Source organism: Allobranchiibius sp. GilTou38, from assembly GCF_017565325.1.
Lineage (GTDB): Bacteria > Actinomycetota > Actinomycetes > Actinomycetales > Dermatophilaceae > Allobranchiibius > Allobranchiibius huperziae.
On record NZ_JAGEKN010000006.1, the window covers coordinates 288,358 to 345,295 of the forward strand.

Consider the following 56,938-nt stretch of genomic DNA (forward strand, 5'->3'; position numbering starts at 1 on the left):
TCCGATACCGGCCACCCCCAACCACTGACCGGATGAATCCCCTGAAGCGGTCGTTGCTTGCCTGGGTGCGGCTGCGACCGTTGCAGCCGGATCCGCCGCGCCGGTCGCCGACGCCGCGGAGCCGGCGGGCGGCGCGCTCTTGATGTAGAGCATCGGTGCGGGATGCTCGGGCTCGGCGCCCGAGGACGGCGTCGACTCGTCCCAGTTCACGACCGATCCGTCGGTGTAGGCCTGCTCGGCGGAGAGTTTGAGGCTGCCCACATCGGGCACCGGCCCCACCGAGATCGCGAACGTCTGGAACTGCCCCGGCGCGATCCGGGCTGCGGATGTCGAGGCCGTCCAGGTGATGCGGGTCGGCGCCTCGGTGATCGTCGCGTCGTCGGTCTTGATCGGCGTTGCGAGCTTGCTGGTGGTGACCTGCACCGACCACCCCGGCACCGGCTGGTACGACACCGACCCGAACGGGTGGTCCGTCGGAAGCGTGAGCACCAGCCGATCGGTGGAGGCGGTCGCCGATTCGGTGGGCACCTTGAAGGTCAAGGTGGCGTACGACCCGGGCGCTGCGGTGGTGGGCGTGACGCGTACGTGCGCCTGCGCCGCGGCGGCCGGGGCCAGCACCGCCAGAAGCGTCGCAGCGCCGGCGGCGGCAGTGCGCGCGGTCGTTCGACGGACGGTGGAGGGGATGTGCTGCTGATGCATGGTGTTCCTTCGTATGAGGGGTGGCGGCAGGCGGCAGGTCGCCGCACGGCAGCGAGAGGTCCGTGCAGACACGCGGGATCACACCCCGTGCCACGTTGGGCAGCACGGACGGCACGTCGCATGAGCGAGATGGCACTCGGGTTCGACGCCAGATGGCGCCACCTACCTACCCGCGACGTCGCCGTCGCCGGGTCGGTAAGGATCCGCAGCTCACGGCGTGACGCCGCAGCGGACTAGAGGACCGCCAGCGGAGGGCCTCGGCGGCCGATGCCGCCGAGCACGTGACCGGCATGGGTGGCAGCGAGGACCCTGCTCGCTCGCACGTGACTCGTGCGTGTGGCGGGTGCCATCCTGACGGCCGCAACGGGAAGCAACGCTCGCACCAGGCGGGCAACGAACCACACGGCCTGTTCACCGCGAGCGAGAACGACTGCCGTCAGGGCGGTTGCGACCACGTGCGCCAGCAACATCCATCCGCCGATGTGGAGCAGATCGGGGCTCGGACCCGCTGCGGCGTGGCCGTTCATCGACATCGGCGCCGACGCGGGTCCTGCCATGGGCGGCCCCAAAACCATCAGCCCCACGTGCAGCGCCAGTTGCAGCCCGCCGAGCAGACCGGCGATCGCGGCCCGGCCGAGTCGGCGGGACGTGCACGCCCAGCAGAGCGCGAACGTGATCAGGGCAAGCCACCCACATCGGGCAGCGCCGGGAAGGGTGCCCCCTCCGACTCTGTGGGCCCCGACGGCCAGACCCAGAGCCGTCACGGCCACCACGGCGGCGCGAGCCGACCGTAGCCAACCGTGCGTCGGAGAGCTCACCTTCCGCAGTGTAGGCAGCGAGGGTGCACCCGACGGCTGCGGTGCCGGTCGATCTGCGGCGTATCGGTGTCTGTGACCGCGAACGGGCCCGGGTGTCCGAACACCTCGGTGACCACTCGTAGTTCGCTGCCCGGGATCAGGCGCAACTCGGCGGCTCAGTCACGGACGGGAAAGAAGATGTCCTCGTCGATAGGCACCTGCGGAAACCTCAACATTGCGATCGACGCGTTCGGGCCAGTCGGCATTGGGCGGAGACGTCGACAGACCACTCCCGACGACCTGCCGGCGGGAGGTCAGGCAGAACGTCGTTGTGACCCGTCCTCCCTATGGAGTGGTGGACTGCAGCCTTTCACGCCGAAGGTTTGGACCTACTTGGGCAGACGAGGAAAGTGGGTCGGAAAGCCCGAGGGACCAGACGGCGACCCCTTGTACGCCGAGGCGCCGGCTGAGCGCGCGCCGCACCTGCAGCGACCTGGCGTCCGACCACCAGATCGAGCCACCCCCGCGCAACGGCGAATTCCATTCGGCCTGGGTCGCGTTCCAGACCGGTGACGTGGCAGACCGGCGCGACGCGGCATCGCTGAGCTGTGTTCCCGCACGATGAGCCGGCCAGGTGTAGCCGTACCCAGCGACACCCAGCACTACCTTGTTACGCGGCACCGACTTCAGCATCGTGGCCATCGCCAGTTCCACCCAGGGCAGCCCGCCGACAGGGCCCGCCGTCGTCCACGTCGGGCCGTGCTGGTCATAGGCCATCAGCACCACACGCGTCAGCTGACGGGCCAGCACCGGCAGGTCGTAGGCGTTGTCGCGGTACCCGGCTGCAGAGGTGCTGGCCATGACGGCCATGCTCAGCGTCGTACGCGTCGGCAACGCTGCGCGCAGCTCGGACGTGAAACGGCTCAGACCCGCTCTGTCCGACCCATTCAGCGATTCGAAGTCGAGCTGAATCCCGTTCCACCCGTGGCGTGCCTGGGTGACGAGCCCGGCGATCACGTCCCTGCGGTGTTGTGCCGAGATGAACAGCAGATGCGCCGCGACGGGGTCGAAATCACCCTTCGCGTTGTTGAAATTCCCGACCAGCAGCTCGGCGGACTTTCCGACGCTGTGCGTGGCCGCCAGCATGGTCTCGGCGTTCTGATCAGGCGACGACACACCGGCGCCCGTCGCGCTGATGTTCACACCGTCCACCCCGACGTTCGTCAAGGCGGCAAGACTTCGGCGCAACGCGCTCAACCCGTCGCCACTCTCGACATATCCCAGCACTGTCGCGTGGGCCGCCGGTCTGATCGGAGTGGCTTTCCCCGGGACCGGCACGGCGCCGGTGGTGAAGATCGTCGTGACGACCGCCACGGCGCCGGCCAGGGATGCGCCGATAGCCGGCCGGAGTCCGATCACGGGCGCCATGGTAGGACGGCCACAGCATGTCCGTAGTTGTTCGTGCTGAGATGTGGTTCATGACCTCTCAGCTGTCGTTGTGGTCGAGCAACTCCTTCCTGTCCGTCGGCTCGGTCGATTCGACGCTCAGCATCGGGTCGGCCGGATCGGTCTGTTCCATCGCCTCGGTCGGGTCGTTCGCCTCCATCGGCTCGCTGGGGTCGGCGATGTCGGGTCTGTCGGCACTTTCCTTCCAGTCCAGGACTTCGGTGCTGTCCGCGCAATGCGACACCTCGGTGCTGTCATGGAGATCCTCGGGTGGAGTAAGGGAATCCGGAGTCGACGGTCGGCTGAGGGGCTCTCGGTGGCCGGGTATCGCCGTCGGCGCCGGCGTCGTCCTGGCCGCCGCGGTTTGGTTCGGGTCGGCACGGACGCGCACCGCAGCGTCGAAGCTCTCCATCGGCCGCCTCATCCCGTGACGGGGACGGTCGATCGACGACCCCTCGTGGAGATCCCGCGACCTACCCGGAACGGTGATACACGTTCTCGTCCTGAGCTCCCGCGCTACCGGTAGTTTCAGCATCATTCCGAAACCGTCGATCTGCAGGAGACGTCATGCGCCTTTCTCGCACCACCCGTCGCATCACCGCCCCGCTCGCTTCGGCGGTCGCGCTGGCCGCGATCGGGGTCGCCATGCCCGCATCTGCCCAGGCGGCGACCGGCATCGGCCGGTGCACCGGCCAGGACGGAGTCGTCGAGCGATCGGTGAGCCTGACCAAGAACTCGTTCGCCGTCACCCACCTCAAGACCGTCAATCTCGGTCCGGGCGTGAAGTACAGCAAGTCGGTCACCGTGGGCCACGAGACCACGCTCAGCGCCGCGGCCAGCGGCGACCTGGAGGCAAGTGGCGGAATCCACTGGAAGCTGGTGGATCTGGGCGCCAAGACGCACATCAACGTCGCATTGACCGTGTCACACACCGCGACGGGCAGCGAGACCGAGTCCTTCGAGGTACCGGCACGCTCGCACACCACCAAGTGGGTCTTCTACCTCGGACGTCGCGACGTACGCGGCAACTGGTACCAGCTGACCTGCTCACGTGCGCCGGGCCACGGTACTGAATACCGCGGTGCCGCAACGACGTACGGCTCCGAGGCCGAAGGTGCGATCATCTGCGACCACTCGATGTACAAGAGCGGGTCTGAGTCCTACATCGCCTCGCGCGCCGCCGGTTGCTGACCGGCAGTTCCCCGGGTTCGCATTTGCCGATTCAGAAGGAATCGGGGACAGCCTGCTCCGTCAGGGCCACCGTCCACAGGTGACTGCACGGTGGCGTGCGGCGGGCCGCGCCGAGGAGAGGTGGGGCGACGACGTGGTCCGGTGATGTACTCAGGGCATGGGTCACGATGGTCCGCGCGAGGAGGACTTCGGGGCTCTCGCCCGCAGCTCGCCCTGGCGGTTCCGGACTCTCCACTTCTCCCACCGGTCCCGTGGGGGCGCCGGTACCGTCGAGGCCTGGCTCGACCGCCCGTCCCAGCGGGTGACGGTCCGATCCGAGGGCGTGGTCGAGGTCGCCGAGGGCGTGCCGTACGGCGGGTCGGCAGACCCGGACGGACCGGCCGGCGTGCCCGAGTTCCGGGCCGATGGACTGGTCGCACACCGCCCGCCGGCGTGGCACCTGGTCCGTGGCGACCCGATGTGGCGGGACTACCGGTGGACCGCGATGCTCGACCCGGACGAGCTCGACCACGGCGTGCAGATCCGCGAGGTGGCCGCGTCGGCTCGTTCCGGACGCGAGACGTGGTCGGCGATCTGTGTGCCCATGATCGGGGCGGGCGAGGACTGGGTCGGCGGGTACGAACCCCGCTGCGGATGCTGCCCGTTGCTGGACAGCCCGGCGAGCCGATTGGTCGAATACGGACCGGAGCACTCGAGCACCAGCGCGGACCACCTCTCCACGACGTACCGGGTGCAGCTGGACGTGCAGACCGGAGTCGTCGTGCGGATCGAGGCCCTGGACGGCGCCGCGAGCTTGGTGCTGAGCAACGAGATCCACGGTGTCGACAGGTATCTCGCACCACCAGGACCGTCATCTTCATAAGCCGATGAGCGCCGAGGTGTGACACTGCTCGAATGCAGTCCCTCGAGAGCAGCCGGCTCCTGTTGCGGCCCTGGTCAGCCGACGATGTCGACTTCGTCTTCGACATGTACTCCCGGTGGGAGGTGCAGCGATTCATCGGCCGCGCCCCGAAGGTCATGACCGATCGCTGCGAGGCTGAGGCCGCGATCGAGCGATGGACCGGCGGGGACCACCCGACGTACGGGATCTGGGCCGTGCAGCACCGCGAGGAGGGCCACCTGCTCGGCACCTTGATGCTCAAGCCCATCCCCGCGTCCGGTGACGAGGAGCCACTGCCCGACTCCGGTGATGTCGAGATCGGCTGGCATCTGCACCCGGACGCATGGGGTCACGGGTACGCCGCCGAAGGGGGCGCTCGCGTCCTGCAGCACGCGTTCGACTCCGGACTCGCCCGGGTCGTCGCGGTGACGTCCGAGGCCAACACCGCGTCCCAGGCCGTCGCCCGGGTCGTCGCGGTGACGTCCGAGGCCAACACCGCGTCCCAGGCCGTCGCCCGGCGCATCGGCATGACTCACGAAGGCGCGACCGACCGCTACTACAACATGACCTGCGAGCTGTTCACCGCCACGCATCCCGGATCGGGCTCGGATCGGATGGCCTCGTCGATCTGAGTCCCCTCACCCTGGTGTTTTCAGATGCGTGCGGCGCGAAACGGTGACACATACAGCCCGACCGCCACAGCGCCGAAGATCACGGCCGCGACGAGAAGCGACACTCGTGTCCCCGCACCGGTCACGAGCACGCCTGCCACTGGGGCGACCACGACGATGACCGCCCGGTTCATCGCGCGCATCGTGGTGTTGGTGCGGGCCTGCAGATGATCGGCCGTCAGAGCCTGTCGGTAGCTCATCTCGTGGGAGTTGCTCAACCCCATCGCGAGGCCGTGGCACGCCTGGCCGGCTCCGAGCACGAACGTCGCGGCCCACGCCTCGTCCCCGACACCCGCAAGCGCCATCACGACGACGCCGAACGTCGTCAGCGTGTGCGCGGCGATGACTGCGCCCCCGGTGCCGAGCCGATGACCCACGGCGGTGCTGATCGTCGCACCGAGCACCGCGCCCGCACCCGCGAGAGCGGCGGCGATCCCGAACTGCAGGACCGACAGGTGCAGGGTCCGCAGCGCGAACGTCGGCACGGCGACCCCGAGGATCGCGTTCGCCGCGAACCAGCCGTGGGTCCCGATCGCCAGCCAGCGCAACGGTGCACCCCGGTAGATCCATCGCACACCCTCACGGATCTCGGTGTGCAGCCTCGCCCGGGACACGACCTCGGGCGTCGGCTCCGCACCGCGCAGGGAGGCCATCATCGCGGCCGAGTACAGGTAGCTGGCCGCGTCGACGAGGATGGCGAGCGGGGCACCGAGCACATTGATCAGGACACCCGCGATCGCCGGGCCTGCGGTCTGCGCCACGGCATCGGAGCCGTCGAGACGCGCGTGCGCGCGCTGTAGGTCCTGACGCGCGATCAGTCGCGGCAGGAACGCCATCGAGGCGGCGTCGTTGAAGAGGGCCGCCGAGCTGTAGAGGGCGACGATCACCAGCAGCACGGGCAGCGACAGCATCCCGAGCGCCCAGGTCAAGGGAATGAGGCCGATCAGCACCCCGCATGCGAGGTCGGTGCCCACCATGAGCGGCTGCCGGCGTCGACGATCGACCAGCGCACCGGCGTACAACCCGAGGATGAGGTACGGCGCCCAGCGGATCGAGTTGAGCCAGCCGACGTCCTGAGCGCCGCCGTGCAGCGTCCGCAGGACCAGCACCTGCAGACCCAGCAACGTGACGTAGGTGCCGAACGACGAGACGGACTCCCCCAGCCACAAGCGCCAGAACATTCGCGGGAGCGTGCCTTGACGCGGTACGGGCGCCGCCGACATACCGGCACCCTATGTGCCCTCGGGCACAGCGACGCTCAGTCGCCGATGTGCAGCGACAGCTACACGTCCGCCGCGTTCGGATCACCCGATGCACCAGCATCGATCCGCGTCACCGTGAAACCCTCGCGCTCGTAGAACCGATCGCGACGCTGCTCGCAACGTCGTCGGTGGTCGCCGCGCGCAGGAGCTCCATGCCTCCGGGAATGTGCGGAGAGAAGGCGGCCCGCTGACGGCCACCGTCCGACGTGGGGCCAGGCTGGCTCCAGGTCACGCCGAACGGACGAGGTCGGGCACGTCGGGCAGGCGCCGATAACCGGCCGACTCGTACGTCGCCACCCCGCCGCCGTTGGCGGCCCGGGTGCAGACCGTCGCGCTCGACGAGCCCATGTCCCGAAGGGCGGCTGCCGCGGCGACGCAGATCGCCCTCCCGTAACCGTGGCCGCGATGGTCCGGGTGGACCCCCATCGGCTCCAGCAGACCCGGCCTGCCGCGACCTGCGGACCACACCGTCACCGCGGCCACCGCATCGCCATGCGCGTCGTACGCCAGGAGCGACCGGGCGTCGGCGTACGGCAGACCATCCGCCATCGCGTGCCAACGCTCGTCGGTGAATCGGGCGCTGTCGAACGCCGACCGGTGCACGGCCGTGTGCGCAGCGACGCGATCCGGTCCGACGAGCTCGATCCGCACCCCCGGGTCCCCCACCGGCTCGGCGAGATCACGGGCGAGCGGGGTCCACTGTTCGCCGGGCGCCCACCCCTCATCGCTGAGGAGCCCGCCCAGCACCGCTGCGTCTCGCGCTTCGACGGCCACCTCGCCTTCAGGCAGAACACCGCGATCCACTTGTGTGATGTCTGCGGTCATCTGCTGGGCCAACTCATCGTCGTCCTGAGCCGCGGGCGCGATCGCGAGTCGTAGGACACCAGGCCCGTCCAGCAGGCCGACGGCGAGGATGCGGCCGTCACGGCTCCAGGTCCGCACGGCTGCGGCCGTCGCTTCGGCGCCGGTGGTCCAGCGCCAGCCGAGGTCGCCCGGATGCAGCGGCACGGTCTTCGCGTCGTACTGCCATTCCCTCAGGGAGCGAACGGCGTCGCCGAGATCGTCGACATCCGGGGTGTGCATCGTGACCTTCATGCTCTGATCACACACGAGGCCACCCCGCGAACGCACCTTCTTTTCGAGGGCGGCCCACGTGGGGGGCGGCCGGCCGCGACCTCCAGTCAGCCGACCGCCGGGACTACACGGCGGGTCAGTGCTCGCGCCAGCAGGCCAGCACAAACGAGGCCACCGTGTAGGCGAAGTCCTTGCGGGTCGTCTTCTCGACCCCGACCACCGACTTCATGGCGGTCGCGTCGACCTCGAGCGTGAGGTTGTCCCGCACGAACGATGCAGTCCCGCCGGCCGTCTCGTACGCGGGGAGACCCAGCGACGCGAGACCGCTCAGAGTGGACGCCTTCGCCGCGGCGGCCTTGCGGGAGTCGAAATAGGCGCGAGCCGTCGCGTCGTTCGTGGACTGCTTGACCCGCAGGACCAGGTTGCCGTCGGCCAGGGGGTACGTGCAGGTGAAGAGGTTGTCCGCCCACTTGCCGGTGCCCTTGGGGGTCGCACTCAGCTTGAGTGAATCCCTGATGTTGGTCGGCACATCGCCACCGCACACCATCAGTGCCTTCTTCGGCGGCGTCGCCCCCATGGTCTGCCCCGGCGCCATCGACATCCCTGCCATCGAATCTGCCGAACTGGACGACGACGAACTCGTCGATGGCGTGGACGGGGTCGTCGATTTCGAGGTCGACGAAGCGGAGGTCGTGGTGGGCGACGTACCGCTCGTGGAGGAGCTTCCGCACCCGGTGAGCACGAGGGGTGCGGCGGCCAGGACGACGATCGCCGTGCTGCGGAGCTTCATGATCATCCTTCGACGGGCGAGACGCGATGACGTGCACGTGGGCGGACCGCCGCGCTGCCGCCGTGGGCCGGGCAGCAGTCGCGGTGGTCGCCCGTGGTTCGTAGAGGCCAGCCTGCCGGATTGGCGCCCGCGAACGTACGCACGGCATCCTGCGGCTCTCCCACGGACGCCATCCGCCGCGAGCAGCCGGTGTCGAGGACACCTCGGCGTGTCGCGCCGACGGCTCGGAGCGCCTCAGCGCAGGGTGCGGTCCAGCACGGCGCGCAGTTCGCTGAACGACCGCTCCGTGGCCTCGTGGTCGTAGGCCGCCGTGTCGGACATCGAGTAGCCGTGCGGCGCGCCGGTGTAGACCTCGTTGCTCGCGGTGAGGTGTGCCTCGTCCAGCGCCTCGCCGAGAGTGCGCACGTTGTCCGGCGTCATCGAACGGTCGTTGTCCGCGTGCCCGAAGACGAACTCCGCGCGCGCCGTCGACAGGCTGGCGTGCGGGCTGTCCGCGTCCTCGGTCACCAGTCCCCCGCCGTGGAATCCCGCGCACGCGGCGACCAGGTCGGGGTGGTCGCCGGCGGCGCGGACGGCGAGACGTGCGCCCATGCAGTAACCGACGACGCCCACCGGGGTGCTCACGTCGTCCCGGGATGTCAGTGCATCGAGCCACGCGTCGGTGTCCGGGCGCGACTGGTCGGGAATGAGCCCGTGCACGCGAGGCATCGCCTTCTCGAAGAACGCGGTGCGGGCCTCATCGGAGTCGAGCTCCCCGGCGGGTGACGTCTGCGCGGCCGTACCGTCGCGGTAGAAGACGTTCGGCACCAGGGCGACGTATCCCCATGAGGCGATCCGGTCGGCCATCTCGTGCAACCGCGGTCTCAGGCCGATGGCGTCCATGTAGAAGAGCACGCCGGGGTGGGTGCCGCCCCCGTCCGGCGTGGACACCCATGCCTCGGCCGGACCGGACGCTGCCTGCACTTCGATCATCATGTGGTCGGACGTTACATAGGCAGCCTGACCATCTCGATGGCGGGTGTCACCGTGACTCGATTGACCAGATCCGCTGGGCCGCAAGGTGCACGTTCTCGGGTGTGGAAAACTGCTCGGCCACGAGGAGGATGTGGATAAGTCTGACGCGAATACTACTGGCAAATATGACTATTCGGTCGATTTGCCCTTGTGTCGCACTTCGAACGCGCGTACGATAAGACGTACATCGCAGGCCCGCCAGGCAACCGGGGAGGGGGTGGGCGCGGATGAGTGTCGAGGGGATCTCACGGGTGCCTGATGCACCGCTTCCGCCCGCTTCAGGGCTGGTGCCAGCCGGGCCGGGTGCTGCGGCTGCACTGCTGGCTCGGTTGGCCGAGTTGGTGACGGATCTGCAGGGGTGGCCCGGTGCGTTGTACCAACTCGGTGAGGCGGAGCTGGGTGGGTTCGTCGCGACGATGGTCGGGTTGGGCTCACGTGCGGAGTCCTTGGCGGCGGTCGCCACGACCGAGGCGGTCACCCGCGGAGTGGTCGCGAACTCCACTGCGACCGATGCGGGCGGATGGGTCGGTGCGTGTGTCGCCGAATCCAACGCCGCCGGTATGGCGGGTGCGCCCGTGACAGCCGAGCCGGCTGTCTTCCGCCGGATCGGCTCGGTCGCCACGGGGTGCGCCGACCCGCGCAACCGGGTGGTGGCGGACGCGTTGGCCGCGGGGGTGGTCACGGTGCACTGTGCGCGGGTGGCGTTGCGGGAGGTCCCGAAGGTGTTGCCGGTGATCCCCGGTGCGGATCGGGATGAGGTGCTGTGCTGGTACCTGGCGTTGTCGCACACCGGGACCCGCACGTTGCGGGACCTGTCGGCGCGGATCATCGGCCGGTTTGCCCCCGAGGTGTTGGTCGCGCAGGAGGAGCACCAGCAGGCGTGTGAGACGTTGACCTGGGCCGACCTGCCCAACGGACTGACCCGGTTGACCGCAGACCTCTCCACCGGGCACGCGGCGGTCATCAAACACGCCATCCAGGCCCTGGCCGCCCCCGCACCAGCTTCCTGCGCCGACGAGTCGGCGTCACCGGTGGCCGAGCGCGACGCTCGCACCGCAGGCAAGCGGCGTGCGGACGCACTGACCGAGCTCGCCGAGGTGGCGGCCCGACTACTGGACGGGGACCGCTCCCACCACACCGGCACCGTCGGCGGGTCGGCCAAGATCGTGATCACCCTGGACCACCAGACCCTCATCGACCAGTTGCACGCGGCGGGGAAGCTCGAATCTGGCAGCGGTGATGATCCACCCAGTCACCTACCTGGGATCGGGCGGACGATCAACGGTGACCTGCTCGACGCCGGGACCCTACGGCGATTGGCCTGTGACGCCGACCTCATCCCCGCCGTCCTGGGTGGTGAGTCCGAACCATTGGACCTCGGCCGGGCGAAACGCCTCTTCACCGGCGGGTTGCGCACCGCGATCATCCACCGCGATGAAGGCTGCACCTTCCCCGGTTGCGACCGACCGCCGGACTGGTGCGATGCCCACCATGTGAGGCCCTGGTGGGCCGGCGGACAGACCACCCTGAGCAACGCCGCACTGCTGTGCGCCAGGCACCACACCATCGTGCACCGCGACCTGCTCACAGCTCAGGTCACCGCCACCGGCGTCACCTGGGACCTCACCCCCGGACTCATGCCCCAGCGACCCGGCCACCAGGGACAAGGCGCGGCATGACGCTGACGGCGTTCACGTTCGTCGACGGCGTTCAAAGACCGTCAACGAACGCGAACGCCGTCAGGGTGAAAGCAAGCGGGGAGCGCAGAGCACGTAGGCCCGGGCGGGATACGAGCAGGTCAGAGGGCGATGCCGAGCAGCGCGTCGATGGCCCGCGCCACCGCCGGCGAAGCGCCGTCTGCAGTGGCCGCCGTGCACCATTCGTCGATCAGCTGCAGTGCACGCGGCGCGTCCAGGTCGTCGCAGAGCGCGCGACGAATGCCGTCGACGAGCACCTCGGCGCCTTCATCCGCACCGCGGGTCACCGCGGCCCGCCAACGCTCGAGCCGCTGCTCGGCCGCAGCGAGCAGCTCGGGGGTGTACTCCCATTCGGTGCGGTAGTGCTGGTCGAGCAGCACGAGGCGCACCGCCATCGGGTCGTGCCCGGCGCGGGTCAGCTCCGACACCCGCACCAGGTTGCCCTTGGACTTGCTCATCTTCTCGCCGTCGTAGCCGACCATGGCCTGACGGGCGTAGTGCTCGGCGAACGGCTTGTCACCGGTGAGTGCCACGGCCTGCACCGCACTCATCTCGTGGTGCGGGAAGCGCAGGTCGGTCCCGCCGCCCTGCAGCTCGAAACCCATGCCGAGGTGGTCGAGCGCGATGGTGGTGCACTCCACGTGCCAGCCCGGGCGACCCGGGCCGACCGCGCCGCCGTCCCACGACGGCTCGCCCTCACGGGCACCACGCCACAGGAGGGGATCGAGCTGGTCACGCTTGCCGGCACGGTCGGGGTCTCCCCCACGGTCGGCGAAGACGGACATCATCTGGGCGCGGTCCCATCCGCTGACGTCGCCGAACGACGACTGCTGGGACACGTCGAGGTAGACGTCGGCCGCGCCATCCAACGCGCCGTCGCCGTCGGGGATCGCGACGGTGTACGCCGCGCCGGAGGCGAGCAGTCGGCTGACAACGTCGACGTGCCGCGGCATCGTCTCGACCACGCTGACGAAGTGGTCCGGCGCGAGCACCCGCAACGCCGTCATGTCGTCCTGGAAGAGCGACACCTCACGGTGAGCGAGGTCGCGCCAGTCGATGCCGTCGCGGGCGGCGCGCTCCAGGAGCGGGTCGTCGATATCGGTGACGTTCTGCACGTAGAGCACCTGGCGCCCGGCGTCGACCCAGACGCGAGCCGCCAGGTCGAAGGTCACGTACGTCGCGGCGTGACCGAGGTGCGTGGCGTCGTACGGCGTGATCCCGCAGACGTACATCCGCGCGGTGTCGTCGCGCAGCTCGACGGTGTCGAGCGCACCGGTCACCGGGTTGTGCAACCTCAGGTCCTGGCCGCTGCCCTCGATGGTGGGAATCTTCGGAGAGGGCCACGACTTCACGCCGGTCAGCCTATCCGGGTCACCAGAGCGGCCACGGCAGAGGTGTGCGCCCCTCAGGCACCTTCGGGTAGGTCTCCTCCCGCAGCAGCCGGGCACACCGTGACCGCAGGGCCTCGAGCTCGACCTCCGTCAGCAGTCCTTCGAGGGGGTTGTCCTCCCGCAGGAACGTCGCGAGCCGCTCCAGGCGCAGCAGGTTCTCCTGGTCGATCGGGTCGCCGGCGAAACCCCAGAGGCAGGTCCGCAGCTTCGGCGCGGAGTTGAAGCACAGTCCCTGGTCGATCGCCCACACCCGGCCCTCGTCCACGATGATCGCGCTGGCCTTGCGGTCCGCGTTGTTCATGACCGCGTCGAGCACGGCGAGGTCGCGTAGCGCCTGAGTGGTGGAGTGCGACACGATCTGGGACCGGTCGTAGTCGTCGAGCACCGACCAGATGGGCACGTAGCCCTCGGGCACGTCCGAACCACGGTCGACCCGCAACAGCTCGTGATCGGGCCGTTCGTCCAACGGACCGATCCACTGCTGCACCGAGCCCGCACCGAGGGGGCCTTCGCGCAGGACCGTCGGAGGCACGAGGTCCCAGCCGCCGACGTCGGACACCGTGAACGCCGCCACCTCGCGGGCGGCCAGGGAGTCGTCCGGGAAGTCCCACAAGGGACGCTCCCCGCGAATCGGCTTGTAGACAGCGGCGATCGGGTCGTCGGTGCCGGCCCAGACGCGCAGTGCGACGTTGGAGGCGTCGACCAACCGGCCTTCGATCTCCAACTCGCCCTCGCGCAGAGTCGCGAGGATGTCGGCGGAGCTAGCGTCGGTAGCCGTTGGCACGGGGGCAGACATGGCCGGTGGGTTCGAGGGGCTCTCCACAGAACGGGCACGGCGGACGGCCGCTCGCGACGGCGGCCAGGCTGCGGCGGGCGAACTCGCGCGCCAACTCGGGTCGCAGCACCACCCGCATCAGGCTCGCGTCCGGCTCGGTCACCTCGACGAGGTCGGCGCCGGTCTCGTCGGGTTCGAGCGACACCTCGCGGTCGTGGCACTCGATGACGACCACCTTGCGGTCGGCCTCCCACGCCAGGCTCATGGTGCTGACCCGGAACTCGTCGTCGATGGGCGTGCTCAGCGGGTCGTTGTCCTGCGGAGCCTGCGGGACGTCGGCGGTCGCGTCGACCTCGTCGAGCAGGTCGTTGACGCGCTCGGCGAGCACCGCCACCTGCTCCTTCTCCAGGGACACGGACACCACGGCCCGGCCCTGGACGGCCTGCAGGAAGAAGGTGCGTCCTCCGGGCGGGCCCACGGTGCCGGCGACGAACCGGTCCGGGTGCTCGAACTCCAACAAACGCATGCTCAGACTCTAATCGGCGACATCGACGGCAGATGACCCGGTGGACCCGGTCGCGACCGTGTCGTGACCTGCGGCCTCGCCCACGCTGTCGGAGCCGGTCGTCGCCGTGTCCTGATCGGACTCTTCCGCGACTCCGGTGGAGCCACCGGGGGTGGCGTCACCGCTGGACTCCTGCTTGGTCGGCATGAGATCCGCGACGTCGCGCGCCTGGTCGTTGACGCGTACGACGAACGGCCGGTTCGGGGTGTAGCGCACCACCGACAGCGACGCCGGGCCCGTCATGATCCGCTGGAACTGGTCGAGGTGCAGTCCGAGCGCGTCCGCCAGGATCGCCTTGATCACGTCACCGTGCGAGACCGCGCACCAGACCGCCTGGTTGCCGTGCTGGGCCTCGATCTCCGCGTCCAAACGTCGTACCGCGGCAACCGCGCGGGCATGCATCCCCGCCAGCGATTCGGACTCGAAGTCCTCAGAAGGAGGGAAGACGGCACCCGCCGGGTGGTCCTGCACGGTGCGCCACAGCGGTTCCTTGGCGAGCTCGGAGATCTTGCGGCCGGTCCACGCGCCGTACTTGCACTCCCCCAGGTCCTCGTCGGTCTCGACCTGGAGACCGGCGTGGGGAGCGGCCACGGCGGCGGCCGTCTCCTGGCAGCGTTCGAGCGGACTGGAGACGATGCGCGCCAGCGGGAGGTCCGCGAGCTGCTCGGACAGCCGCTTGACCTGCTCGCGGCCGGTGTCATCGAGGTGGACGTCGGGTGTCCAACCGGCAAGAACACCGGCGGTATTGGCCGAACTGCGGCCGTGGCGCAGGAGCAGAAGGGTCGCCATCAGTCCGCGAGACCCTCGCCGTCGAGCACCTCGCGCATGAGCACCAGGGTGGCCAGCCGATCCTCGAGCGTGTCGCCGACCGGCGCGACGTTGATGGTCGTGACGCCCGCCTCGGCGTACCGGTGCAGCCGCTGCGCGATGCGGTCGCGCGGCCCGATCAGCGAGGTCTGGTCGATGAAGTCCCGTGGGACGGCTGCGGCGGCCTCGCGGTGCTGGCGCTGCAGGTAGAGGTCCTGCACCGTGCCGGCCTCCTGCTCGAAGCCCATCCGCACGGCGAGCTTGTTGTAGAAGTTCTTGTCCCGCGAGCCCATCCCGCCGATGTAGAGGGCGGCGTTCGCGCGCAGCCGGCCGGCCGCGACGTCCAGGTCTTCGTCGACGCTCACGCTCACGGAGGCGGCGACGTCGAAACCGGCCAGATCGTCGTGACCGGCCTTCTGACGGCCGGCCAGGATCGCGGCGAGCTGCTCGCCGACGTACTCGGGGCTGACGAAGATACCGAGCCAGCCGTCGGCGATCTCGCCGGTCAGCTGCAGGTTCTTGGGGCCGATCGATGCGAGGTAGATCGGCACGTTGGGGCGCTCAGGCAGCAGGAGCAGGCGCAGCGCCTTGCCCGGGCCGTCGGGCAGCGGCAGCTGGAAGTGCTTGCCCTCGTGCTCGACGTTCTTGCGGGCGAACGCCGCCCGGATGATCTCGACGTACTCCCTCGTGCGGCCCAGCGGATCGTTGAAGCGCACGCCGTGCCAGCCCTCGCTGACCTGCGGACCGGACACGCCGAGCCCCAGGTGGAACTTCCCGCCGGTGATCCTGTCGAGCGTGGCGGCGGTCATCGCGGTCATCGCGGGTGTCCGCGCCGGGATCTGCATGATGGCGCTGCCCCACCCCATCTGCGGGGTGTGCGCTGCGAGGTACCCCGCGAGGGAGGGGATGTCGGAGCCGTACGCCTCGGCGAGCCACGCCACGGCGTACCCCTGGCGATCCGCCTCGCGCGAGAGGGTCACCATGCTCTCCAGGTCGTCCGTGCCGGTCGTGCCCCAGTAGCCGAGGTTGAGCCCAAGTCGCATGGACCAGACGCTAACGCACCGGCTTCGGGGCCTACGGTGTGCACCGTGCGCATGCGAACGGTGGGACGGTCCGGTCTGCGGGTGAGTGCCCTGGCGCTCGGCACGATGGGGTGGGGCAGCGAGGTCGACCAGGACACTGCGACCGAGCTGTTGGACGCCTTCCGCGACGCAGGCGGCACCCTGCTCGACACCGCGTACGGGTACGGCGACGGCGCCAGCGAGGAGATCCTGGGATCGCTGACCGCGTCCTGCCGCGAGGAGTTGGTGCTGGCCACGAAGGCCGGGATCTCCCGCACCACCGGCACGCGCGTCGTCGACACCTCGCGCGGCACCCTGCTGGACCAGCTCGATGCCTCCCTGCGCCGGCTGCGCACCGACCACGTGGATCTGTGGATGGTGCACGCCTGGGGCGACAACGCTCCCATCGAGGAGACGGTCTCGGCGATGGCGTACGCCGTCTCGTCCGGGCGCGCCCGGTACGTCGGGGTCTCCAACCACAACGGCTGGCAGCTGGCGCGGATGGCGACGCTGCTGCAGGCCGAGGGGGTGCCGGTCGTGGCCGATCAGATCGAGTACAGCCTGGTCGCCAGGACCGCCGACGACGACGTGCTGCCGGCGGCCGAGCACCTGGGCTCCGGGATCCTCGCCTGGGCGCCGCTGGGCGGCGGGGTGCTGACCGGCAAGTACCGACACGGGGTACCGGCCGACTCGCGCGCCGCGGGTGGGCGTCACGACAACTGGGCGCGTCGACGCGTGGACACCGGCTCGGGCACGATCGTGGACGCCGTCGCGACCGCCGCCGAGGGGCTGCGGATCAGTCCGGTGCAGGTGGCGCTGACGTGGCTGCGGGAGCGGCCGGGCATCGCTGCGGCGGTCGTGGGCGCGCGGACTCCGGGACAGCTGCGGATGGCCCTGGGCAGTGACGTGATCGACCTGCCCGATCAGGTCCGGGACGCACTCGACGAGGTGTCGCTGCACGCCGAATGACGGCGTGAGCGACTCGGCCGCGCACGCGCGGGCCGAGATGCCTCAGCGACCCGGCGTGGCCGGGCCCGACTCGAACTCGACGTCCTCGTCGTCCAGGTCCTCGGCGGCGTCCTCGTCCGAATCGTCGAGCTCGGAATCCTCGCGATCGTCCGAGGCCTCGTCGTCATCGTCGTCCAGGTCGTCGTCGAGGTCGTCCTCGTCCTCGTCGCCCTCGTAGACCTCCAGGGGCGTGACCTCGCCGAACGCATCCATCAACGACTCGTCGTACGCGTCGAAGGCGTCGGCGACCCGGCGGTACGCCTCGACGACCGCGGGATCGTTCTCGCCCCGCCGCGCGCGTGATGCGGCCAGGTGCTCCTCGAGCGCGTCGGTGAAGCGCTGCAGTGCAACTCGCGGATCGATGGGCATGCCCCCGACCGTATCGGGTGTGTCGCACAATAGGCAGTCATGATCGAGTACGAGTACCGCATGCTGCGCTTCCCGCGGCACGCGAGCCGGGGTGACATTCGCCAGATCCTGGCGGATGAGGCCGAGTACGGCCATTGGGAGCTCGCGCGCGTCCGCCTCTACATCGGCGGTCATCGCCGAGTGTGGCTGCGTCGCAAGATCATCCGCGTGCAGCGCACGGCCTGACGACGTCCCGCCGGGCGCAGACCGTCAGCAGTCGGCGAGGAAGCCGCCCAGCACCCGCGTGCCGAACTTCAGCGCGTCCACCGGCACCCGCTCGTCGACCCCGTGGAACATCGACGAGAAGTCCAGATCCGCGGGCAGCCGCAGCGGCGCGAACCCGTAACCGGTGATGCCGAGAGTGGCCAACGCCTTGTTGTCGGTGCCACCGGACAGGCAGTACGGCAGGATCGCGGCGCCAGGGTCCTCGGCCAGGAGCGCCTGCTTCATCTTCTCCACGAGCGGCGCGTCGTACGGCGCCTCCAGGGCGATGTCCTTGTGCACGACCTCGACCTCGACGTGCTCACCGGCCAGCTCGGAGATGATCGACATCATCTCCTCCTCGTGACCGGGCAGGAAGCGACAGTCCAGCGACGCGCTCGCGCTCTGCGGGATGACGTTGTGCTTGTAGCCGGCGTTCAGCATCGTGAAGTTCGCGGTGTTGCGCAGCGTGGCGTTGACGAACGCCGACGCGCCGGCCAGGTCGGGCAGCAGATCGTCGATCGAGTCGTCGTCGTAGGGCTTGCCGGTCAGGTCCGACAAGCCGTCGAAGAGATCGCGGACCGAGGCGATGAACTCTCGCGGCCACGGGTGCGCGTCGATGCGCGCGATCGCGGCGGCGAGGTGTACGACGGCGTTGTCGTCGGCGACCAGGGATCCGTGCCCGGCGCGGCCGTGGGCGCGCAGCGTGAGCCAGGCGATGCCCTTCTCCGCCGTCTGCAGTAGATAGGCACGCTGGTCGGCGCCCTCCTTGTTGCGGACGGTGACGGAGTAGCCGCCCACCTCGCTGATCGCCTCGGTCACGCCCTCGAAGAGGTCGGCGCGGTTCTGTACGAGCCACTGCGAGCCCTTGACGCCGCCGGCCTCCTCGTCGGCCAGGAACCCGATGACGAGGTCGCGTGCGGGCTTCTTGCCGGTGCGGGCCAGCTCGCGCACGCAGGCCAGGATCATCGCGTCCATGTCCTTCATGTCGACCGCGCCACGGCCCCATACGCAGTCGTCGCGGATCTCGGCGCCGAACGGATCGGCCGACCAGTCCTCGGCGTTCGCGGGGACGACATCGAGGTGGCCGTGCACGGCGAGGGCGCCCCGCTCGGAGTCCTCGCCCTCGATCCGGACCAGCACGCTCGCCCGGCCGGGCTCGCTCTCGACGAGCTCGGGCTCGAGGCCGACCTCCTCGAGGCGGCCCATGACGTACTCGGCGGCCTTGCGCTCCCCTGGGCCACTGCCGTCGCCGTAGTTGCTGGTGTCGATGCCGATCAGGTCCTGGCAGAGCTGGACGACTTCGTCTTCGGGCTGCACGTCAGTCATGACTCCCACTGTGCCACCTCGCGCACCAGCGCCACGGTGTCGGCCTCCTCGGCCCGCTTGTCGTCGCGATACCGCAGCACGCGGGCGAAACGCAGCGCCATCCCGCCTGGGTAGCGGGTCGAGCGCTGGACACCGTCGAAGGCGATTTCGACGACCTGTTCGGGTCGCACCGTTACGGTCCACCCGTCGTCCTCGGTGGCCAGCTCGGTGAAGCGCTCGGTCTGCCACGCCAGCATCTCGTCGGTCATCCCCTTGAACGTCTTGCCCAGCATCACGAACTCGCCCGACTCCGGATCGCGAGCGCCGAGGTGGATGTTGGACAGCAGGCCGGTGCGCCGTCCGCTGCCGCGCTCGACGGCCAGCACCACGAGATCGAGGGTGTGCCGGGGTTTGACCTTCACCCACCCCGCACCGCGACGCCCGGCGGCGTACGGCGCATCGAGCGACTTCACGACCACGCCTTCGTGGCCGGCCGACACCTTCTCCTGGAAGAACCGCTGCGCGACCTCCGGATCCGCGGTCTGCACCCGTGGGATCAGGTAGTCCTGCGGCACCAGCGCGGTCAGCCGCTCCCAACGCTCGCGCGCGGGTGCGTCGATCAGGTCGTCGCCGTCGATGTGCAGCACATCGAAGAACCACGGCGTCACGGGTGTCTCCACCCGCAGCTGCGCCGGGTCCTTGCGACTCGCGGTGCGAGCGCCGGTCACCTGGAAGGGTTGCGGGACCCCGTCCTCGCGCAGTGCGATCACCTCACCGTCGAGCACCAGCCGCTCGCCGGGGAGGGCGAGCACCACCTCCACGATCTCCGGGAGACGGTCGGTGACCTCCTCCAGGCTGCGAGTGAAGAGGCGGACCTCCTCGTCCAGCTTGTGGGCCTGGATGCGGATGCCGTCGATCTTGCACTCCACCCCCACGGCGTCGCCCGGAGTCGTGACCGCCTGCATCGCGTCGCCCACGGTGGTCGCCGACGCCGCCAGCATGGGCCGCAGTGGACGCCCCGGCACCAGACCGATCTCCGCGAGCGCCGGCGCACCCCCGCGGAGCGCTGCCGAGGCGACCGGCGCCGTGAAGCCGGCCAGCATGACCGCGCGTCGCACTGCCGGCGCCGGCACCTGCGCGGCCGACGCGATCGCCGCCAGCATGACGCCGTCCTGGGCGCCCTGGCGCAGCTCTCCGGTGATGAGGCCTCTGAGGAAGGTCTGCTCGGCGGCGGTGGCCGACGCGAGCAGGGTGCGCAGGATCTGCTCGCGAGCACCCGCCGAACCGGGTCCGCCGGCGTCCGCGAGCTGCTGCATGGCCTCGTCGGTCTGCGCGACGGTGAGGCCAGGCGTCGCGGACGGCGCCGGCGTCGCCGCGAGCGTGCGGTATCCCACGCCGACTCGGCGTTGCGGCAGCACACCCGAGAGGTACGCCGCGACGACCTCCACCTCGTCCGGCTCCACCTCAGCGGCGGCGGCCAGCACTTCGGCGACCAGCTGGGTCTTGGCGTTGCGCGAGCGCGTGGCGCCGACCTGTGCGGAGACGGCGACCAGATCTGCGAGCAGCATCCGCCCAGTGTGCTGGTGCCCTCCGACACCCGGCGTCAGGGGCTCGTGGCGTATCTCACCGGGCGGCCGGTGAGCCGGTCGACGACCACGCGCCCCCGAGGGGATCGCGGAGGTGGACGGTCGCGGAGGCGAGGAACCCTTCCGCCGTTCTGGCGCAGCCGTTGCAGTTGAACTGCTCATAGCTCATGGCGACGACGACCCGGCTCGACGGTTCGCTGACCACCATGGCGGCGACGTCCCGGTCCCCCGAGGACAGCATCGCGGATCGCAGGCTGAGGGCGGCCGTATCCCCGGGCACTGGGCCGTACGAGCCAACGGCGACATCGCGGCGGTCGTAGGTGACCCTCCCGTCGTCATGGAAGTACCAGACGCAGCCGCCGACCACAGCTGCCACGGCCAAAAGGCCCGCGACCCACACCGATACCCGCTTCATCAGTCCTCCACTTCCCTCTGTATCCAGGACGCTGCGGGCGCCCGAGTGGTTGGAGGAGCAGCCGGACGCGGCGGAGCACGCCTCCCCACAGGTGGGGGCTCGCGGTCTAGCGTCGATTCATGAGTCCTCACACCGGTCACCGCCGTATCCCCTGTTCGCTACGCGCCGGCCTCACCGTCGCCGCGGTCGCGGGCACCGCCGCCGTCACGATGGCGTGTTCGGCGGTGTCCGGCAGCGCTAGTGGATCTGCCGAGGCGGCTGCGGCACCCGCCGTACAGACGGTCATGTCCGGCCTGGACCACCCGTGGGACGTGTCGTTCTTCCGCAACGGCGACATGCTCACCACCCAGCGTCCGGGGGTGCTCACCATGCGCACCGCGTCCGGCAGCGTGCGCACGATCAAGGCTCCGCTGGGCGACCTCTTCGTGCAGAGCGAGGGCGGCCTGGAGGGCCTGGTCGTCGATCCGACGACCGTGCACCGGTACTTCTACACGTGCCAGACCTACGAGCGCGGCGGCAAGGCGGTCGACGCACGGGTCATCCGGTGGGCGATGTCCGACGACGGGAAGTCGGCCACGAGGGAGAAGACGATCCTGTCCGGGCTGCCGGTGACGAGCGGCCGGCACAGCGGGTGCCGACTGCGGTTCGTGCCCGGCTACTGGCTCGCAGTCGGCACGGGCGATGCCGCCACCGGCACGAACCCGCAGAACCTCTACTCCTCCCTCGGCGGCAAGACCCTGCGGGTCGGCGCCAACGGGCAGATCCCCACCAACACGCCGTTCCACTCCAAGGGCGGCAACGCGCGGTACGTGACCAGCTACGGGCACCGCAACGTGCAGGGGCTCGCGATGCGCCCGGGCACCTCGCAGCTGTGGACCCAGGAGCAGGGCACCACCCGTGACGACGAGACGAACATCGCGTACAACGGCGGCAACTACGGGTACGACCCGGTGCCGGGCTACAACGAGTCCGTGCCGATGACCGACCTGAAGAAGTTCCCGCACGCCGTCCGGGCCCAGTGGTCGTCGGGCTCGAGCACGGTCGCGACGTGCGGGATCACCTTCCTGCAGGGCTCCGCCTGGGGTCGCTGGAACGGCGCGCTGGCCGTCGCCGAGCTGAAGGGCGAGGGCGTGCGCATCCTCACCCTCGACAAGGCCGGCAAGGTCATCCGGCAGGAGCTGATGCCCGAGCTGAACAAGACCTTCGGGCGGCTGCGCACGGTCCAGACCGGGCCCGGCGGGGCGCTCTACGTCACCACCGACAACGGTGGGAAGGCCGACAAGGTGCTCCGGGTGACACCGCACGCGCCGAGCTCCTGACCGGCCTCCCTCAGACGTACGACGGTCGCCCGGCGGCTGCTGCCGATGCGGGTCACGGGCCTACAGCGTGCTAGCCTTTCGCGTCGTCGGCCCGCCTCCCAGGGTGGCCGTCGTACACCTCGTCCGGGTGGCGGAATAGGCAGACGCGCTAGCTTGAGGTGCTAGTCCTCGTATTAGAGGGTGGGGGTTCAAGTCCCCCCTCGGACACCACAGCTCGCTTGCGGTCCTATCAGGTCAGGGACCTCCGAGCGTGCCGAATGGGTTCCGCAGCAGAGTCGGCACGACAGTGGTGTGCCCTCTCGGCGAAACTGGACCAGACTCACTGTGCGCCAGACGTGCCGCAGGAGGCGGAATCCGAGTCAACCGTCGCTCCAGGTCAGCTCTTCCTGAAGTCGATGAACGAATGGGCGGACGCTACGCCTGTCCGGACATCTGCTTGGCATGGGTGCTGAGCACATGAGCAGCTTCGATGGTCTTGTTGGACGCGCGGTTGTCCCAAAACATGGTGAAACCGTCGTAGTCGGGGTAGTACGACCCGCTGCCTACACGCGAGGCGAGCAACCAGAATTGGTCGCCAGCGCCGCCATGGGCTTGGACAGCATCGGTCCACTGCGCGTACCCGGCAGTACGCGCTCGCTCGGTTGCGATCCCATCACGAGCGTTGACCTGCAGGCCGAACTCTTCGATGACCACCGGTTTGCCGATTCGCTTGCCGTCACGTAGGTGGTCGGTGATCCAGGTGGTTCCCCAGGCGACCGGATCGACCCTGCGTCTACCGCTCGGTGTTTCGCCCCAGGCGGCGGGGTAGAGGTGCACGGTGCCGTAATCGACATGCGGGACGGCGAGAAGCGGTTCCCAGTGATTGCCCTCGTAATTCGAATACGGATAATCGAGGCTCGTTTCCCGCCCATAGAAACCTTCGTCGCCGATTGCTACGAGCTGACGAGGGGCCAGAGACTTGAACCACGCGCTCATCTCCTCGACCCATGCCAAGATCGTGGCGCCCGAGGGATCACTGCGATTACGAGGCTCGTTGGCCAATTCGAACGTCATGATGGTCGGATCCTGATTGTAAGCGAGCCCGGTGTACCGGTTGCGCCGTTGGATGACATGCTGGGCGTACGCCTTGTAACATGCGACTATCTCGCGGTTGGTATAGAACTTGTCGTGATCGATCGCAGCATTGCTGTGCAGGAACCACGAGACGTACTGTTGCATCCCCCCGAAGTCCTTCCAGTTGTTGGTGAGGACCAGTACGAGGCGGATCCCTAGCTGGCCGGCTTTCCACACGGCGTAATCCAGGGAGTCGAACGCAGCTTCGTTGTAAACGTAGGGGCCTGGCTGCAACGCTGCGTACATGGGACTGACGCCGTCAGCGAATGCCCACGCACGGATCACCGACAGACCCATCGCTGCTGCGTCGTTCAGCAACGCGTCGATCGCATAATGCGACTTCTGGTGCAGGTAGTAGTTGTTCGCCCCGCCGAAACGTATGTTTCGACCGTTCAGTACGAACTGACCTTTGCTGACACCTACATACCGATCGGCGTTCGGCGTGGTCGAAGGGATCGGCGCGCGCGTGAGAGCCGATGCGCTAGTCATGGCGCCGGCGGCTCCTATCGCAGCCAGCACACCCGCACCGGTCAAGACATTTCGTCGCGACGGAAGCCGATCTGCGGGGATGTCCGAATGGTGTGTCATTGATGCCTCTCTGACAGTCATCCCGATGGCAGTTCGATAGTCATTTTAAGACCTTGCAAGCTGTAAGTCCATAGGGCCCATATTTACTTGGTCAGTTTGTACATCCGACTGGCGAATCATAGCCAGCTCCGACGCCCGGCAGCGGCGCTGGTCGAGGGCATCCTCCAGGGTCTCGATGTGCCTGTCCCCACAGGTGGACGGCCCAGCGTGCGGCGCGGCCGGTGACGCGCGTCACGCCCATCTCGTCTCCATAACGAGGTGGGCGTTCTGCGTCCGTGGCCAGGGCTGCAGCACTGGCCACGGACGCAGAACCCCCGCGGCGACGAACGGCGGGGACGTCCTGGACCATCCGGCAGCGAATGCGCAGGTCCCGCTGGGATAGTGACCTTCATGGCCCTCCACGGTGACAACGTCCCTGCCCGGCACTCTCCAGGACGACGCGAGGGGAACCCGTTCCTGGGACTCGCCGACCCGGCGCTGGAGAACGAGATCATCCCGCCCCTCAACACCCTGTCGCAGCACCCGGTGCCGCCGGAGGTGGCGTACCAACTGGTCCACGACGAGCTGCTCCTCGACGGCAGCGCCCGCCTCAACCTGGCCACGTTCGTCACGACCTGGATGGAGCCGCAGGCGCACCAGTTGATGGCCGAATCCGTCGACAAGAACATGATCGACAAGGACGAGTACCCCCAGACGGCCGCCATCGAGAACCGGTGCGTGGCGATCCTCGCCGACCTGTGGCACGCACCCGAGGCCGACGTCGCGACCGGATGCTCGACGACCGGATCCAGCGAGGCGTGCATGCTCGCCGGGATGGCCCTCAAGCGCCGCTGGGCCGCCCGCACCGGTGCCGACCCCTCCCGGAAGCCGAACCTGGTGATGGGCGCGAACGTGCAGGTCTGCTGGGAGAAGTTCTGCCGCTACTGGGACGTCGAGCCGCGCCTCGTCCCCGTCGAGGGCGACCGGCTGCATCTGGGCGCCGAGCAGGCCGTCGCCCACTGCGACGAGAACACCATCGGCGTGGTCGCAATCCTCGGATCCACCTTCGACGGCAGCTACGAACCGGTCGCGGACATCGCCGCCGCGCTGGACGAGCTGGCGGCAAGCGGCGGACCCGACGTCCCCATCCACGTCGACGGCGCGTCCGGCGGGATGATCGCTCCGTTCCTCGATCCCGACCTCGTCTGGGACTTCCGCCTCCCCCGGGTCGCCTCGATCAACACCTCAGGTCACAAGTACGGGCTGGTGTATCCCGGTGTCGGCTGGGCGATCTGGCGCGACGCGGACGCTCTGCCGAAGGAGCTGGTCTTCAACGTCAACTACCTCGGCGGCGACATGCCCACGTTCGCGTTGAACTTCTCTCGCCCAGGGTCGGAGGTCATCGCGCAGTACTACACGTTCTTCCGCCTCGGATTCGAGGGGTACGTCGCGGTGCAGCAGGCGTCCCGCGACGTCGCCACCTGGCTGGCCGGCGAGGTCGAGAAGCTCGGCCCCTTCCGGCTCATCACCCGCGGGGACCAGTTGCCGGTCTTCGCCTTCACCACCAGCGACGACGTCACCGAGTGGGACGTCTTCGCGGTCTCACGCGGTCTGCGCGAACACGGTTGGCAGGTGCCCGCGTACACCTTCCCGCAAGATCGCACCGACCTCGCCGTGCTGCGCATCGTCTGCCGGCACGGGTTCTCCCGTGACCTCGCCGATCTCTTCCTGCACGACCTCACGTCGGTCACCACGACGCTGCAGAAGGACGTGGCGAAGGTCGGCAGCAGCGGCCCGACGTCCTTCCACCACTGAGGGGTCGGACCGGCGCCTTCGCCCACCTCGTAACCCGACGAGGTGGGGGTTCTGCGTCCGCGGACAGTGCTGCAGCCCTGGCCGCAGACGCAGAACCCCCTCCACGACGTACGACGGCCGCTACCGGGGGCGCAGCGCGGCTCAGGTCACCGACAGCAGCCGGGGCGGCAGGTCGGCGGGGTCCAGTGGAATGACGTCGACCAGGACTTCGAGGCGACTGGTCTTGCTCTCGGTGTAGATGACCCCGCGCAACGGCGACACGTCACGGAAGTCGCGGCCCCACGCGGTCGTGAGGTAGCGGGAGTCGGCGAAGTGGTCGTTGGTGGGGTCCAGGTCCACCCAGTCGCCGCCGGGGACCATCGCCGCGACCCAGGCGTGCGTCGCGTCCGACCCCTCGAGCTTGGGCCTGCCCTTCGGGGGCGCCGTCTCGATGTACCCGCTGACGTACCGCCCGGGCAGCCCGACGGCCCGCAGGCACCCTGCCCCCAGGTGTGCGAAGTCCTGGCAGACGCCACGCCGGTTCGCGAGCACCTCGTCCAGCGTGGTCGACACCCCCGTCGCGCCCTTCGTGTAGTGGAAGTCCTCGAACACCCGGTGGTAGAGGTCGGCCAGCGCCTCACCGAGGGGACGGTCGGGCGGCAGGATCGACGCGGCGTACTCCCGTACCGCAGGGGTCAGCTCCACGAGGCTGGACGGCAGTGTGTACGCCGCGTACGTCGCACGCGGCACGTCCGCGGACTCGCGCAGGTTGCGCGCCGCCGAGGCGACGGTCCAGCGATTCAACGCATCGACGTCCACCTCGGGCACGGTGACCGACAGGACACTGGTCTTGGACACCCGCAGCTCGGTGTGCCGGGTGCGTACCTCGAGGTAGTGGCTGAAGTTGCCGAAGAGATCGGTGTGCTCGGTGAGCACATCCGCCCCCGGTCTGACCTCGACCACGTTGGACGTGACCTGCTGGTGCGGGGTCGCCCGCGGGCGCAGGCAGGCCCGCCCGTACGACGCGGTGACGTAGTCCTCGTAGTAGTAGTTGGTGCGGTGCCGCACCTCGTACCACCGGGTCGCATGCAACTGCGTGGTGATCACGAGTCCCCCGCCATCGTCTGGGTCATGCCGCCGAGCTGCTGGGTGAGCCCGCCGTCCATCCCCTGAGCGAACCCCTCGGGCTCGATCAGCTCGCTGACCCGCATCGCCTGCTGCGTGCTCGGACGACCGAAGTGGGCGTTCTCGATCGCCGCGCCGAGCGCGGTGAGCCGCTCGTGCAGGTCGTGACCGAGCTGCTGCAGTCCGGTACGCCGGGCCGCACAGATCTCGTCGAGGTCGACACCCGTGAGCAGCCCACGGATCTGCGTGATCTGGAGCGTGACCTCGGCGTTCGGCACCTCGCGCAGCGCGATCTCCAGCTGGTCGAGCTGGAAACGGACCGAGCGCGGGTTGGCCGGGTCGAGCAGCAGCAGGTCCAGCGCTGCCTGCACCGGGGATGCCGGCCCCTGACCCGCCGTCAGCCGGCGACGGTGAGTGATCAGGCTGTCGCACGCGCGCAGCACCGACTCGGTCAGCTGGCCGTCCACGACCGGCGGGCGCTCCTGCGCGAGGGTCTGGCGCAGCAGGTCGACGGTGCGCAGGGCGCGCTCGGTACGCCGCCCGGCGTCCAGGAACGCCCACGCCAGATCGCGCACCATGCTCTCGGCGTTGAGCCCGGCCAGCGCGATCAGCAGCTCCAGTGCCTGGCCGAGCACGTCCTGCACGGGGTCGTCGGCGCCGTCGCCGTCCTCCGGCAGCCCGTCCAGCGCCTCCTGCAGGCGGCCGAGCACGCGCCAGGTGTCGACCGACAGCAGCTCGCGGGCGGCGTGCGCGGTGCGCACGACCGCCTCGATGTCGTAGGCGATGGTGCCGATCCGACCTGAGTCGCTCAGCAGGATCCGCAACTCGCGCACCGGCGCCGCGAGAGCCGTCTCAGCGTGCGCTCCGGTGAATCCCGGTCGCACGGTGGTCAGTTCGGTGAGGGCCGCGAGCAGCACCGCCATCGCGGCGTACCCCGGTGAGGCCGACCGCCGCAGGTGGTCCGCGACGAGGTCATCGCAGATCAGCGCGAGCCGGGTGGAGGACTCCGCGCGCTCCGTGTAACGACCGAGCCAGAAGAGGTCGCCGGCGGCGCGCGGCGCGAGGGCGACCGAGCGGTACATGCCCGGCAGCGGCCGCGCGAGCCACAGGTGGGCGTTGTCACGGTCGGTGCGCTCGATGTCGGCGGACGCCAGTACCCACACGTCTTTGGCCTGCCCGCCCGCCGCGTTGGACACCAGACGGCTGGTCTCGTCCCGCGACAACCGGCCCAGACCACCTGGCATCCAACGGTATCCGCCTTCGCTGGCGACGCCGAACGCGCGCAGCACCAGACGTCGTGGAGCGAGTCCGTCGTCCGCGACGACCGGAGTGGTCGACATCGCGACCGGCTCCTGCAGGGTCCAGCGCCACGGCTCGCTCTCGATCTGCGCCTTCAGGTCGGCGAGCTGGGCGTGCGTGCGCTCCCACCCGAAGACGGTCGGCTCCCCCGTCTCCCGGTCGATCGGGGTGATGACGAGTTCGCCGAGCCGTGCGAGCCCTTCGCGGCGGGCCTCGTCGTCGCCGCACCAGAGCGTGCGCACCGACGGCAACCGCAGCTCCTCACCGAGCAGTGCGCGGCTGGCCCGATCGAGGTAGGGAGCCAGCGCTGGGTTCTCCAGGACGCCCGCACCGAGCGGGTTGACCACGCTCACGTGGCCGCTGCGGGTCGCCTCGACGAGCCCGGGAATGCCGAGCCGGGAGCCGGCGCGCAGATCCAGCGGGTCCGACCAGGACGCGTCGACGCGCCGCAGGATCACGTCGACCTGCTCCTCGCGGCCCGTCGTGCGCAACCAGACCTTGCCGTCACGCATCCCGAGGTCCTCCGACTGCACAAGGGGCAGCCCGAGCAGGGTGGCGACGAAGGCCTGGTCGAACGCGGTCTCGCTCGCCGGGCCGGGTGACAGCAGCACGACCCGCGGCTGGCGGTCGCGCTCGTGGGCGACCGCCAGCAGGGCGTCGCGCACGTCGTCGAAGAAGCCACGCAGCCGGCTCAGCTCGGTGGTGCGGTAGAGGCCGGGCAGGGCGCGCGCGACGATCCGTCGGTCGGCCATCGCGTATCCGGCGCCGGACGGGGCCTGCGCCCGGTCAGCCAGCGCCGTCCACCGACCGTCGGCGTCACGGGCGAGGTCGGTGCTGGGCAGGATCAGCTGCCGCGGGCCGGGCAGCGAGGTGCCGTACGCCGCGGGCAGGAACCCTGCGTGCCCGAAGACCGCAGCGGCCGGGATGGTGCCGTCGGCCAGCAGCCGCTGCGGGCCGTAGAGGTCCGTCAGCAGCGCATCGAGTAGCTCGGCCCGCTGGGACAGGCCCGATTCGATGACCTGCCACTGGGCGCGGTCGAGGATGACCGGGAGCGCGTCCAGGCGCCACCGGCCGGCTCGACGACCCTCGGGCGCCACGCCGTAGGTGATGCCGTCGTCGTTGACCAGCCGGCGCACCCCGGCCTGCAGCGACCGCAGGCCGCCCGCGCCGAGCGCGCCCATGTCGCGCACGAGGTCTGCGCTGGGGGCGAGGGCGCCGTCGGCGCCGAACGTCTCGTCGTACGGGATGCCGAGATCCTGTCCGGCGAGCGGTGATCGGGCCTCGGAGAGGCTGTCGCGGTAGCGCTCGATCACGTCGGCGGAGGTCGTCATGGTCCCGTCCACGCTACGAGGTCGCCTTGTGGCCGGCTGAGAAGCGTCGCAGGTCGAGCGTGGCGGGATAGTCGACGCTGGCGTACGCCGTGCTCGCGGTGGCCGGCCACGCGCTCGTGTCGACCGGACCGGCGGTGTGGCCGGCGGCCTCGAAACGGCTTCCCCGGCGGGTCTCCGCCTCGGCGGCGTTCACCGGGTAGTGCTCGTACGAGCGGCCGCCGGGGTGGGTCACGTGGTAGGTGAAACCGCCGAGCGAGCGGTCGTTCCAGCGGTCGACGAGGTCGAAGACGAGCGGCGAGTGGACGCCGATCGTCGGGTGCAACGCCGACGGCGGGGCCCACGCGCGGTAGCGCACGCCGCCCGCGACCTGACCGCCCGAACCGGGGACCGGCAGCAACGGCATGGGGACGCCGTTGCAGGTCACCACGTGCCGCTCGGGCAGCAGACCGGTCGCGCTCACCTGGACGCGTTCGACCGAGGAGTCCACGTAGCGCGACGTACCGCCCAGGCCGACCTCCTCACCCAGCACGTTCCACGGCTCCAGCGCCTGCCGCAGCTCCAGGTGCACGCCCGCGACGTCGACCTCGCCCAACCGCGGGAAGCGGAACTCGTGGAACGGCCCGACCCAGGCGGGGTCGAAGAGCGGTGTGTCGGTGCCACTCTCACTCAGGAACGCGTTGAGGTCGTCGATGACGTCGCGCAGATCGGCCGCCGCGAAAGCCGGCAGCAGGAAGCGGTCGTGCAGCCGCGTGCCCCACGGGATGAGCGGCGCGGCGTACGGCTCGGCCCAGAAGCGCGCCACGAGGGTGCGCACGAGCAGTGCCTGCACCAGCGCCATCCGGGGATGCGGCGGCATCTCGAAGCCGCGCATCTCCAGCAGCCCGAGACGGCCGCGGTCGGAATCGGGGCTGTAGAGCTTGTCGATGCAGAACTCGCTGCGGTGGGTGTTGCCGGTGATGTCGGTGAGCAGGTGGCGCAGCAGCCGGTCGGTCAGCCAGGGCAAGGAGTCCTTCCCCTGTTGCATGGGCTCGCTCGTGACGCGCTCGAGCTCGGCGAAGGCGATCTCCAGCTCGTAGAGGGTCTCCGCGCGGCCCTCGTCGACCCGCGGGCTCTGGCTGGTCGGCCCGATGAACCGGCCCGAGAAGACATAGGACAGCGCCGGGTGGTGCTGCCAGAACGTGATCATGCTGCGCAGCAGGTCCGGTCGCCGCAACATCGGACTCTCGGCCGGGGTCGCCCCGCCAAGAGTGATGTGGTTGCCGCCACCGGTGCCGGTGTGCGTGCCGTCGAGGTCGAACTTCTCGGTCGCGAGCCGGGAGTGGCGGGCGTCGTCGTCCAGGCTCTCGGTCAGGTGCACCAGCTCCGGCCAACTGCTCGTGGGCTGCAGGTTGACCTCGATGACCCCGGGGTCGGGCGTGACACTGAGGGTCTCGACGCGGCCGTCCCCGGGCGGCGGATACCCCTCCAGCACCACGGGGACGCCCGTCGCCGCAGCCGCACCCTCGATGGCAGCCAGCAGGCTGACGCTGTGCTCGAAGTCGTCGCAGGGCGGCAGGAAGACGAAGACGTGACCGTCGCGCTCCTCCACTGCCAGGGCGGTGCGTGGCGAGTCCTCGATGTCGCGGACCGGCGCAGGCGGCACGTCGTCGGCCGCCGTGACCGGGTCGATCGACGGAAGCGGACCACGAGCGGCGAACGGCGACTGGTCGGGCACGTACGGCGCTTCGGTCCAGGCCACCGACGCCAACGGGAGGCGCAGGCCGAGCGGGGAGGTGCCGGGCATCAGGAAGAGGCGCTCGCGGCGGGTGCGCCAGTGTGCGGTCGCCCACCCGTCGCCGTCCGGGTCTGAGAAGACGGGCACGACCCAACCGGCCGGCATACCTGCGGAGGCGTCGACAGCGGCCAACTCGCGCTCGCGCTGCTCGGTGCTCGACTCGGGAGTGACGCGCTCGCCCGGTCGCTCGCCGCGGGGCTCGCGGGCTTGGGTGAGCAGCTCGTTCAGCGGGTCCTCGTACGCCGCACGCGTCCCCTCCGCGGGAACGCCGAGCCGTGCGGCGATCGCGAGAGCCAGAGCGCGTACCGACTCCCCCGCGGCCGTCGAGCCGGTCTCGACCCGCGGCGTCGACCACGGGTCGTCGAGCAGGGACTGGTCGCGCCAGAGCGGCTGTCCGTCGCGCCGCCAGAGCAGGCCGATCTGCCAGCGCGGGAGCGGCTCCCCGGGGTACCACTTGCCCTGACCGTGGTGCGTCAGACCTTCGGGCGCCCAGCGCGCACGCAACTTGTCAGCCAATCGGGTTGCCAGCTGGCGTTTCTCGGCACCGTCGGCGGCAGTCTCCCACTGCGGGTCCGAGGTGTCCCCCACGCTCACGAAGGTCGGCTCACCGCCCATCGTGAGGCGGACGTCGCCCTCGGTCAGCAGATCGTCGACATGCGTCCCGAGCGCCTGGACGCCCTGCCACTGCTCCTCCGTATACGGCTTGGTGACCCGCGGGTCCTCGAAGACCCGGGTCACGGAGTTGGAGAAGGAGAACTCCACCCCGGTGAAGTCGGTGGCGCCGGAGATCGGGGCGGCGCTGGACGGGTGCGGGGTCGCGCAGAGCGGGATGTGCCCCTCGCCCGCGAAGAGGCCGGAGGTCGCGTCCAGACCCACCCATCCGGCGCCGGGGATGTAGACCTCGGCCCACGCGTGCAGGTCGGTGAAGTCCTGGGTGGGCCCGCTCGGTCCGCCGATCGCCGCTTGATCGGCCGTCAGCTGTACGAGGTATCCGGACACGAAACGCGCTGCCAGACCCAGCTGGCGCAGCACCGAGACAAGCAGCCACGCGCTGTCCCGGCAGGAGCCCAGGTGCTTCTGCAGCGTCTCGTCGGGCTGCTGCACGCCGGTCTCGAGGCGCACGCTGTAGTCCACGTCGTCGCGGACCCGCTGATTGATGCCGACCAGGAAGTCCACGATGCGGGTGCCGCCGTCGGGCTGCTCGACCTTGTCCTGCACCCACTGCCGCACGAGCGGACCGGGACCCGCTCCCGTCGCGCCGTCGTCGACCGGCCGCAGGTACGGCTCGAGGTCGGCCTGCAGCTCCGGCGGGTAAGCGAACGGGTAGTTCTCCGCGTAGTCCTCGACGAAGAAGTCGAACGGGTTGATGACCGTCATATCGGCGACGAGGTCGACGATGATGTCGAGCTCGCCGACCTTCTCCGGGAAGACCAGCCGGCCCAGGTAGTTGCCGAACGCGTCCTGCTGCCAGTTGAGGAAGTGGTCGCGCGGGGACACGGTGAGCGAGTAGGCCGTGATCGGCGTACGGCTGTGCGGAGCCGGCCGCAGCCGCACGGTGTGAGGATGCACGGTGACCGGGCGATCGAAGGTGTAGGTCGTGCGGTGCTGGAGGGCCACGCGGATCGTCACCAGGCACACCCTATGCAGTCGCCAGGCGTGCCCGGGTTGCGCCGGTGTTACGTCTGGACTCGATCCGGTCACTTCTCGGGTGACGCACGGCAGCAGCGTGGGTCCTCGGTCCTGCAGTCGCTTTCCCCGCGACGTACGTCGATCGGCGTGGGTTGTCGGCGCTGCGGCGACGTCCCGACGCCGCGAACGCCGGCCGTCGTGAGTCACCGGCTTCGCAGTCACATCCCGGAGCATCAGGGTGACCGGGGCGGTCAACGAGTCCAGTCGGGCGGGTCGGCGGGGTGGAGGGCCGGGTCGTCGGCGACGAAGGTGCGGACGGGGCCCGGCGGTGTACCCGGGCCTTCGAAACGCACCGTGACCCGTCCCAGGCCGCGGCCCCACACCCAGCCCGCGCCGTGCACGTCGTGCCGTACGTCCGCGCCGGGCGCCCATCCCTGGCTGGACCGCTGTAGCGGCGCGGGTGCGACGGGCGTGACATCCGCCTCGACCGGGACATCCGCCGGCTCGTCCTCGAACAGGAACTGCTCCTGGGCGTGCGTGGTGAACCCGGACACGCCGACCCCGAGCAGCCGCAACCCGTCGGACACGTCGACGCCGTCCAGCAGCCGTTGCGCGGTGGCGCGGATGACCTCGGGCTCACCCGTCGGGTGCGGCAGGGTCGCCGAGCGGGTCGAGGTGGTGAAGTCGTGCTGGCGCACCTTGATGGTCACGGTCCGGGCGAACGCCGAACCCTCGGCCAACCGGCTGGTCACCCGGGTGCTCATGGTGGCGAGTTCGGCGGCGAGCACGCGCGGATCGGTCACGTCGACCTCGAAGGTCTCCTCAGCCGACACGCTCTTGGCCTCCCGCTCGGTCTCCACGGCGCGGTCGTCCTGGGCGCGGGCCAGCCGGTAGATGCCCCGGCCGTGCGAATCGCCGAAGATGCTGACCAGGTCCGGCTCCCCCATGCGCTGCAGGTCCGCGACGCTCTCGACACCGAATGTGCGCAGCCGGGTCGCCGTGGCCGGTCCGATCCCGCCGATGGCGCGCACCGGCAACGGGCCGAGCACGTCGAGTTCCTGGCCAGGGGGGACGACGACCAACCCCGCCGGCTTGTCCAGGTCGGAGGCGATCTTGGCCAGCATCTTCGACGACGCGACCCCCGCCGAAGCCGTCAGCCCGCCGGTCGCGCCGGGGATGTCGTCGAGCAAGCGGCGCACCCTCGCCGTGACGGCGTCGAGCGTGAGGTCGATTCCCGCAGCCGCGAGATCGACGTACGCCTCGTCGACCGACACCTGCTGTACGACCGGCGACAGCTCGTGCAGCAGCCCCATCACCGCTTCACTGGAGCGGCTGTACGCGCCGAAGCGAGGTGACAGGAACGCCGTGCCGGCCGGGCACAACCGGCGCGCCTGGGCCGTGGGCATCGCCGACCGTGCGCCGTAGACCCGAGCTTCGTACGACGCCGTCGACACGACGCCGCGGTGCCCCGTGCCCCCGACACAGACCGGCTTGCCCTTCAGCGAGGGCTTGTCGCGCTGCTCGACCGCGGCGAAGAACGCGTCCAGATCCAGGTGCAGGATGCTGGCCGTCGTACGCATGCGGTCATTCTCGCCCGACCTGCCGACCGGTCGGTCGACGCCACCCGCGCCGGGCTCAGTGGGTCAACGCCAGCTTGATCGCGACGACCACCGCGGCCACGAGGGCGACGGCAATCCCGAACCGCACGCCGCGATGCACGCTCATGCCTCTGTGCAACCGGCGGTAGACCAACCCGGTCAACCCCAGCCGCGCGATGAGGACCGCACAGGCCAGCGACTGGGCCCACAGCGCCGCCGGCCATCCGAGCGCTGCTGCACCCAACAGGGCCAGCGACGGCATGCCCGCGCTCGCGACCGGGATCGAGTCGCGCAGCTCATGGCCCACGATCCCGGACAGCGAGTGCCCTGTCAGCGCCGCACCCACGATGTCGGCGAGCGCGTGGGCGATGTACGTCGACAGGACGGTGCCGAGCACGACGAGGAGCGCCTTGCCGGAGTGGATGTCGCCGCGGGAGACACCGGCGGTGGCCGCGAGGACCAGGATGTCGCCGTAGATGTACGCCGACATCCTGCTCTCCGCGCGGGCGGGCTCAATCTCACCCTCTGCCTGCACGTAGGTGTGCACCGGGTGCTGGAGCACGTCGCTGATCGGCACAGTCGGATTCTGCCCGGGCTGCGATCTTCGGGACCTGCTCAGACGGTGCGGTGGATGAGCAGCGGCAGGACCGCGCTCGCCCCCGCATCGCGCAGCATGGCCGCAGCGACCGTGACCGACCATCCCGACCGCGAGGCGTCGAGCACCAGCAGGACGGTCTGTCCGCCGACCGACGGCAGGTCGCTGCCTGCGAATGCGGTCCGCCATGCGGCGGCCTCGTCCGCGGACGCCAGATCGACCACGTCGGGAGTGCCCACCGACCACGCGGTGTACGTCATCCGGCCGACGGTGGCCAGATGCTCGGCCAGGGACGAGGTGAGCTCGGGATGCCCCTCCACCGCGCAGGAGACGACCAGATCCGGACGGGCGGGCCAGTCGTCCTTCCAGCCCGCGAGCACGCGTACGGCGGCCTCCTGCAGCTCCGGTGGTGCGGCCGCGTCGTGGCGCAAGGGACCGGCCCGCAGCTCACTCCACTCGGCGGCGTCGGCGTGCACGAGCACGCGACCGGGCGCGGCCGCCAGCTGCGGCGGGATGCGGCCCTTGGCGCCGAACGCACCGCCCGGCCACATCTTGCGCGGCTCCAGCACCTGCTGGTCTGCGCGCAGCACGGCCGCGAGGTCGCGCACGGTCTGGGGATCGGCGTGGTCGGACCAGCCGTCCGGGAGGTGGCCGGTGCACACCGAGCAGCGTCCGCACGGCTGCGCGGCCGGGTCGTCGAGTGACTCCTGCAGCAGCGCCATCAGGCAACGTTCGCCCGCGATGTAGGCGCGCATGATGTCGGCCTCGCGGCGGCGGCCGGCGAGGACGCCCTCGTAGTGGGCGGCGTCGTAGGTCCACGGTGCGCCGGTGACGCTCCAACCGTCCGTCGCGCGGGTGACGACCTCGTCGACGGCGAGCTTCTTGAGCAACAGCTCGATCTTGCCGCGTCGCAGACCGGTCTCGGCCTCCAGCGCGGGCACCGACTGCGGTGCGTTCGCATCGCCCAGCGAGGCGAGCAGCCGGCGTACGTCGTCCTCGCGCGGGATCGTCGCCGTCGCGAAGTAGTCCCACACGCCCTCGTCGCCGGCGGACGGCAGCAGCGCGACCGGCGCGTGGTCGATCGCGCGGCCGGCACGGCCGACCTGCTGGTAGTAGGACACCGGCGACGGCGGCGCACCCACGTGCACCACGAACCCCAGGTCGGGCTTGTCGTACCCCATGCCCAGCGCCGAGGTGGCGACCAGCGCCTTGACCTCGCCCGCGCGCAGCGCGTCCTCCAGCCGCTCGCGCTCCCCCGCCTCCAGACCACCGGTGTACGCGGCGACGCGCAGCGCGGGGTCGTCGGCGTACCGGGTGCGCAGCGCCTGGGTGAGCCGCTCTGCGTCGGCGACGGTGAGGGCGTAGATGATGCCCGAGCCGGGCAGGGTCGGCAGGTGGTCGACGACCCAGGCGTAACGCTCCAGCGGACCCATCGTCGGCAGCACCGCCAGCTCGAGGCTGGAACGCGCCAGGGGCCCGCGCAGCACGGTGGTGTCGGTGCCGAACTGACGGGCAAGATCCTCGACGACCCGGGAGTTCGCGGTCGCGGTGGTCGCGAGGACCGGCAGATCGGGGTGGACCTTCTGCAGCACGTCCGACACCCGTCGGTAGTCCGGGCGGAAGTCGTGGCCCCAGTCCGAGACCGAGTGCGCCTCGTCGATGACGACCAGGCCGAGCCGCCCGGCGAGGGTCTGCATGACGCGGGCGCCGAACCCTGGGTTGGCCAGTCGCTCCGGCGACACCAGGATCACGTCGAGGTCGCCGGAGGCCAGATCGGCCTCGATCGAGCTCCAGCTGTCGATGTTGGAGCTGTTGATGGTCGCGGCGCGCAGCCCGGCTCTCCCGGCAGCGGCCACCTGGTCGCGCATCAGCGACAACAGCGGCGAGACGACCAGCGTCGGGCCCCGACCCGCCTGCCGGCTCCACGCGGTGGCGATCCAGTAGACCGCCGACTTGCCCCACCCGGTCGCCTGCACGACCAGCACCCGGGCGCCGGGTCGGGTCAGCGCGTGCAGGGCCTCGCCCTGGCCGTCGCGCAGCTGCGCGCCCGGTCCCGCCAGGTCGGCGAGCACCCGCGCGGCGACCTGGTCGATGTCGGGGGTTCCGGCAGGCGTGGCGGTCGTGGCGGTGGGTGTCTGGGTCACCCGGTGCATTGTGCCCGGGTCGACCGACAGGGTCCGCGGCCCGTCCACAGGGGCACAGATGTGCCCGACAGCCACAGGACGACCTGTGGCTGTCGGTCTCAGCTGCGCCAGGGTGGGCGCGCGGTCAGGACTTGGACTTGGCGGCCTTCGCCGCCGCCTTGGCGCGCCGCTTGGCGATCTTGTCGGCGGCCTCCTGCGAGTCCAGTTCGCGGGCGCGCTCAGGAGTCGGCGCGGTGCCGCCGAGCCGGGCCGGAAGGTAGACCAGGTCGTCGCCGGTGAGTGTGGGGTAGGAGTCCTGCACCTCGTGCAGCATCTCGCCCATCGCGGCCTTGACCTGCGCGGTCACGGACGCGGTGTCGGCGTCGGAGGGCATGGGGATCGCCGGGCCGACCCGGACCGTGATCGGCACATGACGGCGCTTGCCCACCGACTTCGGGTGGTCCTTGGTCCAGACGCGCTGACTGCCCCACACGACCATCGGCAGGATCGGCACACCCGCCTCCTGCGCCATCCGGACCGCGCCCAGCTTGAAGTCCTTCAACTCGAACGACCGCGAGATGGTCGCCTCGGGGAACACCCCGATCAGCTCGCCGCCACGCAACGCCCGGACCGCCTCGCGGTACGCCGACGCGCCCGCCGCGCGGTCGACCGGGATGTGCTTCATGCCGCGCATCAGCGGTCCGGTGATCTTGTGGTCGAAGACCTCCTTCTTCGCCATGAAGCGCACGAGGCGGCCCACGTCGACGGCGGGGAAGCCGCCGTACGCGAAGTCGAGGTAGCCGATGTGGTTGAGCGCGATGACCGCCCCGCCGGTGGCCGGGATGTTGTCCGCGCCGATCCGGGTGATGTCGTTGCCCTGCAGTGCGAACAGGCCACGGGCAGCGGCGATGACGGGACGGTAGACGGGTTCCATCCGGTCAGACTATCGGCGGTCGCAGGCCGCCCAGGCAGCTCCCGCACTGACCGCGGCGACGGTCAGCACGGAGGGCCAGGCGCCGATCTTCTTCGCCAGCGGGTGGGACAGTCCGAACGACAGCAGGTACGTCGCGCTCAGCGCCGCCGCGCCCGCCGGACCGGCCTTCGCCACCCAGGTCCGGGCGGCGTACCCGCCCGCGGCGGCGAGTACGACACCTCCGATGGGGCGTACGCCGGTCTCCCGCGCGGACAGGTAACCGCCCACCAGTCCGACGGCGACGATGGGCGCAGTGGTCACGGATTCGGCGGGTCGCAGTTGCATCTGCGCAGGGTATCGAGCGGTCCTGATGCGGAATGCCGGCCGGTGGCCCGGCGTTGTCGCCCTCGTGAGCCACCCGATTCCCCTGTCAGTGCTCGACCTCTCCCCCGTCAGCTCCGGCCGCACCGGATCCGACGCGCTGCGCGAGACCGTGCAGCTCGCCCAGACCGCGGAAACCCTGGGCTACGAACGGTTCTGGGTCGCCGAGCACCACAACCTGCCGAGCGTCACCAGCAGCGCCCCGGTCGTGATGATGGCCACCGTCGCGGCGTCGACCAGCCGCATCCGGGTGGGTGCGGGCGGCATCATGCTGCCCAACCACTCGCCGTTGCAGGTCGCCGAGCAGTTCCGCGTCCTGGAGGCCCTGCACCCCGGGCGCATCGACCTCGGACTCGGACGCGCGCCGGGCACCGACCAGCTCACCGCGTTCGCGCTGCGCCGTAGCCGCGAGGCGCTCACCGCCGACGACTTCCCGCAGCAGTACGCCGAGCTGCTGGCCTACGTCGACGGTTTCCCCGAAGACCACCCGTTCGCACCCATTTCGGCCCAGCCGTCCGACGTACCGCTGCCCCCGATCTGGATCCTCGGGTCGAGCCTGTACGGCGCGCAGGCGGCCGCCGCGTTCGGGACGGCGTTCGCCTACGCCGGGCACTTCGGCGAAGCCGACCCCACCGAGGCGATGGACATCTACCGCAGGGGTTTCCGGCCCAGCGGTCGTCCCGGTGCCCTGGAGGCCCCGCGATCGATGCTCGCGGTCAGCGCCATCGCGGCGGACGACGAGCAGACCGCGGCCGAGCACGCCCGGGCCGCGGCACTGGCGATGGTGCGGCTGCGCCAGAACCGTCCCGGTCCCTTCCCCTCGCCCCAGGAGGCGGCCGAGCACGAGTGGAGCGAACTGGACGAGTCGATGGCGCAGCGGATGTCGCGCTTCACCACCATCGGCACCGGTGACCAGGTGGCGAAGGGCGTACGTGCCCGCGCGGAGGCGTGCGGCGCCGACGAGCTCATGGTGACCACGAATGTGCACGACCCTGCGCAGCGTCGCCGCTCGTACGAGCTGCTGATGAAGGCCTGGGCCTGACCCTCACCGTTTCGGACATGCACGGCGGGGCACCTGTGCCCCGCCGTGCATGTCCGAAAGCGGGGATCAGCGGGCGCGGGTCGCCCACATAGCGACCGCCGACGCCGCAGCGACGTTGAGCGAGTCCACTCCCCCGGCCATCGGGATGCTCACCACGGCATCGCTGTGCGCGAGCGTGCGCGGCGACAGTCCGTCACCCTCGGTGCCGAGCACGAGCAACAGCTTCTCCGGGAGGTCGGCGGCTAGTTCGTCGAGTTGGGTCGACCCCTCGCCGAGCGCCAACGACGCGACGTACCAACCGTCTTCGCGCAACGTGTCCAGCGCTGACGGCCACGGCTCGATCCGCGTCCAGGGCACCTGGAAGACGGTGCCCATCGACACGCGCACGCTGCGCCGGTAGAGCGGGTCCGCGCACCGCGGCGTGACCAGGACGGCGTCCACCCCGAGCCCGGCGGCCGAGCGGAAGATCGCCCCGACGTTCGTATGGTCGACGACGTCCTCGATCACCAGGGCACGGCGGGCTCCCGCGAGCACCTCGGAGTACGGCGCGGGCTCCGGCCGGTGCATCGCGGCCAGCGCACCCCGGTGCAGGTGGAAACCGGTCATCGCCTCGATCACCCCCGCGTCGGCGGTGTAGACGGGCACGCTGTCGCGCTCGGCCCGCTCGACCAGGTCGGCGAGATCCGTCAGCCACCGCTCGCCCATCAGGAACGACCTCGGCCGGTGCCCGGCGGCCAGTGCCCGACGGATGACCTTCTCGCTCTCGGCGAGGTAGAGACCCTGCTCGGTCTCCAGCAGCCGACGCAGCGCCACATCGGTCAGCGAGAAGTAGTCGCGGACGCGCTCGTCCGCGGGGTTCTCGATGCGTACGACGCTCACGCCAGCGCCGCCCGGGCCAGCACCAGCACACCCGCCAGCGCTGCGACGACCAGCACCGCGCGGCGCATCCGCTCACGGTCGACCATGGCGCGCACCGGCCGGGCCAGGACGGCTCCGACCACGACGAACGGGATCCAGCCGAGTCCTGCGAGCATTTCCCCACCATGCACCTGCCCGGCCACGGCCAGGCCGAGCAGCGAGGTCGTGGCCCCGACCACGAAGAACATCGCCAGCGTGGAGCGCACGCGCGCCGGGCTCTCGTGCTGCAGCACCAGCCCCAGGAACGGGCCGCCGATTGAGGCAGCCGTACCCGAGATCCCGGTGAGGATCCCCGCGCCCAGGGCGGGCATCGGACGGGCCTGAACGGCCAGCCGTGAGATCGACGCGGCCACCGCCACCAGCACCATGACCCCGACGACCACGGCGATCGCGTCGCCGGACGCCTCCGCGACCAGCCACACACCGACCGGCATCAGTGCGACCCGTCCGGCGATCGCGTATCCGAAGAGCCGCCAGTCGATGTCGCGCTCGCCGAACGCCAGCTCCCACAGCGGGAGGACCAGCGAGGTGAGCAGCAGCGCGGCGGGCATGAGATCCGGACGCAGGATGATGATGAACGGCGCGGCCACGACCGCCAGTCCGAACCCGACGACGGACTGCACGAGCGCACCAACCGCAACCACGCCACCCAGCAGCAGGTAGACGACGAGATCGCTCACCGCAGCACGAGGTTGCCGATGGCGGCCAGACCGATCACCACGATGAACGCGCGCAGCAGCCAGGGCGGCAGCGCACGGCCCACCCGTGCACCGATGACACCGCCGATGAGAGACCCGACGGCGATGAGTCCCGCTGCGGCCCAGTTCATCCGGTCCCACGCGATGATCAGGAAGGTGATGGCGGCGACGGCGTTGACGATGGTGCCCAGGACGTTCTTGACGCCGTTGATCTCCTGCAGCGAGTCGGTCATCAGCACGCTCATCAGCCCGAGGAGCAGTACCCCCTGGGCGGCGCCGAAGTACCCGCCGTACACCCCCGCCCCGTAGATGCCGACCAGCAACGCGATCCGCCGCGCCCGGGTGTCGGAGTCGGAGTGCGCGGCCTGCGCCCGCTTGCTCAGCCACGGCCCGAAGACGACGAGCAGGGTGCCGATCAGGATCAGCACCGGCACGACGGTCTTGAAGACACCCGGTGGCAGCACGATCAGCAGCACCGCCCCGGTGACTCCGCCGAGGAACGACATCGGCGCGAGACGCTTCAGCACCGCCGTCATCCCGCGCAGTTCCTTGCGGTAGCCGAACGTGCCGGACAGCCCGCCCGCGACCAGACCCAGCGTGTTGGAGACGTTCGCCGTCACCGACGGATAGCCGAAGGCCAGCAGTGTCGGGAAGGTCACGAGCGTGCCCGAACCGACCACCGTGTTGATGATCCCGGCGACCATTCCGGCGAGCAGGATCAGGACTGCATGGCTGAGCGGCACCGAATCAACCTAACGAGAACGACGTACGCGCCCGCGCGCGTCTCAATTGTCGGCGCGCGCAGACCAGCGGTCCCCGTGCCGGTCCAGGACCAGGGGCATCCCGAAGGTGGCGGACAGGTTCTCCGCCGTCAGGGTCAGCTCGATCGGACCTGCCGCGACGACCGCACCGTCGCGCAGCATCAGCACGTCGGTGAAGCCCGGCGGAATCTCCTCGACGTGGTGGGTGACCAGCACCAGCGCCGGGGCGTCGGTGTCCTGCGCCAGCGCCGACAGCCGGCCGAGCAGGTCCTCCCGGCCGCCGAGGTCGAGTCGGGCGGCGGGTTCGTCCAGCAGCAGCAGCTCCGGGTCGGTCATCAGGGCGCGGGCGATCTGCACCCGCTTGCGCTCGCCCTCCGACAGCGTCCCGTAGCGGCGGTCGACCAGGTGGGCCACGCCCAGCGCGCCGAGCAGTTCGGTGGCGCGCGCGTGATCCAGCTCGTCGTACGCCTCACGCCAGCGCCCGACGATGCCGTACGACGCGGTGACCACCACGTCGCGGACCACCTCGCCGCCGGGGATCCGCTCGGCGATCGACGCGGATGCCAGCCCGATCCGGGGACGCAGCTCGAAGACGTCGACCGCGCCGAGCACCTCCGACAGCACGCCGGCCACGCCTGTCGTGGGGTGCATCCGGCCGGCGGCGATCTGCAACAGCGTCGTCTTGCCTGCGCCATTGGGTCCGAGGACGACCCAGCGCTCGCCCTCCTCGATCTCCCAGCTGACCCGGTCGAGCAACGACTTGCCCGAGCGGACCACGCTCACCTCGGCCAGCGCCAGCACATCGCTCATGGAGCCCGACCCTAGGCGACCTACGATGTTCGCCGTGTCGACCCTCCCGGCGTGTGCGCGCCTCAGCCTCTGGGTGACCGCCGCCTGGGCCGGTCACCTCGACCTCGACGACGCCGTACGCCGCGCCATGCCCGACGTCGACGAGGTGCACGGAGCACTCGACCGGCTCGCCCTGTGGCAGGACTTCGGCGAGCGCGTGCTCGGGTGCGCGCTGCCGCGGCCGGGCGATTTGACGGGTATGCCGCGCGGCAGTCTCAACTTCACGGGCGCGGCCGCCGACTCCGGCGAGTGCGTCTACGTGCCGGCGCTCGGCGGTGCGCTGGTGCCCACCATCGAGACCTACGGGCCCGAGGGCGACACGGGCACCCAGATCACCTGGACGGCGTACGACTGCGAACCGACGCCGGTCCACCAGCTGGAGAGCCTGCAGGAGAGCCAGATCGAGCGCGACCTGGCCGAGCTGGTGCGGGAGGCGACGGCCGCGTTCGAGACCCTCGACGTGCAGCCGTGGGCCGGCTCGACCGCGCGCGCCGAGGTCGATTCCCGGGTGCGCGACCACGACTGGGGTCTGCCGCCCGGACTGCCGGGGCGTGCACACCGCATCCTGGTGCTCGCCGGGTCGATCGCCTCGGCTGTCGACGTCGCACTGGCCGAGTCACCTGCCGTTCACGGACATGACGACGGCGCGCGGCACGCGCTGCTGCTGCGCCTCCAAGCGGGTGCGGACCGGGCGCTCGCCCAGGCGACGACGTCCTGCGCTCTGTCGCTCGGCGGGTTGCGCCCCGCCCGCTGACGCGCCCTCGTCATGGGGTTTGCGTCCGTGCGTGCGGTTTACGTTCGTGGCCAGGCCTCCCGTCCTGGCCGCAGACGCAGAACGCGCACGCCGTGCCGTTCGCGGGCTCGTCATGCCGAGTGCGCTCAGCGGGCGGCCCACTCCCGGGCGACCTGGTCGTAGACCTCCTGCGTACGCGTAGCGATCGCCTCCCAGCCGAACTCGCGCACCGCGCGCTCGCGACCGGCCCGACCGCGCTCCCGCGCCCGCGCCGGGTCCGACACCGCGTCGGTCAGCACCCGCGCCAGGTCCGCGACGAACGCGTCCGGGTCCTTCGGCGTGCCGGTGCCGTCGGCGACCTGGTCGATCGGCACCAGCCACCCGGTCTCGCCGTCCGCGACCACTTCGGGGATGCCACCGGTCGCCGTGCCGACCACCGCCACCTCGCACGCCATCGCCTCGAGGTTGACGATGCCCAGCGGCTCATAGACCGAGGGGCAGATGAAGACCGTTGCAGCAGAGAGAAGTGCGACCACTTCCTGCCGCGGGAGCATCTCGTCGATCCAGACCACACCCCCGCGCGACTCACGCAGCCCGGCGACCAGACCCTGTACCTCAGCGAGGATCTCGGGGGTGTCCGGTGCGCCCGCGCACAGCACGAGCTGCACCTCGGGCGGCAGCTGCGCGGCGGCCCGCAGCAGGTAGGGCAACCCCTTCTGCCGGGTGATCCGACCGACGAAGACGACGGACGGCCGCTCCGGGTCCATGCCGTGCCGACGGACGATCTCCAACGCCTCGGGCGACTCATCGCGTGCCCACAGGGCGGCGTCGATCCCGTTGTGCACCACGTGCACTCGCGCCGGGTCGAGCGCGGGATAGCTGCGCAGCACGTCCTGTCGCATCCCGTCCGACACCGCGATGACGGCGGCGGCGTGCTCGTACCCCGTGCGCTCGACATACGACGACACGCGGTAGCCGCCGCCGAGCTGCTCGGCCTTCCACGGCCGCATCGGCTCCAAGGAGTGCGCGGTGATGACGTGGGGCACGCCGTGCAGCAGCGACGCGAGGTGGCCGGCCATGTTGGCGTACCAGGTGTGCGAGTGCACCACGTCGGCGCCGGCGCAGTCCGCGGCCATCGTGAGGTCGACGCCGAGGGTCTGCAGGGTGGCGTTCGCGTCCTGCAGCTGGGGAAGGTCGGGGTAGCCGGTGGTGTCCGGCTCCTGGACGGGCACGCCGAACGCGCGCACCCGCGTCTCGACACCGGCGGCACGCAGGGCCTTCACGAGCTCTGCGACATGCACCCCCGCGCCGCCGTAGATGTTCGGCGGATATTCCTTGGTCAGCAGATCGACGCGCACCTGCGCGACGCTAGTCCTACGGGACGGGCGGCACCACCGCGTCGTGGAACGGCCCGCACAGCACCGGGGGTGGGCCTAGGTTGGGTGGATGGTTGCCAAAGGTGGTCCCAGCGTCCTCGCCATCGTGCTCGCCGGTGGAGAGGGAAAACGGTTGATGCCGTTGACGGCCGACCGTGCCAAACCGGCTGTGCCGTTCGGCGGGATCTACCGCTTGATCGACTTCGCGCTGTCCAACCTGGCCAACAGCGGCTATCTGAAGATGGTCGTGCTGACCCAGTACAAGTCGCACAGCCTGGACCGGCACATCACCAAGGCATGGCGGATGTCGACGCTGCTCGGCAACTACGTGGCGCCCGTCCCGGCCCAACAGCGCCTCGGCAAGCAGTGGTTCGCGGGATCGGCCGACGCGATCTACCAGAGCCTGAACCTGATCCATGACGAGAAGCCGGACATCGTGGTCGTGGTCGGAGCCGACCACGTCTACCGCATGGACTTCTCCCAGATGGTGTCCCAGCACATCCAATCCGGCGCCGCCTGCTCGGTGGCCGCGATCCGCCAGCCGATCGCGTCTTCGGACCAGTTCGGTGTCATCGAGCTGGAGAAGGGCTCGCAGCGCATCTCCGCCTTCCGGGAGAAGCCCACCGATCCCCAGCCCCTGGAGGACAACCCCGGGGAGATCCTCGCCTCGATGGGCAACTACGTCTTCACCGCGGATGCCCTCGTCGACGCCGTACGCCGCGACGCGCAGCGCGAGGACAGCAAGAACGACATGGGCGGCGACATCGTGCCGGACTTCGTCAGCCGGGGTGAGGCGTACGCGTACGACTTCGGCGACAACGAGATCCCCGGCGCGACCGAGCGCGACCGCGGCTACTGGCGTGATGTGGGCACGATGGATTCGTACTTCGACGCGCACATGGATCTGGTCTCCATCCTGCCGATCTTCAACGTCTACAACTACGACTGGCCGATCCTCACCAACGCGGGCTCGTTCCCGCCCGCGAAGTTCGTGCACGGTTCCGCGAAGCGGCGTGGCGTCGCGATCGACTCGATGATCTCCGCGGGGACGATCGTGAGTGGATCCGTGGTGCAGCGGTCGGTGCTGTCCCCCAACGTGCACGTGCACAGCTTCGGGCGCATCGAGGACTCGGTGCTGCTCGACAACGTCGACGTCGGGCGCTCGTGCACGATCCGGCGCGCCATCCTCGACAAGGACGTCGTCGTCCCCGAGGGCGTCAGCATCGGCGTCGACCACGACGTCGACCGCAAGCGCGGCCTGACCGTCACCGACAGCGGCATCGTGGTCGTCGGCAAGGGCACCGTCCTGCAACCGTGACCGAGCCGGGAGACTGTGCGCATGTCGTCCGGCACCGCCCTGCTCACCCTCACCGGTGACGACTCCCCCGGAGCCGTCACCGACCTCCTCGCGGCCGTCGCGGCGTTCGATGAGGACGTGCTCGACCTGGGTCAGGTGGTGGTCCGCGGGCGCCTCACCGTCTCCCTGCTACTCACCTGCCGCTCGGGATCCGACGCTCTGCGCGACGCGGCCGCCGGGGTCGCACGCGCCCACGGCCTGCACCTCGCCCTGACCGCGGACGTCGACGACGTGCCGACGCCGCCGAGCGGGCCAGCCTCCGTCGTGGTCATCGGGGCACCGCTGGGTACGGCGGCACTGGCCGCCATCACCTCCGCGATCGATGCGCAGGGGGCGCGCGTGGAGCGGGCGCGCCGGCTGGTGCGCACCCCCCTGACCGGCCTCGAGCTCCAGGTGTCCGGCGCCGATGTGACGAGCCTGCGGCGCGCACTCGCGCTCCAAGCCTCCGATCATGCCGTCGACGTCGCGGTCGCGCCCGGCGGGCTGGACCGCCGCGGCCGGCGCCTGCTGGTCATGGACGTGGACTCCACGTTCATCCAGGACGAGGTGATCGAGCTGCTCGCGCGGCACGCCGGCGTCGAGGCGCAGGTCGCGGCCGTCACCGAGCGCGCGATGCGTGGCGAGCTGGACTTCGCCGAGAGCCTGCACGAGCGGGTCGCGACGCTGGCCGGGCTGCCCGAGTCGGTGCTCGCCGACGTACGCCGTGACGTTCGGCTCACCCCTGGCGCTGCCACCCTGGTGCGGACGGTCAAGCGGTTGGGGTTCACGGTCGCCGTGGTGTCCGGCGGGTTCATCGAGATCGTCGGGCCGCTGGCCGCCGAGCTCGGCATCGACCACGCGCACGCCAACATCCTGGAGATCCGCGACGGGCGTCTCACGGGTCGGGTCACCGGGCAGGTCGTGGATCGGGCCGAGAAAGCGCGTGCGCTGCGGCGATTCGCGCACGCGGCGGGGCTGCCGCTCTCCCGGACGGTCGCCGTCGGGGACGGCGCCAACGACCTGGACATGCTGGCCATCGCCGGTCTCGGCATCGCCTTCAACGCCAAACCGGTCGTGCGGGCCGAGGCGCACGCGTCCGTGAGCGTGCCCTACCTCGACGCCGTCCTCTATCTGCTCGGCATCTCCCGCGACGAGATCGACGCGGCCGAGCCCATACCTGACGACTCCCTAGACTCCCCTCATGCCTGACGCACCGAAACGTTCGCTGCTCATCATCGGAGGCGCGGAGGACAAGGTCGGCCGAGTCACCATCCTGCGGCGGTTCGTCCGGCTCGCCGGCGGCCGCAAGGCTCGCCTCGTGGTCATCCCCACAGCGTCCTCCGTCCCGGACGAGGTGGTCGAGGTCTACTCCACCGTCTTCGAGCGGCTGGGCTGCGCATCCGTCACCTCCGTCGATCCGGCGAACCGGCAGGCCGCCGGTGACAGCGAGCTCGTGGACCGCGTCGACGACGCCACCGGCGTCTTCCTCTCCGGCGGCAACCAGCTGAAACTGAGCCAGTTGATCGTCGGTACGCCGCTCGGCGCGGCCCTGCTGCGCGCCTACCAGCGCGGCGCCGTCGTGGCCGGCACCTCTGCGGGCGCATCGATCATGAGCCAGTTCATGATCTCGATGGGCGACGAGGGCGTGACCCCGCGGCAACGCTCCAGTCAGCTGACCGCCGGACTCGGGCTGCTGCCCGGCGTCATCGTCGACCAGCACTTCGACCAGCGCGCCCGCTACGGCCGGCTGCTGTCGCTGGTCGCCGGTTCGCCCAGTCTGCTCGGGATGGGCATCGACGAGGACACCGCCGCGGAGATCACGGACGACGCGGAGCTGACCGTCGTCGGCTCGGGTGCGGTCTTCGTGATCGACGCCCGCAACGCGGTCACCGACGCCCACGAGGCCCGCCGCGACGCTCCCCTGCTCGTCACCGGCGCCGTCGTGCACACACTGCCCTTCGGGTCCACCTTCGACCTGCAGACCGCCACCCTCACCGAATTCGTGGAGAAGCACACCGACCTGTCGGTCTCCTCCAGCCGCGACCGGCACGACACCGCAACGGCGGCCGCAGCGTTGCGTCACTGACCGACGCGCACCGTCATCCCCGAACCCGTACGGAGGTTCCGCCTTGCCGATCGACCGCCCTGTCCCCACCGGACCCGCAGCGCCCGACCTGCAGATCGTCTCCACCCGCGTCTACCGCGGGGCCAACGTGTGGTCCTACGACAAGGCCGTCCACCTCGTGGTGGATCTCGGTGTGCTGGAGGGCTACCCGTCCGACACGCTGCCCGGCTTCACGGACGCGCTGCTGCAGCTGCTGCCGGGACTGGACGGACACACCTGCTCGCGCGGGCACCGCGGCGGCTTCATCGAACGGCTGCGTGAGGGCACCTGGCTCGGGCACGTCGCCGAACACGTGGCCCTTCAGCTGCAGCAGCAGGCCGGCCACGACCTGCGTCGTGGCAAGACCCGTGCGGACCGCAGCGTGCCAGGCCGCTACAACGTGATCTACGGCTACCTGGACGAGCGGGTCGCGCTGGCCGCCGGCCGGCTCGCCGTACGTCTGGTCAACCACCTCGTACGCGCCGAGCCGGGTTTCGACTTCGCGCTCGAGTTCGACGCGTTCCTCGCGTCGTCCGCGCGGATGGCCTTCGGCCCGTCGACGGCCGCGATCATCGAGGAAGCGACCAGCCGCGACATCCCCTGGACCCGGCTCAACCAGGCCTCGCTGGTGCAGCTCGGCCAGGGCGTGCACGCCCAGCGCATCCGCGCCACGATGACCTCGCGCACCTCGGCCCTGGCCGTCGACATCGCCGGCGACAAGAGCCTCACCACCACCCTCCTCGGCTCGGCCGGTCTGCCGGTGCCCAAGGCCGAGAGCGTCCGCTCCGCCGAGGCCGCGGCGGAGGCGGCCACCTCGATCGGCTTCCCGGTGGTCGTCAAACCGCTCGACGGCAACCACGGCCGCGGGGTGTGCCTCGACCTGCGCAGCGAGGCGGACGTGCTCGCAGCGTTCCCGATCGCGCAGGGCCAGTCCAAGCGCGGCGTCGTCCAGGTCGAGTCGCACATCACCGGCAAGGACTATCGCTGCCTCATCATCGGCGGCCGGATGGCAGCCATCGCCGAGCGGGTGCCTGCACACGTGATCGGCGACGGCGAGCACACCGTCGGCGAGCTGGTGGAGATCACCAACGCTGACCCGCGCCGCGGCGTCGGCCACGAGAAGGTGCTGACCCGGATCGCCGTCGACGACGCCGCCCGCGAACTCGTGAAATCCCAGGGCTACGAATGGGATTCGATCCCACCCGTCGAGCAGATGGTCAAACTGGCGCTCACCGGCAACATGTCCACCGGCGGCATCTCGGTGGACCGCACCTTCGACGCGCACCCGGACAACATCGAGATCGCCGAGGAGGCGGCGCAGCTGATCGGCCTCGACGTCGCGGGTATCGACTTCATCTGTCCCGACATCACGGCACCGGTCCGTGAGACCGGTGGGGCCATCTGCGAGGTCAACGCCGCGCCCGGTTTCCGGATGCACACCCACCCGACCGTCGGCGAGCCGCAGTTCATCGGCAAACCCGTCGTCGACCTGCTCTTCCCGCCGGGTGCGCCGTCGCGCGTGCCGATCGTGGCGGTCACCGGCACCAACGGCAAGACGACCACCTCGCGGATGCTCGCGCACATCATGAAGGGCCTCGGCCACAAGGTCGGCATGACCTCGACCGACGGCATTGTGATCGACGAGCGGCTCGTCATCCGGGCCGACGCGTCCGGTCCCCGGTCCGCGCGGATGGTGCTGTCGAACCCTCGGGTCGATTTCGCCGTCTTCGAGGTCGCCCGCGGCGGCATCCTGCGCGAGGGTCTCGGCTACGACCGCAACGACATCGCCGTGGTCACCAACATCGCGGCCGACCACCTCGGGATGCGCGGCATCGACACCCTCGAACAGCTCGCGACGGTGAAATCGGTTGTCGTGGAGGCTGTTCCGCGCGACGGCTTCGCCGTGCTCAACGCCGACGATCCGCACGTACGCGCGATGCGGCGCAAGTGTTCGGGCACCATCGTGTGGTTCTCGATGGAGCCGCCCGGCAGTGAGATCCGCGAGTTCGTCGAGGAGCGCTGCCGTCGCGGCGCCCGCGCCGTCGTCCTGGAGCCGAGTGACCGCGGCGAGATGATCGTGTTGCGTCAGGGTCGCCGCCGGATGCCGCTGGCGTGGACGCACCTGCTGCCGTCGACGTTCGGCGGCACCGCCCGGATGAACGTCGCGAACGCGCTGGCCGCCGCCGGTGCCGCGTTCGCCGCCGGAGCGCCGTTGCACGACATCCGGCAGGGTCTGCGCACCTACACCACGTCGTACTACCTGTCCCCCGGCCGCCTGAACCGCCTCGAGGTGAACAGCGCCGAGGTGTTCGTCGACTACTGCCACAACCCGCCCGGCATGGAGCGGCTCGGCGAGTTCGTCGAGGGGTACGTCGAGCAGCGGCAGAAGTCGCTGGACCACCGCATCTCGCGGATCGGGATGATCGGTGCGGCCGGCGACCGACGCGACGAGGACATCGAGGCGCTGGGGCACATCGCGGCCGAGCACTTCGACGTCATGGTCGTCCGGGAGGACGCCAACCTGCGTCGTCGGGCGCCGGGTGAGGCCGCGGCGCTCGTCGTACGCGGCGCGCAGCGCGCCATGGACGCCGGTGCACGCTGCCGGCAGATCGCCACGGTCGTCGATGAGATCGCGGCCGTGCGGCACTCGGTGCACCTGGCCAACCCCGGCGACCTGGTGATGCTCTGCGTCGACCAGCACGCGGCCGTGCTGGCCGAGCTGGAGGACTTCACCCACGAGGCCGCCGCCGGATCGCGCACCGACGGGGATCAGCCCGGCGACCCTGATCTCGATCCGCAGCAGCTGGTGGACGAGGCACAGACGTCGTACGCACAGGAGGCGGCCGCCCGCCGGGAGGCGATCGAGCCGCCGCTGCCCACCCTCTGACGCCCGTCGAGGGGTGGCGAACTGCTCGAGGGGTGGGATATCCCCACCCTCGACGATGTGCCTACCCCTCGACGGGAAGGTCGGGGCGGTCGTCGGCGATGGCGGCGGTGAAACGCGCGAGCGAGCCGGGGTAGCGCTGCACATCGGGGTCGGCCGACGCGGCGATCAGGTGTTCCAGCGCCGTCCGCAGGGCCTCGGGATCACGGCCCAGATCGTGCAGGGTGAACGCGCGGAACGCCACGACGGCAGGGTTGTCCGGCCAGTCCGTCGCTAGCTGGTCGAAGACTGCGAGTGACTCCTCGAGCCGCCCCAGGTGCCGCAGCGTCGACCCCTTCTGGATCAGAGCCCGACGGTGGAAGGGCTCGCGCAACGGACGGGCGAGTGCGTCGTCGTAGCGCGCGACCGCCTCCTCCTCGCGGCCGGCGGAGTCGTAGGTGCCGGCCAACTCGTAGAGCACCCGGCCGTCATGCGGGAAGTCGCGCGCGAGGTCGTGTGCAGCTGCGATGCGGCGTACGTCGTCGTCCATGGCCCACAGCGCCGCGATGCGGTCGTCGGCCTCGTGCCGACCATTGGCGGCACCGACCTTGCGGGCGATCGCCGCCGGGTCATCGACACGTCCGCCGTGTTCGAGCAGCCAAGTGTGCACAAGCGCCTGGTGCGAGTGCACCATCTCCGCCAGTACGTCGCCGTCCCGCGCGTCGCCGAGCAACGCGACGAGCCCCTCCAACTCCGTCTCCGAGGACGCTACCGGCGTCACTCCTACACGCGAAAGCCCTTCTCGAAGCTTGGCTTCGAGCCCGGCCATGGTGCGACCGCGCAGATAGTGCTCCTTGTGCTCGATGTAGACGCGATCGGCACCCAACCCGGCGAGCTCTCCGAGGTTGACGAGGATCTCGTCCGTGCGGTCGCCGCCCGTTCCCAGTCCGAGCAGCACCTGCGATCCCGGCGGCTTCAGGCCGCGCGCCACGCGCAGGAGTGCTTCGAGGCCCGCTTCGTTGTGCGCCATATCGACGATGAACGTCACTTCGCCACCATCAATGGGAAGGGAGTAGACATTCATCCGACCGGCGTTGTGCTCGGCGTCGGGCAGGAAGGTGCGCAGCCCCTCGACGACCGCGTCGTGCGGCAGACCCGCCGCGAGACCGGCCGCCGCCGCGGCCAGCGCGTTCGCGACGTTGTGCTCGGACAGACCGGCGAGCGTGACCGGGACGCCGGTGACGGGCAGCAGCCGGACCGGCGAATGACCCGGCGTGAGCACCGTGAGCTGCCCGTCCAGCACCGTGATGCCACGACCGCCCGCGTCGATGGCCTCGCGCAGGGCGGGAGCATCCGGGGAGAGGGTGAAACACCACGGCCGGCCGCCGGCCGCGCCGCGCATCGCCCACACCCGTGGGTCGTCGCCGTTGAGCACGACCCACCCGTCCGGGCGCGTCACGCGGGTGATGATGGCTTTGACCTCGGCGAGCTGATCGAGGGTGTCGATCCCGTTCACGCCGAGGTGGTCGGCGCTGACGTTCGTCACCACACTCACGTGGTTGTACGCCGTCCCGAGGCCCTTCAGGAGCATCCCGCCGCGGGCGGTCTCCAGCACGGCGAACTCCATGCCTTTGTCGGCCAGCACGGTGCGCGCCCCCGCCGGGCCGGAGAAGTCGCCGTACTCCACCAGCTCGCCCTGGATCAGGACGCCGTCCGTGGAGCTCCATCCGGTGCGACGGCCGGCGGTCATCGCCAGGTGCGCGATCAACCGGGTGGTCGTGGTCTTGCCGTTGGTGCCGGTCACGCAGACCGTGGGGATCCGGGGTCGTAACGGCCGGAGCACGTCCCCGACCGGTGTCGCCCGCACCCGCCTGGCAGCGGACGCCACGGCGTCATGGGTGTCCTCTCCCGCGAGCAGGGTGGCGAGCAGCGGCCCCAGCTCCTCGCCCAGGGCGACGGCCCGGCCGCGGTTGCGCACCGCGACCGCGACGAGCAGCTCCTCCGGTGCGGCGCCGGCGCGGGCACGCACGCCGAGGCGGGCGGATCCCGCGCCTGCGGCCACCGATCGCACGGCTCGCTCGACCACCCGGAGCACGAAACGCTGCCGCGCCTCGGTGCCGGGCCGACCCGGCTCCGAACGTCGTACGCCGAGCCCGCGCGCGACGTCGACGAGCACGTCGCGCTCTGCTGCGAGATAACCGGGCACCGACAGCGTCAGCAGCACCGCGGGGCGGGTGAAGTAGAGATTGGGACCCTCGAGGACCCGCACATGGGTCACGGTCGCGCCTGCGTGGGTGGACACCCGCGAAGCCTAGTGCGGTGAATGCAACGTTCCTGGACAGTCGCTCCGCGCCTGACCAGCAACTCTGCCTACGTCCACACCTGGTCTAATCCTGATTCATTGCGCTAGGTCGCTACTGCCCCATGGCGTGCACGCCACCGTCCACGTGCACGATCTCCCCCGTCGTCGCGGGGAACCAGTCGGACATCAGGGCCACGCACGCGCGGGCTGCGGGCTCGGCGTCGCGCACGTCCCAGCCCAGCGGTGCCCGCTCGCCCCAGGTGTTCTCGAAGGTCTCGAAACCGGGGATCGACTTCGCGGCGGTCGTACGCACCGGTCCGGCGGCGACCAGGTTGCACCGCACGCCGCGCGGTCCGAGGTCGCGCGCGAGGTAACGGTTGGTCGACTCGAACGCCGCCTTCGCCACGCCCATCCAGTCGTAGACCGGCCACGCGAACTGCGCGTCGAAGGTCAGCCCGACCAGCGAGGACTTCTCGTGCATGAGCGGAAGCGCGGCCACGGCAAGGGCTTTCAGCGAGTACGCGGACGCCTGCAGCGCCGTGCTCGCGTCCTCCCAGGTGCCTTCGAGGAAGTTGAACGCACCGGGCGGCGCGAAACCGATGGAGTGCAACACCCCGTCGAGCCCGTCGACATGCTCGCGCAGCCGGTCGGCCAGCGAGTCCAGGTCGTCGGTGCTGGTGACGTCGAGCTCCACGACCTCGGGCGTCGTCGGCAGCCGCCGGGAGATGGTGCGGGTGATCTTCATGGTGCGCCCGAACGAGGTCAGGACGACCTCCGCGCCCTCCTGCTGCGCCAGCCGCGCTACGTGGAAGGCGATGGAGGAGTCCATCAGCACCCCGGTGACCAGAAGCCTCTTACCGTCGAGCAGTCCCATGTCGTCCTCTCTAGCGCGATGCGTGAAATGTCTGGGGCCGGGCGATCCGCGCACGACCCGCGGGATCGCTCACGTCCGCGCCCGCTCGCCATTGCGATCCACTGCCCTAGTGACCCATCCCGAGGCCGCCGTCCACCGGGACGACCGCTCCGCTGATGTACGCCGCGTCGTCGCTCGCGAGGAAGCGCACGACCCGCGCGACCTCCTCCGGCTCGGCGAACCGGCCCGCGGGGATGGCGGCCAGATACTCCGCCTGCTGCTTGTCCGGCAGCGCACGGGTCATGTCGGTGTCGATGAAGCCCGGGGCGACGACGTTCGCGGTGATGCCACGCTTGCCGAGCTCGCGGGTGATGGAGCGCGCCAGACCCACGAGACCAGCCTTGGACGCCGCGTAGTTGGCCTGGCCCGGCGCGCCGTAGAGCCCGACCACACTGGAGATGAAGATGATCCGGCCGCGCTTGAGCTTCAGCATTCCCTTGCTGGCACGTCGCGCACAGCGGAACGCACCGGTCAGGTTGGTGTCGAGCACGTAGGAGAAGTCGTCGTCGCTCATCCGCATGAGCAGGGTGTCGTGCGTGATGCCGGCGTTGGCCACCACGACCTCGATGGGACCGCCCAGGAGCTCCTCGGCCTGCGTGAACGCCGCATCCACCTGCTCGGCCGAGGTCACGTCGCACGGCACGGCCTGTACGCCGTCCGGTCCGTCGCCGTTGCGCGAGGTGATGACCACGTGGTCACCGGCCTGCGTGAACGCCGTGGCGATCGCGGCTCCGATACCGCGGTTGCCACCGGTGACCAGGACCCTGCGGGGCTCGCTCATGTGTCTCCTCATCGATGTCGGCCCCGACGCTATCGGACTACCACGCGGTAGCCGGACGCCGCTGCCGCGGGGGCGAAGGGTGCCGACGCCTACACTGGTGATATGCCCCGAGGCAAGGACATCCCATCCGTTGCATCGGCGACCAATCTGCCCCCGTCCGCCAAAGGCGACCAGACCTCGCGGATGCGCAAATACCTACTCTCCATGGGCATTCGCACCACCTGCTTCATATTGGCCGTGATCCTGACCGGTCCCGCGCGCTGGGTGTGCGTCGGGCTGGCGGTGGTGCTCCCCTACATCGCGGTCGTCATCGCGAACGCCACGAACCGCCGTCGTATCGACGCGCTCGGGTCGGTGGCCCCCGGGAAGCAGATCCCCCGGCTGGAAGAGAAGCACCAGACACCGCTGTGAGCGTGCTCTTCCCTGCCGGACCGCCCGACGGCGCGCCGCGGGAGGTGTGCAGCGCCAAGGGCTGTCGTACGCCGGCGGGGTACGCCCTGCTGTGGAACAACCCGAAACTGCACACGCCCGAACGCCGCAAGACCTGGTTGGCGTGCGAGGAGCACCGCGAGCAGCTGAGCTCCTTCCTCGGCATCCGCGGCTTCCTCAAGGACGTCGTGCCGGTCGAGGACCTGCGGCAACAGACCTAGCCGGGCCGTTCGCGACTGTCCCGCATCCTCGTGCGGACGGTGTCGCGATGCTGCCGACACCCGGTGGGACCTGGCGAGCGGGTCAGCCGCCGATGGCGGACATCGGGCGCTGCGGCTGCACGAAGCCCGGCAGGTCGATCCCGTGACCGGCCGCCTTGGCCCACATGGTCGAGCGGATCACCTCGGTCAGTTGCTCGTCGCTCGCACCGGACCGCAGCTGAGCGCGCAGATCGCCCTCGTCGCGGGCGAAGAGGCAGTTGCGCACCTGCCCGTCGGCCGTGAGGCGCACCCGGTCGCACGCCGCGCAGAAGGGTGCGCTGACGCTCGCGATCAGACCGACCGTCTCGGGGCCGCCGTCCACCAGGAACTCCTCGGCCGGCGCACTCCCCCGCGCCTCCGCGGGGAGATCCGTCAGCGTGAACCGCTCCTCGATCGCCGTACGCAGCTGGGCGCCGGTCATCATCGTCGAGCGGTCCCAGGAGTGCTGGGCGTCCAGCGGCATCTGCTCGATGAAGCGCAGCTGGTAGCCACGGTCGAGGCACCACGCGAGCAGGTCGGCGGGGCTCTCGACATCGCTGTGCATGGCGACCGCGTTGACCTTGACCGGGGCGAGTCCGGCGTCCGCGGCGGCTTTGAGACCCCGTTCGACGTCATGGAAGCGATCGCGGCGGGTCAGCACCTTGAACCGCTCGGGCGAGACGGTGTCGAGCGAGACATTGACGCGGTGCAGTCCGGCGTCCGCCAGCGGCTGCGCAAGCCTGTCGAGTCCGATGCCGTTGGTGGTCATCGCCATTCGCGGCGCGTTCGGCAACTGCCCGACGCGGCGTACGACGTCCACCAGGGAGCGGCGCAGCAGGGGTTCGCCGCCGGTGAACCTGACCTGACGCACCCCGAGATCGACGAACAGCCCGATGACGCGGACCATCTCGTCGTCGGTCAGCATCTCCGGGCGCGGCATCCAGTCCAGGCCCTCGGCGGGCATGCAGTAGGTGCAGCGCAGGTTGC

General features: G+C 70.3%; 51 protein-coding genes and 1 tRNA gene (2 of these 52 running past the window's edge). 17 read left to right on the forward strand and 35 right to left on the reverse strand.

Translation table 11 applies throughout. The features are described 5' to 3' along the window. The 4 genes from JOB34_RS06500 to JOB34_RS06515 all read right to left on the reverse strand — a co-directional run. A protein-coding gene (locus JOB34_RS06500; protein WP_208051931.1) for a YcnI family protein crosses the window boundary here: on the reverse strand, positions 1-699 show its 5' portion. 66 nt of this gene lie to the left of the window's left edge; 699 of the gene's 765 nt are visible here — the first part of the coding sequence; the start codon lies at positions 697-699; the stop codon falls past the left edge of the window. A gap of 233 nt (positions 700-932) precedes the next feature. Next, positions 933-1,517, reverse strand: coding sequence for a hypothetical protein (locus JOB34_RS06505; RefSeq protein WP_208051932.1), 585 nt, complete (start codon positions 1,515-1,517; stop codon positions 933-935). A 324-nt stretch (positions 1,518-1,841) separates the two neighbouring features. Beyond that, positions 1,842-2,915, reverse strand: a complete 1,074-nt coding sequence (locus JOB34_RS06510; protein WP_208051933.1) for a glycosyl hydrolase family 18 protein — start codon at positions 2,913-2,915, stop codon at positions 1,842-1,844. Positions 2,916-2,982: 67 nt separating this feature from the next. Further along, a complete protein-coding gene (locus JOB34_RS06515; protein ID WP_208051934.1) occupies positions 2,983-3,354 on the reverse strand; it encodes a hypothetical protein in 372 nt (123 codons plus the stop codon). A 155-nt stretch (positions 3,355-3,509) separates the two neighbouring features. Here JOB34_RS06515 and JOB34_RS06520 point away from each other — a divergent pair, with 155 nt between their 5' ends. From JOB34_RS06520 to JOB34_RS06530, 3 genes are all read left to right on the forward strand, one after another. Further along, positions 3,510-4,133: a hypothetical protein gene (locus JOB34_RS06520; protein ID WP_208051935.1), complete on the forward strand. Its 624-nt coding sequence runs from the start codon at positions 3,510-3,512 to the stop codon at positions 4,131-4,133. A gap of 157 nt (positions 4,134-4,290) precedes the next feature. Beyond that, entirely contained in the window at positions 4,291-4,995 is a 705-nt protein-coding gene (locus JOB34_RS06525; RefSeq protein ID WP_208051936.1) for a hypothetical protein, read from the forward strand. Positions 4,996-5,027: 32 nt separating this feature from the next. Then, on the forward strand, positions 5,028-5,645 hold the full coding sequence (locus JOB34_RS06530) for a GNAT family N-acetyltransferase (RefSeq protein WP_208051937.1): 618 nt from the start codon (positions 5,028-5,030) through the stop codon (positions 5,643-5,645). 20 nt (positions 5,646-5,665) lie between these two features. On the opposite strand, the gene JOB34_RS06535 is transcribed toward JOB34_RS06530, so the two are convergent. The 4 genes from JOB34_RS06535 to JOB34_RS06550 form a co-directional block, all read right to left on the reverse strand. Continuing rightward, positions 5,666-6,865, reverse strand: coding sequence for an MFS transporter (locus JOB34_RS06535; RefSeq protein ID WP_243757700.1), 1,200 nt, complete (start codon positions 6,863-6,865; stop codon positions 5,666-5,668). Between the two features lie 309 nt (positions 6,866-7,174). Continuing rightward, positions 7,175-8,056, reverse strand: coding sequence for a GNAT family N-acetyltransferase (locus tag JOB34_RS06540; protein ID WP_347813753.1), 882 nt, complete (start codon positions 8,054-8,056; stop codon positions 7,175-7,177). A 100-nt stretch (positions 8,057-8,156) separates the two neighbouring features. Then, positions 8,157-8,810 carry a hypothetical protein gene (locus JOB34_RS06545; protein ID WP_208051939.1) on the reverse strand — a complete coding sequence of 218 codons (654 nt, stop codon included), beginning with the start codon at positions 8,808-8,810 and terminating at the stop codon, positions 8,157-8,159. A gap of 234 nt (positions 8,811-9,044) precedes the next feature. Further along, positions 9,045-9,785, reverse strand: coding sequence for a dienelactone hydrolase family protein (locus JOB34_RS06550; protein WP_208051940.1), 741 nt, complete (start codon positions 9,783-9,785; stop codon positions 9,045-9,047). A 266-nt stretch (positions 9,786-10,051) separates the two neighbouring features. On the opposite strand from JOB34_RS06550, the gene JOB34_RS06555 reads away from it, so the two are divergent. Continuing rightward, positions 10,052-11,503 carry an HNH endonuclease signature motif containing protein gene (locus JOB34_RS06555; protein WP_208051941.1) on the forward strand — a complete coding sequence of 484 codons (1,452 nt, stop codon included), beginning with the start codon at positions 10,052-10,054 and terminating at the stop codon, positions 11,501-11,503. 119 nt (positions 11,504-11,622) lie between these two features. On the opposite strand, the gene mshC is transcribed toward JOB34_RS06555, so the two are convergent. The 5 genes from mshC to JOB34_RS06580 are packed head-to-tail and all read right to left on the reverse strand — an operon-like array spanning position 11,623 to position 16,102. Beyond that, a complete protein-coding gene (gene mshC, locus JOB34_RS06560) occupies positions 11,623-12,873 on the reverse strand; it encodes a cysteine--1-D-myo-inosityl 2-amino-2-deoxy-alpha-D-glucopyranoside ligase (RefSeq protein WP_208051942.1) in 1,251 nt (416 codons plus the stop codon). 19 nt (positions 12,874-12,892) lie between these two features. Next, complete coding sequence (locus JOB34_RS06565; protein ID WP_347813754.1) at positions 12,893-13,696, reverse strand: SCO1664 family protein; 804 nt, start codon at positions 13,694-13,696, stop codon at positions 12,893-12,895. Beyond that, the gene (locus tag JOB34_RS06570; protein ID WP_208051944.1) at positions 13,674-14,213 is read right to left on the reverse strand and encodes a DUF3090 domain-containing protein; all 540 of its coding nucleotides are present in this window, start codon (positions 14,211-14,213) and stop codon (positions 13,674-13,676) included. The genes JOB34_RS06565 and JOB34_RS06570 overlap by 23 nt, the downstream gene beginning before the upstream one ends. Positions 14,214-14,222: 9 nt before the next feature. Continuing rightward, complete coding sequence (locus JOB34_RS06575) at positions 14,223-15,041, reverse strand: histidine phosphatase family protein (RefSeq protein WP_208051945.1); 819 nt, start codon at positions 15,039-15,041, stop codon at positions 14,223-14,225. After that, positions 15,041-16,102, reverse strand: a complete 1,062-nt coding sequence (locus JOB34_RS06580; RefSeq protein WP_208051946.1) for an LLM class F420-dependent oxidoreductase — start codon at positions 16,100-16,102, stop codon at positions 15,041-15,043. The genes JOB34_RS06575 and JOB34_RS06580 overlap by 1 nt, the downstream gene beginning before the upstream one ends. A gap of 51 nt (positions 16,103-16,153) precedes the next feature. On the opposite strand from JOB34_RS06580, the gene JOB34_RS06585 reads away from it, so the two are divergent. Next, positions 16,154-17,089: an aldo/keto reductase gene (locus tag JOB34_RS06585; protein ID WP_243757799.1), complete on the forward strand. Its 936-nt coding sequence runs from the start codon at positions 16,154-16,156 to the stop codon at positions 17,087-17,089. A gap of 42 nt (positions 17,090-17,131) precedes the next feature. On the opposite strand, the gene JOB34_RS06590 is transcribed toward JOB34_RS06585, so the two are convergent. Further along, positions 17,132-17,497, reverse strand: a complete 366-nt coding sequence (locus JOB34_RS06590; RefSeq protein WP_208051948.1) for a primosomal protein — start codon at positions 17,495-17,497, stop codon at positions 17,132-17,134. Between the two features lie 39 nt (positions 17,498-17,536). Between JOB34_RS06590 and JOB34_RS06595 the strand changes: the two genes are divergently transcribed. Further along, the gene (locus JOB34_RS06595) at positions 17,537-17,722 is read left to right on the forward strand and encodes a DUF5703 family protein (protein WP_179480782.1); all 186 of its coding nucleotides are present in this window, start codon (positions 17,537-17,539) and stop codon (positions 17,720-17,722) included. A 24-nt stretch (positions 17,723-17,746) separates the two neighbouring features. Here the strand turns inward: JOB34_RS06595 and JOB34_RS06600 are convergent, their stop codons facing one another. Genes JOB34_RS06600 through JOB34_RS06610 form a run of 3 tightly spaced genes read right to left on the reverse strand, consistent with a single transcriptional unit; the run spans position 17,747 to position 21,046 of the window. After that, positions 17,747-19,066 (reverse strand): M20/M25/M40 family metallo-hydrolase, encoded by a 1,320-nt coding sequence (locus JOB34_RS06600; protein ID WP_179480785.1) that lies wholly within the window; start codon positions 19,064-19,066, stop codon positions 17,747-17,749. Next, positions 19,063-20,613: an ATP-dependent DNA ligase gene (locus tag JOB34_RS06605; protein ID WP_208051949.1), complete on the reverse strand. Its 1,551-nt coding sequence runs from the start codon at positions 20,611-20,613 to the stop codon at positions 19,063-19,065. The genes JOB34_RS06600 and JOB34_RS06605 overlap by 4 nt, the downstream gene beginning before the upstream one ends. Positions 20,614-20,668: 55 nt before the next feature. Further along, positions 20,669-21,046, reverse strand: coding sequence for a hypothetical protein (locus JOB34_RS06610; RefSeq protein ID WP_208051950.1), 378 nt, complete (start codon positions 21,044-21,046; stop codon positions 20,669-20,671). A gap of 119 nt (positions 21,047-21,165) precedes the next feature. Here JOB34_RS06610 and JOB34_RS06615 point away from each other — a divergent pair, with 119 nt between their 5' ends. Both JOB34_RS06615 and JOB34_RS06620 read left to right on the forward strand, forming a co-directional pair. Then, on the forward strand, positions 21,166-22,365 hold the full coding sequence (locus tag JOB34_RS06615; RefSeq protein ID WP_208051951.1) for a PQQ-dependent sugar dehydrogenase: 1,200 nt from the start codon (positions 21,166-21,168) through the stop codon (positions 22,363-22,365). Between the two features lie 121 nt (positions 22,366-22,486). Beyond that, positions 22,487-22,575: transfer RNA gene (locus JOB34_RS06620), tRNA-Leu, on the forward strand. Positions 22,576-22,779: 204 nt separating this feature from the next. On the opposite strand, the gene JOB34_RS06625 is transcribed toward JOB34_RS06620, so the two are convergent. Continuing rightward, positions 22,780-23,967 (reverse strand): cellulase family glycosylhydrolase, encoded by a 1,188-nt coding sequence (locus tag JOB34_RS06625; protein WP_208051952.1) that lies wholly within the window; start codon positions 23,965-23,967, stop codon positions 22,780-22,782. A gap of 489 nt (positions 23,968-24,456) precedes the next feature. On the opposite strand from JOB34_RS06625, the gene JOB34_RS06630 reads away from it, so the two are divergent. Next, entirely contained in the window at positions 24,457-25,860 is a 1,404-nt protein-coding gene (locus JOB34_RS06630; protein ID WP_208051953.1) for a glutamate decarboxylase, read from the forward strand. Between the two features lie 141 nt (positions 25,861-26,001). Here the strand turns inward: JOB34_RS06630 and JOB34_RS06635 are convergent, their stop codons facing one another. The 8 genes from JOB34_RS06635 to JOB34_RS06670 form a co-directional block, all read right to left on the reverse strand. Further along, a complete protein-coding gene (locus JOB34_RS06635) occupies positions 26,002-26,946 on the reverse strand; it encodes a transglutaminase family protein (protein ID WP_208051954.1) in 945 nt (314 codons plus the stop codon). Next, positions 26,943-29,594: a circularly permuted type 2 ATP-grasp protein gene (locus tag JOB34_RS06640; protein ID WP_208051955.1), complete on the reverse strand. Its 2,652-nt coding sequence runs from the start codon at positions 29,592-29,594 to the stop codon at positions 26,943-26,945. Before JOB34_RS06640 ends, JOB34_RS06635 begins: the two co-directional genes overlap by 4 nt. A 13-nt stretch (positions 29,595-29,607) precedes the next feature. Beyond that, positions 29,608-32,997, reverse strand: a complete 3,390-nt coding sequence (locus tag JOB34_RS06645) for a transglutaminase family protein (protein ID WP_347813755.1) — start codon at positions 32,995-32,997, stop codon at positions 29,608-29,610. 251 nt (positions 32,998-33,248) lie between these two features. Further along, positions 33,249-34,577 (reverse strand): DNA polymerase IV, encoded by a 1,329-nt coding sequence (locus JOB34_RS06650; RefSeq protein ID WP_208051956.1) that lies wholly within the window; start codon positions 34,575-34,577, stop codon positions 33,249-33,251. A gap of 55 nt (positions 34,578-34,632) precedes the next feature. Continuing rightward, positions 34,633-35,172, reverse strand: coding sequence for a hypothetical protein (locus JOB34_RS06655; protein WP_208051957.1), 540 nt, complete (start codon positions 35,170-35,172; stop codon positions 34,633-34,635). A 38-nt stretch (positions 35,173-35,210) separates the two neighbouring features. Next, positions 35,211-37,334: a DEAD/DEAH box helicase gene (locus JOB34_RS06660; protein WP_347813756.1), complete on the reverse strand. Its 2,124-nt coding sequence runs from the start codon at positions 37,332-37,334 to the stop codon at positions 35,211-35,213. Between the two features lie 124 nt (positions 37,335-37,458). Continuing rightward, complete coding sequence (locus JOB34_RS06665; RefSeq protein ID WP_208051958.1) at positions 37,459-38,247, reverse strand: lysophospholipid acyltransferase family protein; 789 nt, start codon at positions 38,245-38,247, stop codon at positions 37,459-37,461. A gap of 9 nt (positions 38,248-38,256) precedes the next feature. Continuing rightward, positions 38,257-38,571, reverse strand: coding sequence for a hypothetical protein (locus tag JOB34_RS06670; protein WP_208051959.1), 315 nt, complete (start codon positions 38,569-38,571; stop codon positions 38,257-38,259). Between the two features lie 64 nt (positions 38,572-38,635). Here JOB34_RS06670 and JOB34_RS06675 point away from each other — a divergent pair, with 64 nt between their 5' ends. After that, positions 38,636-39,649 carry an LLM class flavin-dependent oxidoreductase gene (locus tag JOB34_RS06675; RefSeq protein ID WP_233761929.1) on the forward strand — a complete coding sequence of 338 codons (1,014 nt, stop codon included), beginning with the start codon at positions 38,636-38,638 and terminating at the stop codon, positions 39,647-39,649. Positions 39,650-39,715: 66 nt separating this feature from the next. Here JOB34_RS06675 and JOB34_RS06680 read toward each other — a convergent pair whose 3' ends face one another. The 4 genes from JOB34_RS06680 to JOB34_RS06695 are packed head-to-tail and all read right to left on the reverse strand — an operon-like array spanning position 39,716 to position 42,836. Continuing rightward, a complete protein-coding gene (locus JOB34_RS06680) occupies positions 39,716-40,528 on the reverse strand; it encodes an RNA methyltransferase (protein ID WP_208051961.1) in 813 nt (270 codons plus the stop codon). After that, a complete protein-coding gene (locus JOB34_RS06685; RefSeq protein WP_208051962.1) occupies positions 40,525-41,247 on the reverse strand; it encodes a sulfite exporter TauE/SafE family protein in 723 nt (240 codons plus the stop codon). Before JOB34_RS06685 ends, JOB34_RS06680 begins: the two co-directional genes overlap by 4 nt. Next, positions 41,244-42,008 carry a sulfite exporter TauE/SafE family protein gene (locus JOB34_RS06690; RefSeq protein ID WP_347813757.1) on the reverse strand — a complete coding sequence of 255 codons (765 nt, stop codon included), beginning with the start codon at positions 42,006-42,008 and terminating at the stop codon, positions 41,244-41,246. Before JOB34_RS06690 ends, JOB34_RS06685 begins: the two co-directional genes overlap by 4 nt. A gap of 42 nt (positions 42,009-42,050) precedes the next feature. Continuing rightward, positions 42,051-42,836 carry an ABC transporter ATP-binding protein gene (locus JOB34_RS06695; protein ID WP_208051963.1) on the reverse strand — a complete coding sequence of 262 codons (786 nt, stop codon included), beginning with the start codon at positions 42,834-42,836 and terminating at the stop codon, positions 42,051-42,053. A gap of 34 nt (positions 42,837-42,870) precedes the next feature. Here JOB34_RS06695 and JOB34_RS06700 point away from each other — a divergent pair, with 34 nt between their 5' ends. Further along, entirely contained in the window at positions 42,871-43,629 is a 759-nt protein-coding gene (locus JOB34_RS06700; RefSeq protein ID WP_208051964.1) for a hypothetical protein, read from the forward strand. 125 nt (positions 43,630-43,754) lie between these two features. Here JOB34_RS06700 and glgA read toward each other — a convergent pair whose 3' ends face one another. Beyond that, positions 43,755-44,966 carry a glycogen synthase gene (glgA, locus tag JOB34_RS06705; RefSeq protein WP_208051965.1) on the reverse strand — a complete coding sequence of 404 codons (1,212 nt, stop codon included), beginning with the start codon at positions 44,964-44,966 and terminating at the stop codon, positions 43,755-43,757. Positions 44,967-45,054: 88 nt separating this feature from the next. On the opposite strand from glgA, the gene glgC reads away from it, so the two are divergent. Genes glgC through cphA form a run of 4 tightly spaced genes read left to right on the forward strand, consistent with a single transcriptional unit; the run spans position 45,055 to position 51,311 of the window. Further along, a complete protein-coding gene (glgC, locus tag JOB34_RS06710; protein ID WP_208051966.1) occupies positions 45,055-46,302 on the forward strand; it encodes a glucose-1-phosphate adenylyltransferase in 1,248 nt (415 codons plus the stop codon). 21 nt (positions 46,303-46,323) lie between these two features. Beyond that, positions 46,324-47,529, forward strand: coding sequence for a phosphoserine phosphatase SerB (serB, locus tag JOB34_RS06715; protein ID WP_208051967.1), 1,206 nt, complete (start codon positions 46,324-46,326; stop codon positions 47,527-47,529). Further along, positions 47,522-48,406, forward strand: a complete 885-nt coding sequence (locus JOB34_RS06720; RefSeq protein WP_208051968.1) for a cyanophycinase — start codon at positions 47,522-47,524, stop codon at positions 48,404-48,406. Before serB ends, JOB34_RS06720 begins: the two co-directional genes overlap by 8 nt. A gap of 43 nt (positions 48,407-48,449) precedes the next feature. Beyond that, positions 48,450-51,311, forward strand: a complete 2,862-nt coding sequence (cphA, locus tag JOB34_RS06725) for a cyanophycin synthetase (RefSeq protein ID WP_208051969.1) — start codon at positions 48,450-48,452, stop codon at positions 51,309-51,311. Positions 51,312-51,372: 61 nt separating this feature from the next. Here the strand turns inward: cphA and JOB34_RS06730 are convergent, their stop codons facing one another. From JOB34_RS06730 to JOB34_RS06740, 3 genes are all read right to left on the reverse strand, one after another. Continuing rightward, a complete protein-coding gene (locus JOB34_RS06730) occupies positions 51,373-53,589 on the reverse strand; it encodes a tetratricopeptide repeat protein (RefSeq protein WP_208051970.1) in 2,217 nt (738 codons plus the stop codon). A gap of 112 nt (positions 53,590-53,701) precedes the next feature. Further along, positions 53,702-54,463, reverse strand: a complete 762-nt coding sequence (gene fabI / locus JOB34_RS06735; protein WP_208051971.1) for an enoyl-ACP reductase FabI — start codon at positions 54,461-54,463, stop codon at positions 53,702-53,704. Positions 54,464-54,569: 106 nt separating this feature from the next. Continuing rightward, the gene (locus JOB34_RS06740) at positions 54,570-55,283 is read right to left on the reverse strand and encodes a beta-ketoacyl-ACP reductase (RefSeq protein ID WP_208051972.1); all 714 of its coding nucleotides are present in this window, start codon (positions 55,281-55,283) and stop codon (positions 54,570-54,572) included. A gap of 102 nt (positions 55,284-55,385) precedes the next feature. Between JOB34_RS06740 and JOB34_RS06745 the strand changes: the two genes are divergently transcribed. After that, entirely contained in the window at positions 55,386-55,694 is a 309-nt protein-coding gene (locus tag JOB34_RS06745) for a DUF3099 domain-containing protein (RefSeq protein WP_208051973.1), read from the forward strand. Further along, positions 55,691-55,933, forward strand: coding sequence for a hypothetical protein (locus JOB34_RS06750; protein ID WP_347813758.1), 243 nt, complete (start codon positions 55,691-55,693; stop codon positions 55,931-55,933). Before JOB34_RS06745 ends, JOB34_RS06750 begins: the two co-directional genes overlap by 4 nt. Positions 55,934-56,015: 82 nt before the next feature. On the opposite strand, the gene moaA is transcribed toward JOB34_RS06750, so the two are convergent. Next, positions 56,016-56,938: the 3' portion of a GTP 3',8-cyclase MoaA gene (gene moaA, locus JOB34_RS06755; protein ID WP_179480846.1), read on the reverse strand. It continues 91 nt past the right edge of the window; the window shows 923 of its 1,014 coding nt (coding positions 92-1,014); its start codon lies off the right edge, out of view; it ends in the stop codon at positions 56,016-56,018.

What these genes read in the sequence shown, in the direction of transcription:
- JOB34_RS06515 (WP_208051934.1), bottom strand. Translation starts at nt 3,354, where the DNA reads ATGGAGAGCTTCGACGCTGCGGTGCGCGTCCGTGCCGACCCGAACCAA.
- JOB34_RS06520 (WP_208051935.1), top strand. Translation starts at nt 3,510, where the DNA reads ATGCGCCTTTCTCGCACCACCCGTCGCATCACCGCCCCGCTCGCTTCG.
- JOB34_RS06525 (WP_208051936.1), top strand. Translation starts at nt 4,291, where the DNA reads ATGGGTCACGATGGTCCGCGCGAGGAGGACTTCGGGGCTCTCGCCCGC.
- JOB34_RS06530 (WP_208051937.1), top strand. Translation starts at nt 5,028, where the DNA reads ATGCAGTCCCTCGAGAGCAGCCGGCTCCTGTTGCGGCCCTGGTCAGCC.
- JOB34_RS06535 (WP_243757700.1), bottom strand. Translation starts at nt 6,865, where the DNA reads ATGTTCTGGCGCTTGTGGCTGGGGGAGTCCGTCTCGTCGTTCGGCACC.
- JOB34_RS06545 (WP_208051939.1), bottom strand. Translation starts at nt 8,810, where the DNA reads ATGAAGCTCCGCAGCACGGCGATCGTCGTCCTGGCCGCCGCACCCCTC.
- JOB34_RS06550 (WP_208051940.1), bottom strand. Translation starts at nt 9,785, where the DNA reads ATGATGATCGAAGTGCAGGCAGCGTCCGGTCCGGCCGAGGCATGGGTG.
- JOB34_RS06555 (WP_208051941.1), top strand. Translation starts at nt 10,052, where the DNA reads ATGAGTGTCGAGGGGATCTCACGGGTGCCTGATGCACCGCTTCCGCCC.
- JOB34_RS06570 (WP_208051944.1), bottom strand. Translation starts at nt 14,213, where the DNA reads ATGCGTTTGTTGGAGTTCGAGCACCCGGACCGGTTCGTCGCCGGCACC.
- JOB34_RS06575 (WP_208051945.1), bottom strand. Translation starts at nt 15,041, where the DNA reads ATGGCGACCCTTCTGCTCCTGCGCCACGGCCGCAGTTCGGCCAATACC.
- JOB34_RS06580 (WP_208051946.1), bottom strand. Translation starts at nt 16,102, where the DNA reads ATGCGACTTGGGCTCAACCTCGGCTACTGGGGCACGACCGGCACGGAC.
- JOB34_RS06585 (WP_243757799.1), top strand. Translation starts at nt 16,154, where the DNA reads ATGCGAACGGTGGGACGGTCCGGTCTGCGGGTGAGTGCCCTGGCGCTC.
- JOB34_RS06590 (WP_208051948.1), bottom strand. Translation starts at nt 17,497, where the DNA reads ATGCCCATCGATCCGCGAGTTGCACTGCAGCGCTTCACCGACGCGCTC.
- JOB34_RS06595 (WP_179480782.1), top strand. Translation starts at nt 17,537, where the DNA reads ATGATCGAGTACGAGTACCGCATGCTGCGCTTCCCGCGGCACGCGAGC.
- JOB34_RS06600 (WP_179480785.1), bottom strand. Translation starts at nt 19,066, where the DNA reads ATGACTGACGTGCAGCCCGAAGACGAAGTCGTCCAGCTCTGCCAGGAC.
- JOB34_RS06605 (WP_208051949.1), bottom strand. Translation starts at nt 20,613, where the DNA reads ATGCTGCTCGCAGATCTGGTCGCCGTCTCCGCACAGGTCGGCGCCACG.
- JOB34_RS06610 (WP_208051950.1), bottom strand. Translation starts at nt 21,046, where the DNA reads ATGAAGCGGGTATCGGTGTGGGTCGCGGGCCTTTTGGCCGTGGCAGCT.
- JOB34_RS06615 (WP_208051951.1), top strand. Translation starts at nt 21,166, where the DNA reads ATGAGTCCTCACACCGGTCACCGCCGTATCCCCTGTTCGCTACGCGCC.
- JOB34_RS06625 (WP_208051952.1), bottom strand. Translation starts at nt 23,967, where the DNA reads ATGACTAGCGCATCGGCTCTCACGCGCGCGCCGATCCCTTCGACCACG.
- JOB34_RS06630 (WP_208051953.1), top strand. Translation starts at nt 24,457, where the DNA reads ATGGCCCTCCACGGTGACAACGTCCCTGCCCGGCACTCTCCAGGACGA.
- JOB34_RS06640 (WP_208051955.1), bottom strand. Translation starts at nt 29,594, where the DNA reads ATGACGACCTCCGCCGACGTGATCGAGCGCTACCGCGACAGCCTCTCC.
- JOB34_RS06650 (WP_208051956.1), bottom strand. Translation starts at nt 34,577, where the DNA reads ATGCGTACGACGGCCAGCATCCTGCACCTGGATCTGGACGCGTTCTTC.
- JOB34_RS06665 (WP_208051958.1), bottom strand. Translation starts at nt 38,247, where the DNA reads ATGGAACCCGTCTACCGTCCCGTCATCGCCGCTGCCCGTGGCCTGTTC.
- JOB34_RS06670 (WP_208051959.1), bottom strand. Translation starts at nt 38,571, where the DNA reads ATGCAACTGCGACCCGCCGAATCCGTGACCACTGCGCCCATCGTCGCC.
- JOB34_RS06695 (WP_208051963.1), bottom strand. Translation starts at nt 42,836, where the DNA reads ATGAGCGATGTGCTGGCGCTGGCCGAGGTGAGCGTGGTCCGCTCGGGC.
- glgC (WP_208051966.1), top strand. Translation starts at nt 45,055, where the DNA reads ATGGTTGCCAAAGGTGGTCCCAGCGTCCTCGCCATCGTGCTCGCCGGT.
- serB (WP_208051967.1), top strand. Translation starts at nt 46,324, where the DNA reads ATGTCGTCCGGCACCGCCCTGCTCACCCTCACCGGTGACGACTCCCCC.
- JOB34_RS06720 (WP_208051968.1), top strand. Translation starts at nt 47,522, where the DNA reads ATGCCTGACGCACCGAAACGTTCGCTGCTCATCATCGGAGGCGCGGAG.
- fabI (WP_208051971.1), bottom strand. Translation starts at nt 54,463, where the DNA reads ATGGGACTGCTCGACGGTAAGAGGCTTCTGGTCACCGGGGTGCTGATG.
- JOB34_RS06740 (WP_208051972.1), bottom strand. Translation starts at nt 55,283, where the DNA reads ATGAGCGAGCCCCGCAGGGTCCTGGTCACCGGTGGCAACCGCGGTATC.
- JOB34_RS06745 (WP_208051973.1), top strand. Translation starts at nt 55,386, where the DNA reads ATGCCCCGAGGCAAGGACATCCCATCCGTTGCATCGGCGACCAATCTG.